General features: G+C 67.2%; 51 protein-coding genes and 2 tRNA genes. 22 read left to right on the plus strand and 31 right to left on the minus strand.

Features of this window, described 5'->3' with window-relative positions:
* Positions 1 to 307 precede the first annotated feature (307 nt).
* The gene (locus tag DSP71_RS20870) at positions 308 to 1,405 is read left to right on the plus strand and encodes a VIT1/CCC1 family protein (RefSeq protein ID WP_058631167.1); all 1,098 of its coding nucleotides are present in this window, start codon (positions 308 to 310) and stop codon (positions 1,403 to 1,405) included.
* Between the two features lie 112 nt (positions 1,406 to 1,517).
* On the opposite strand, the gene DSP71_RS20875 is transcribed toward DSP71_RS20870, so the two are convergent.
* Positions 1,518 to 1,600: transfer RNA gene (locus DSP71_RS20875), tRNA-Leu, on the minus strand.
* 111 nt (positions 1,601 to 1,711) lie between these two features.
* Between DSP71_RS20875 and DSP71_RS20880 the strand changes: the two genes are divergently transcribed.
* Entirely contained in the window at positions 1,712 to 3,007 is a 1,296-nt protein-coding gene (locus tag DSP71_RS20880) for a M20/M25/M40 family metallo-hydrolase (protein ID WP_113681952.1), read from the plus strand.
* A 41-nt stretch (positions 3,008 to 3,048) separates the two neighbouring features.
* A complete protein-coding gene (locus DSP71_RS20885; RefSeq protein WP_017830635.1) occupies positions 3,049 to 3,873 on the plus strand; it encodes an undecaprenyl-diphosphate phosphatase in 825 nt (274 codons plus the stop codon).
* A 7-nt stretch (positions 3,874 to 3,880) separates the two neighbouring features.
* Here DSP71_RS20885 and DSP71_RS20890 read toward each other — a convergent pair whose 3' ends face one another.
* The gene (locus DSP71_RS20890) at positions 3,881 to 4,729 is read right to left on the minus strand and encodes a PAC2 family protein (RefSeq protein WP_046747004.1); all 849 of its coding nucleotides are present in this window, start codon (positions 4,727 to 4,729) and stop codon (positions 3,881 to 3,883) included.
* A gap of 80 nt (positions 4,730 to 4,809) precedes the next feature.
* Between DSP71_RS20890 and DSP71_RS20895 the strand changes: the two genes are divergently transcribed.
* Genes DSP71_RS20895 through lnt form a run of 9 tightly spaced genes read left to right on the plus strand, consistent with a single transcriptional unit; the run spans position 4,810 to position 14,511 of the window.
* Positions 4,810 to 5,502, plus strand: coding sequence for an HAD family phosphatase (locus DSP71_RS20895; protein ID WP_371861856.1), 693 nt, complete (start codon positions 4,810 to 4,812; stop codon positions 5,500 to 5,502).
* Complete coding sequence (locus DSP71_RS20900; RefSeq protein ID WP_058631169.1) at positions 5,499 to 6,518, plus strand: tRNA (adenine-N1)-methyltransferase; 1,020 nt, start codon at positions 5,499 to 5,501, stop codon at positions 6,516 to 6,518. Before DSP71_RS20895 ends, DSP71_RS20900 begins: the two co-directional genes overlap by 4 nt.
* Before the next feature lie 10 nt (positions 6,519 to 6,528).
* A complete protein-coding gene (locus tag DSP71_RS20905) occupies positions 6,529 to 7,440 on the plus strand; it encodes a hypothetical protein (RefSeq protein WP_113681953.1) in 912 nt (303 codons plus the stop codon).
* Positions 7,440 to 8,432, plus strand: a complete 993-nt coding sequence (locus tag DSP71_RS20910; RefSeq protein ID WP_058631171.1) for a YafY family protein — start codon at positions 7,440 to 7,442, stop codon at positions 8,430 to 8,432. The genes DSP71_RS20905 and DSP71_RS20910 overlap by 1 nt, the downstream gene beginning before the upstream one ends.
* A complete protein-coding gene (locus tag DSP71_RS20915) occupies positions 8,429 to 9,412 on the plus strand; it encodes a YafY family protein (protein ID WP_113681954.1) in 984 nt (327 codons plus the stop codon). Before DSP71_RS20910 ends, DSP71_RS20915 begins: the two co-directional genes overlap by 4 nt.
* 44 nt (positions 9,413 to 9,456) lie before the next feature.
* On the plus strand, positions 9,457 to 9,690 hold the full coding sequence (gene tatA / locus DSP71_RS20920) for a twin-arginine translocase TatA/TatE family subunit (RefSeq protein WP_113681955.1): 234 nt from the start codon (positions 9,457 to 9,459) through the stop codon (positions 9,688 to 9,690).
* Between the two features lie 57 nt (positions 9,691 to 9,747).
* Positions 9,748 to 10,506, plus strand: a complete 759-nt coding sequence (gene tatC, locus DSP71_RS20925) for a twin-arginine translocase subunit TatC (protein WP_045265395.1) — start codon at positions 9,748 to 9,750, stop codon at positions 10,504 to 10,506.
* Entirely contained in the window at positions 10,503 to 12,977 is a 2,475-nt protein-coding gene (locus DSP71_RS20930; RefSeq protein WP_113681956.1) for an RNA helicase, read from the plus strand. Before tatC ends, DSP71_RS20930 begins: the two co-directional genes overlap by 4 nt.
* Position 12,978: 1 nt before the next feature.
* Positions 12,979 to 14,511: an apolipoprotein N-acyltransferase gene (lnt, locus tag DSP71_RS20935; protein ID WP_113681957.1), complete on the plus strand. Its 1,533-nt coding sequence runs from the start codon at positions 12,979 to 12,981 to the stop codon at positions 14,509 to 14,511.
* Here lnt and DSP71_RS20940 read toward each other — a convergent pair.
* The 4 genes from DSP71_RS20940 to DSP71_RS20955 form a co-directional block, all read right to left on the minus strand.
* On the minus strand, positions 14,508 to 14,891 hold the full coding sequence (locus DSP71_RS20940) for an RNA polymerase-binding protein RbpA (protein WP_021200565.1): 384 nt from the start codon (positions 14,889 to 14,891) through the stop codon (positions 14,508 to 14,510). The genes lnt and DSP71_RS20940 overlap by 4 nt on opposite strands.
* Positions 14,892 to 15,014: 123 nt before the next feature.
* Entirely contained in the window at positions 15,015 to 15,791 is a 777-nt protein-coding gene (locus DSP71_RS20945; protein ID WP_113681958.1) for a glycerophosphodiester phosphodiesterase family protein, read from the minus strand.
* The gene (locus tag DSP71_RS20950) at positions 15,788 to 16,717 is read right to left on the minus strand and encodes an SPFH domain-containing protein (protein ID WP_046746996.1); all 930 of its coding nucleotides are present in this window, start codon (positions 16,715 to 16,717) and stop codon (positions 15,788 to 15,790) included. The genes DSP71_RS20945 and DSP71_RS20950 overlap by 4 nt, the downstream gene beginning before the upstream one ends.
* A 9-nt stretch (positions 16,718 to 16,726) precedes the next feature.
* Positions 16,727 to 17,200 carry an NfeD family protein gene (locus tag DSP71_RS20955; protein WP_046746995.1) on the minus strand — a complete coding sequence of 158 codons (474 nt, stop codon included), beginning with the start codon at positions 17,198 to 17,200 and terminating at the stop codon, positions 16,727 to 16,729.
* Positions 17,201 to 17,323: 123 nt separating this feature from the next.
* On the opposite strand from DSP71_RS20955, the gene DSP71_RS20960 reads away from it, so the two are divergent.
* On the plus strand, positions 17,324 to 18,088 hold the full coding sequence (locus tag DSP71_RS20960) for an SDR family oxidoreductase (protein ID WP_046746994.1): 765 nt from the start codon (positions 17,324 to 17,326) through the stop codon (positions 18,086 to 18,088).
* Positions 18,089 to 18,155: 67 nt separating this feature from the next.
* On the opposite strand, the gene DSP71_RS20965 is transcribed toward DSP71_RS20960, so the two are convergent.
* Positions 18,156 to 18,752, minus strand: coding sequence for an HdeD family acid-resistance protein (locus DSP71_RS20965; RefSeq protein WP_046746993.1), 597 nt, complete (start codon positions 18,750 to 18,752; stop codon positions 18,156 to 18,158).
* 195 nt (positions 18,753 to 18,947) lie between these two features.
* On the opposite strand from DSP71_RS20965, the gene DSP71_RS20970 reads away from it, so the two are divergent.
* The 4 genes from DSP71_RS20970 to DSP71_RS20985 are packed head-to-tail and all read left to right on the plus strand — an operon-like array spanning position 18,948 to position 22,638.
* Positions 18,948 to 19,346: a helix-turn-helix transcriptional regulator gene (locus DSP71_RS20970; RefSeq protein ID WP_058631215.1), complete on the plus strand. Its 399-nt coding sequence runs from the start codon at positions 18,948 to 18,950 to the stop codon at positions 19,344 to 19,346.
* 5 nt (positions 19,347 to 19,351) lie between these two features.
* Positions 19,352 to 19,762, plus strand: a complete 411-nt coding sequence (locus tag DSP71_RS20975; protein WP_113681959.1) for a VOC family protein — start codon at positions 19,352 to 19,354, stop codon at positions 19,760 to 19,762.
* Positions 19,763 to 19,805: 43 nt separating this feature from the next.
* Positions 19,806 to 22,163: an excinuclease ABC subunit UvrA gene (locus tag DSP71_RS20980; RefSeq protein WP_113681960.1), complete on the plus strand. Its 2,358-nt coding sequence runs from the start codon at positions 19,806 to 19,808 to the stop codon at positions 22,161 to 22,163.
* Positions 22,164 to 22,167: 4 nt separating this feature from the next.
* Positions 22,168 to 22,638, plus strand: coding sequence for an NUDIX domain-containing protein (locus DSP71_RS20985; RefSeq protein ID WP_113681961.1), 471 nt, complete (start codon positions 22,168 to 22,170; stop codon positions 22,636 to 22,638).
* A 104-nt stretch (positions 22,639 to 22,742) separates the two neighbouring features.
* On the opposite strand, the gene DSP71_RS20990 is transcribed toward DSP71_RS20985, so the two are convergent.
* Positions 22,743 to 23,282 carry an MOSC domain-containing protein gene (locus tag DSP71_RS20990; protein WP_061015923.1) on the minus strand — a complete coding sequence of 180 codons (540 nt, stop codon included), beginning with the start codon at positions 23,280 to 23,282 and terminating at the stop codon, positions 22,743 to 22,745.
* A gap of 64 nt (positions 23,283 to 23,346) precedes the next feature.
* Here DSP71_RS20990 and DSP71_RS20995 point away from each other — a divergent pair, with 64 nt between their 5' ends.
* Complete coding sequence (locus tag DSP71_RS20995) at positions 23,347 to 23,817, plus strand: HIT family protein (protein WP_058631181.1); 471 nt, start codon at positions 23,347 to 23,349, stop codon at positions 23,815 to 23,817.
* A gap of 37 nt (positions 23,818 to 23,854) precedes the next feature.
* A complete protein-coding gene (locus DSP71_RS21000; protein WP_058631182.1) occupies positions 23,855 to 24,403 on the plus strand; it encodes an AAA family ATPase in 549 nt (182 codons plus the stop codon).
* Positions 24,404 to 24,475: 72 nt separating this feature from the next.
* Here the strand turns inward: DSP71_RS21000 and DSP71_RS21005 are convergent, their stop codons facing one another.
* Complete coding sequence (locus DSP71_RS21005) at positions 24,476 to 24,931, minus strand: GNAT family N-acetyltransferase (RefSeq protein WP_113681962.1); 456 nt, start codon at positions 24,929 to 24,931, stop codon at positions 24,476 to 24,478.
* Positions 24,932 to 24,979: 48 nt separating this feature from the next.
* Positions 24,980 to 25,348 carry a VOC family protein gene (locus DSP71_RS21010; RefSeq protein WP_113681981.1) on the minus strand — a complete coding sequence of 123 codons (369 nt, stop codon included), beginning with the start codon at positions 25,346 to 25,348 and terminating at the stop codon, positions 24,980 to 24,982.
* Positions 25,349 to 25,420: 72 nt separating this feature from the next.
* Between DSP71_RS21010 and DSP71_RS21015 the strand changes: the two genes are divergently transcribed.
* Complete coding sequence (locus DSP71_RS21015) at positions 25,421 to 26,746, plus strand: nitrate/nitrite transporter (RefSeq protein ID WP_113681963.1); 1,326 nt, start codon at positions 25,421 to 25,423, stop codon at positions 26,744 to 26,746.
* Between the two features lie 27 nt (positions 26,747 to 26,773).
* Here the strand turns inward: DSP71_RS21015 and DSP71_RS21020 are convergent, their stop codons facing one another.
* The 7 genes from DSP71_RS21020 to polA form a co-directional block, all read right to left on the minus strand.
* Entirely contained in the window at positions 26,774 to 27,586 is an 813-nt protein-coding gene (locus DSP71_RS21020; RefSeq protein ID WP_113681964.1) for an arginase family protein, read from the minus strand.
* Positions 27,587 to 27,667: 81 nt separating this feature from the next.
* Positions 27,668 to 28,414, minus strand: a complete 747-nt coding sequence (locus DSP71_RS21025; protein WP_058631186.1) for an SUMF1/EgtB/PvdO family nonheme iron enzyme — start codon at positions 28,412 to 28,414, stop codon at positions 27,668 to 27,670.
* 25 nt (positions 28,415 to 28,439) lie between these two features.
* Entirely contained in the window at positions 28,440 to 29,195 is a 756-nt protein-coding gene (locus DSP71_RS21030; protein WP_174799774.1) for an SGNH/GDSL hydrolase family protein, read from the minus strand.
* A 61-nt stretch (positions 29,196 to 29,256) separates the two neighbouring features.
* Entirely contained in the window at positions 29,257 to 30,609 is a 1,353-nt protein-coding gene (locus DSP71_RS21035) for an MFS transporter (RefSeq protein WP_113681965.1), read from the minus strand.
* 47 nt (positions 30,610 to 30,656) lie between these two features.
* Positions 30,657 to 31,691, minus strand: a complete 1,035-nt coding sequence (locus tag DSP71_RS21040) for an LLM class flavin-dependent oxidoreductase (protein ID WP_058631189.1) — start codon at positions 31,689 to 31,691, stop codon at positions 30,657 to 30,659.
* A gap of 54 nt (positions 31,692 to 31,745) precedes the next feature.
* A complete protein-coding gene (locus DSP71_RS21045; RefSeq protein WP_046747115.1) occupies positions 31,746 to 33,422 on the minus strand; it encodes a DUF885 domain-containing protein in 1,677 nt (558 codons plus the stop codon).
* A 41-nt stretch (positions 33,423 to 33,463) separates the two neighbouring features.
* Positions 33,464 to 36,097 (minus strand): DNA polymerase I, encoded by a 2,634-nt coding sequence (gene polA / locus DSP71_RS21050; protein ID WP_179516028.1) that lies wholly within the window; start codon positions 36,095 to 36,097, stop codon positions 33,464 to 33,466.
* A gap of 45 nt (positions 36,098 to 36,142) precedes the next feature.
* On the opposite strand from polA, the gene DSP71_RS21055 reads away from it, so the two are divergent.
* Positions 36,143 to 36,571, plus strand: a complete 429-nt coding sequence (locus tag DSP71_RS21055) for a hotdog fold thioesterase (protein WP_046747117.1) — start codon at positions 36,143 to 36,145, stop codon at positions 36,569 to 36,571.
* Here the strand turns inward: DSP71_RS21055 and DSP71_RS21060 are convergent.
* Both DSP71_RS21060 and DSP71_RS21065 read right to left on the minus strand, forming a co-directional pair.
* Entirely contained in the window at positions 36,546 to 37,121 is a 576-nt protein-coding gene (locus tag DSP71_RS21060; RefSeq protein ID WP_113681967.1) for a GNAT family N-acetyltransferase, read from the minus strand. The genes DSP71_RS21055 and DSP71_RS21060 overlap by 26 nt on opposite strands.
* Positions 37,122 to 37,123: 2 nt before the next feature.
* Positions 37,124 to 37,744 carry an ANTAR domain-containing response regulator gene (locus tag DSP71_RS21065; protein ID WP_017830602.1) on the minus strand — a complete coding sequence of 207 codons (621 nt, stop codon included), beginning with the start codon at positions 37,742 to 37,744 and terminating at the stop codon, positions 37,124 to 37,126.
* Between the two features lie 101 nt (positions 37,745 to 37,845).
* On the opposite strand from DSP71_RS21065, the gene DSP71_RS21070 reads away from it, so the two are divergent.
* Positions 37,846 to 37,928: transfer RNA gene (locus tag DSP71_RS21070), tRNA-Leu, on the plus strand.
* A gap of 51 nt (positions 37,929 to 37,979) precedes the next feature.
* Here DSP71_RS21070 and DSP71_RS21075 read toward each other — a convergent pair.
* From DSP71_RS21075 to DSP71_RS24480, 12 genes are all read right to left on the minus strand, one after another.
* On the minus strand, positions 37,980 to 38,636 hold the full coding sequence (locus DSP71_RS21075) for an alpha/beta hydrolase (RefSeq protein ID WP_258546591.1): 657 nt from the start codon (positions 38,634 to 38,636) through the stop codon (positions 37,980 to 37,982).
* 109 nt (positions 38,637 to 38,745) lie between these two features.
* Complete coding sequence (gene pyk / locus DSP71_RS21080) at positions 38,746 to 40,194, minus strand: pyruvate kinase (protein ID WP_113681968.1); 1,449 nt, start codon at positions 40,192 to 40,194, stop codon at positions 38,746 to 38,748.
* 58 nt (positions 40,195 to 40,252) lie between these two features.
* Positions 40,253 to 41,719 carry a glutamate synthase subunit beta gene (locus DSP71_RS21085; RefSeq protein WP_113681969.1) on the minus strand — a complete coding sequence of 489 codons (1,467 nt, stop codon included), beginning with the start codon at positions 41,717 to 41,719 and terminating at the stop codon, positions 40,253 to 40,255.
* The gene (gene gltB, locus DSP71_RS21090; RefSeq protein WP_113681983.1) at positions 41,712 to 46,235 is read right to left on the minus strand and encodes a glutamate synthase large subunit; all 4,524 of its coding nucleotides are present in this window, start codon (positions 46,233 to 46,235) and stop codon (positions 41,712 to 41,714) included. Before gltB ends, DSP71_RS21085 begins: the two co-directional genes overlap by 8 nt.
* A 143-nt stretch (positions 46,236 to 46,378) precedes the next feature.
* A complete protein-coding gene (gene lgt / locus DSP71_RS21095; protein ID WP_113681970.1) occupies positions 46,379 to 47,404 on the minus strand; it encodes a prolipoprotein diacylglyceryl transferase in 1,026 nt (341 codons plus the stop codon).
* 10 nt (positions 47,405 to 47,414) lie between these two features.
* Positions 47,415 to 48,218, minus strand: coding sequence for a tryptophan synthase subunit alpha (trpA, locus tag DSP71_RS21100; RefSeq protein WP_046747123.1), 804 nt, complete (start codon positions 48,216 to 48,218; stop codon positions 47,415 to 47,417).
* A complete protein-coding gene (gene trpB, locus DSP71_RS21105) occupies positions 48,215 to 49,483 on the minus strand; it encodes a tryptophan synthase subunit beta (protein WP_113681971.1) in 1,269 nt (422 codons plus the stop codon). The genes trpA and trpB overlap by 4 nt, the downstream gene beginning before the upstream one ends.
* Positions 49,483 to 50,253 carry an indole-3-glycerol phosphate synthase TrpC gene (gene trpC / locus DSP71_RS21110; protein ID WP_171010952.1) on the minus strand — a complete coding sequence of 257 codons (771 nt, stop codon included), beginning with the start codon at positions 50,251 to 50,253 and terminating at the stop codon, positions 49,483 to 49,485. Before trpC ends, trpB begins: the two co-directional genes overlap by 1 nt.
* A 2-nt stretch (positions 50,254 to 50,255) precedes the next feature.
* Positions 50,256 to 50,486, minus strand: a complete 231-nt coding sequence (locus DSP71_RS21115) for an HGxxPAAW family protein (protein ID WP_046747126.1) — start codon at positions 50,484 to 50,486, stop codon at positions 50,256 to 50,258.
* A gap of 47 nt (positions 50,487 to 50,533) precedes the next feature.
* Complete coding sequence (locus DSP71_RS21120; RefSeq protein ID WP_113681972.1) at positions 50,534 to 51,121, minus strand: Trp biosynthesis-associated membrane protein; 588 nt, start codon at positions 51,119 to 51,121, stop codon at positions 50,534 to 50,536.
* Positions 51,118 to 51,498 carry a phosphoribosyl-AMP cyclohydrolase gene (gene hisI, locus DSP71_RS21125; RefSeq protein WP_046747128.1) on the minus strand — a complete coding sequence of 127 codons (381 nt, stop codon included), beginning with the start codon at positions 51,496 to 51,498 and terminating at the stop codon, positions 51,118 to 51,120. Before hisI ends, DSP71_RS21120 begins: the two co-directional genes overlap by 4 nt.
* Positions 51,495 to 51,649, minus strand: a 155-nt coding sequence (locus DSP71_RS24480; RefSeq protein ID WP_258546594.1) for a HisA/HisF-related TIM barrel protein, incomplete at its 5' end; no start/stop codon positions are given. The genes hisI and DSP71_RS24480, both read right to left, overlap by 4 nt.

The following is a 51,649-nucleotide window of genomic DNA, read 5'->3' on the forward strand; positions in this document are numbered from 1 at the left end:
TGAACAGCCTCGTCGGCCTCTACGCGCGCCAGAAGGGTGAGCCGCACGGCGCGGTGCATGCCGAGCTCCGCCGCATCTGCGGAGGACCGGCAGTCGCGCAGGCCACCGTGACGCAGCTGCAATCCCGCATCGAGGTTCTTCGGAAGCGCGTGCGGTCCTGACATGATCTGCGCCCCGTCCGTGCAGGGACGGCGCTTCGGATCCCCGAAATGCTGTCAATCCGCGCCTGGGTGAGGTCGTGCTGAGCATCCGCGGATAGCGTTGAACGGTTGCCCACGCATAGGGCGCCGCCATCTCTGGAGGATCCATGACAGCCCCCGCTGCCGCCACCCCGACCCCCGCCGATCGTCGGCGCTGGGCGCGCTACCTGGTCGAGGAGCGCGCCGAGGGCGCCGTCTATCAGAAGCTCGCTGCACGCCGAGAAGGCGAAGAGCGCGACATCCTGCTGAGCCTCGCCGATGCGGAACGTCGCCATGAGCAGCATTGGCTCGATCTCCTCGGTGAGGAACCGCGGCGTCTGCCCCGCGCCGGGGTCCGCTCGCGCCTACTCGGATGGATGGCCGGTCGTTTCGGATCGATCTTCGTGCTCGCCCTCGCACAGAGCGCTGAGGCACGGTCGCCCTACGATTCGGAGCAGTACGCCACTCCGGCCATGAGGGCAGACGAGAAGGTGCACTACGAGGTCGTGCGCGGACTCGCTGCGCGTGGTCGCAGGCGGTTGTCCGGTTCGTTCCGCGCGGCCGTGTTCGGCGCCAACGACGGCCTGGTGAGCAACCTCGCGCTGGTGCTCGGGATCGGCGCGACGGGCGTGAGCTCCGGCTTCGTGCTTTTCAGCGGGATCGCCGGTCTCCTGGCCGGCGCACTGTCGATGGGAGCAGGCGAGTTCGTCTCGGTACGTTCCCAGCGCGAACTGCTCGCGGCGACGGAGGCCAACGAGGACGCACACGCATCAGCGGGAGATCTCGACATCGACGAGAACGAGCTGGCTCTCGTCTACCGTGCCCGCGGCATGGAGCAGGAGGAATCCCTCGCGCGGGCACGCCGCATCGTGAAGGCGGCGCAGGCCGGCGTGCGTCAGGCGGCGACCGGTCCCGTGGACATCCAGCGCGGCGATGATCACGAGATCGTCGGCAGCGACTGGACGGCGGCCATCTCCAGCTTCCTCCTGTTCGCCTCCGGGGCGATCATCCCCGTGCTCCCGTGGATCTTCGGGCTTCAGGGCACCACGGCGATCATCGTCGCCCTCGTGCTCGTCGGCATCGCCCTCCTGAGCACAGGCGCGATGGTGGGAGTGCTGTCCGGGGGCCCGCCCCTTCGTCGAGCACTCCGCCAGCTCGCCATCGGGTTCGGGGCTGCCGCGATCACCTACGCGCTCGGTGTGCTGTTCGGCGTCGGCGCGGCCTGAACGATCCGCGATCCGGCGGGCGCTGCGTCCCCGCCGGATCGCGGAAGACGAACCGCATCGCGGAACGCGAAGAAGGCCCCGGATCCTGGGATCCGGGGCCTTCTTCTTCCTGTGCGCGGAGGGGGACTTGAACCCCCACGCCCTTACGGGCACTACGACCTCAACGTAGCGCGTCTACCATTCCGCCACCCGCGCAGGTTTTGGATGATCGTTGCCGACCGAAGAATAACATTACCATGTCCTCCGCGGCCTCTCGAACCGAGGCGCACGCCCGGGCGTGGCGCGACGTTTCGATAGCCTGGACCCATGACTGAACCGTCCCTCCCGGAGGTCGTGCGCATCGCGAGCGACCTGATCCGCTTCGACACCTCCAACTTCGGCGGTGGCAACGCGAAGGGCGAGCGGGAAGCCGCGGAGTATGTCGGGGCCTACCTGGAGGGGCTCGGACTCGAGGTCGAGTACTACGAGCCGATCCCGCGCCGCACGAACGTCATGGCACGAGTGGCGGGACGCGACAGGGAAAAGCCCGCACTCGTCGTGCACGGGCACCTCGATGTGGTCCCGGCCATGGCCGAGGATTGGAGCGTCGACCCGTTCGCCGGATTGGTGCAGGACGGGATGCTCTGGGGCCGTGGGGCCGTGGACATGAAGAACATGAACGCGATGATCCTCACCTCGGTCGCCGAGATCCTGCGTGCGGGTGAGCAGCCGGAGCGCGACCTCGTTCTCGCGTTCTTCGCCGACGAAGAGAACGGCGGGGTCGAGGGGTCGGCGCTCGTCGTGCAGAACCGCCCGGAATGGTTCGAGGGTGCCGCGGCCGCGATCAGCGAGGTCGGCGGCTACTCGATCACGGTCGACGACCGCCGCGCCTATCTGCTGCAGGTGGGGGAGAAGGCCCTGATCTGGATCCGTTTGGTGGCGAAGGGGCGAGCGGGACACGGCAGCCGCCTGCACGACGACAACGCGGTCACGAAGCTCGCTGAGGCCGTCGCGGCGATCGGACGCACCCGGTGGCCGATCCGCCTGACTCCGACCACCAGAGCGCTGCTCGAGGGGCTGAGCACGCTGTCAGGTCGCAGCGCGGACGACCCTGACGCTCTCGCCGCAGCCGCAGGGCCGGCCGAGGCCTTCCTCCGCTCCTCGTTCCGCACCACCACGAACCCGACGGCGCTGACCGCGGGGTACAAGCACAACGTCATCCCGGAGCGGGCGGAGGCGCTCATCGACGTGCGAGTGATCCCCGGCACCGAGGGCGAGGTCCTGGCCGAGCTCCAGCAGATCGTCGGAGACGAGATCGTCATCGAGACGGTCGTCCGTGACATCGGTATGGAGACGCCCTTCGAAGGGGATCTCGTCGAGGCGATGGTCGCCAGCATCGGTCGTCATGACCCCGGGGTTCCGGTGATCCCGTATCTGCTCGGTGCCGGTACCGACAACAAGGCGTTGGCGTACCTCGGGATCACGGGCTACGGCTTCGCACCTCTCAGGCTCCCGGCCGACCTCGACTTCACAGGCATGTTCCACGGAGTCGACGAGCGAGTACCCGTAGAATCGCTTGTCTTCGGCCAGCGGGTGCTGACCGATCTGCTGCGCACGTACTGAGCGCCGCGCGCTCCGTGCCTCCTCCGACCTGAAAGCCCTCCATGCACCTGCTCGAAGCACTGATCCTCGGCGTCGTCCAGGGACTCACCGAGTTCCTCCCGATCTCCTCCAGCGCACACCTGCGCATCCTCGGGACGTTCCTCCCCTCCGGTGAGGACCCGGGCGCGGCGTTCACCGCGATCACCCAGATCGGCACCGAGGCCGCAGTCGTCGTGTTCTTCTGGCGAGACATCGTACGCATCGTGACCCAGTGGTTCCGCTCCCTCGTGGGGAAAGCGCCTCGCAACGATCCGGACGCGAGGATGGGCTGGTTGATCATCATCGGCAGCATCCCGATCGTGGTGCTCGGGCTGCTCTTCCAGGATCAGATCGAGACCGTCTTGCGCTCGATGTGGATCGTCGCGGTCATGCTGATCGTCTTCGGAATCCTGCTCGGTGTGGCCGATTACGTGGGGGCGAAGCGCCGCAAGCTCGACGACCTGACCTACCCGCACGGCATCGCATTCGGTTTCGCGCAGGCGCTGGCCCTGATTCCCGGCGTCTCCCGTTCGGGCGGAACCATCACCATGGGCCTGTTCCTGGGCTACGAGCGCGCCGCGGCTGCGCGTTATGCGTTCCTGCTGGCGATCCCTGCGGTGTTCGGCAGCGGCTTCTACCAGGTCTTCAAGAGCTGGGACGAGCCCTCGTTCTTCTCCTTCGGCGACACCCTCGCCGCGACCGGCATCGCGTTCGTCGTCGCTCTCGGCGTGATCGCGTTCTTCATGAACTGGATCTCGAAGCGCAGCTTCCTGCCGTTCGTGATCTACCGCATCCTGCTCGGAACCGTGCTGCTCGTACTGCTCGGCACCGGCGTGATCGCAGCCTGAGCGCGAATCAGCGCTTGCGGTCTCCCGGACCGTCGTCCCGTCGACGGAGGTAGCGCTCGAAGGCCTGCGCGATCGCGTCTCCCGACGCTTCGGGGGAGTCCCACGTGTCGCGCGTGCGCTCGAGCTGGCGGATGTACTCCGCCATGTCCTCATCCTCGGAAGCGGCGGCGTCGATGGACGCCTCCCACGCGGCAGCCTCCGTCCGCAGCGCCTGACGGTCGACATCCACGCCGGTGAGTTCCTCGAGCCGGTCCAGCAGCGCGAGGGTCACCTTCGGCGAGGGAGTCGCCGAAGCGACGTAGTGCGGCACACTCGCCCACAGGCTCGCTGTGGGGATTCCCGCATTCTCGGCGAAGTGCTCGAACACCGTGAGGATTCCCACCGGGCCCTCGTACATCGATCGTTCCAGGGCGTGCGCCTCGCGCACCTGCTCGTTCTGGCTGGAGGCGAAGATCGATATCGGTCGGGTGTGCGGCACGTCGGAGAGCATCGCACCGAGGGTCACCAGCCCGGTGATGTCGTCACGCAACGCGACGTCGATGAACTCGGAGGCGAACGCCTGCCACGTGCGCGCGGGCTCGGCGCCGGTGAGCAGCCAGATCTCGGGACCGGGCCCGGGATCGCGCGGCCGCCACAGTCCTGCTTCCGGCCAGGTCAGCTGGCGTCGTCCCTCGGCGTCCATGCGTGTCGATGGGCGCGTGTACTGGTAGTCGAAGTACAGCTCGGGGTCGACGGAATGCACGAGGTCGTACTCCGAGGATCTCCGCAGTGCCTCGATGGCGCCGCTCGCTGCTTCACCCGCATCGTTCCAGCCGTCGAAGGCGGCGATGACGATGCGCGGACCGAGAACATCCATCGAGGCTCCCTTCGAGATGGCGGTCGTGATCCTTCCAGGCTAGTCCGCGGAGGCGGGATGCGGGCGGCACCACGGCTAGCATGGGTTCAGTGAGCAGAAAGCCCAGCGCGGTCCTGTGGGACATGGATGGAACACTCGTCGACACCGAACCGTATTGGATGGCGGCCGAGACGGCGCTCGTCCAGTCGTTCGGAGGCTCCTGGACCCATGAGGATGCACTTCAGCTCGTGGGAAGCGGCCTGATCGACAGCGCGGTCATCCTACAGAACGCCGGAGTCGCCATGGAAGCCGAGGCGATCGTCTCGCATCTCACCGACGTCGTGCAGGAGTCGCTGCGCACCCAGGGCGTCCCGTTCCGCCCCGGTGCGCGCGAGCTGCTCCGCGACCTCCGCGACGCGGGGATCCCGACAGGGCTGGTGACGATGTCGTTGCGCCGCATGGCCCTCAACGTGGTCGACCTGATCGAGTTCGACGCGTTCGACATCGTGGTCGCGGGCGACGACGTGGACAACCCCAAGCCGCATCCCGAGCCTTACCTGCAGGCAGCGGCTCTTCTGGACGTCGACATCGCCGAGGTGATCGTCATCGAGGACTCGCCGACCGGGGTGCGAGCGGGCCTCGCCTCGGGCGCGCTCACCCTCGCAGTCCCGCACATCGTGCCTCTCGACCACCTCGGCGCTCACGAGCTGTGGGACACGCTGGACGGCCGAGGCGCGGTGGACCTGACCGATCTCTACGACAGCCGCGCAACCGCGACAGGAGCCGCCCGATGACCGAAGCCAGCCCGAACCGGCCGAGTGGCCCCTTCCGCGCCGGCGACCGCGTGCAGCTCACCGGCCCCAAGGGGCGCCTGCACACCGTGACGCTCCGCGAGGACGGCGAACTGCACACGCATCAGGGCGTGCTCCGCCACCGCGACCTCATCGGACTTCCCGACGGCTCCGTCGTGGCGAACAGCTCGGGGCACGACTACCTGGCGCTGCGTCCGTTGCTGCGCGATTTCGCGATGTCGATGCCGCGCGGAGCGGCGATCGTGTACCCGAAGGACGCGGCGCAGATCGTGATGCAGGCCGACATCTTCCCCGGCTCGGTCGTGGTCGAGGCGGGTGTCGGCTCCGGCGCTCTCTCCCTTTCCCTCCTGCGAGCCGTGGGACCGGCGGGAACGCTGATCTCCTTCGAACGCCGCGAGGACTTCGCCGATGTCGCCCGCGGCAACGTGGAGACGTTCTTCGGGGAGCGCCCTGACACCTGGCGCGTCGTGGTCGGCGATCTCGTGGAGTCCCTTCCCCGCGAGGTGACGCCGGCCTCCGTCGATCGGGTGGTGCTCGACATGCTCGCTCCGTGGGAGTGCATGGACGCCGTCGCCGATGCGCTGACCCCCGGTGGCGTCGTGCTCTGCTACGTGGCGACAGCCACTCAGCTCTCCCGTGTGGCAGAGTACATCCGCGCCACGGGTCTCTTCACCGAACCCGATGCCTCCGAGACGATGGTTCGCGGCTGGCATGTGGAGGGCCTCGCCGTGCGGCCTGATCACCGCATGGTCGCGCACACCGGCTTCCTGCTCACCGCGCGCAGGCTCGCGCCGGGTGCGGTCGCCCCCTCCGTGAAGCGACGGGCATCCAAGAGCAGCTATGGCGACGAGGACGTGGAGGCGTGGACCCCCGGTGCCGTGGGCGACCGCGAGATCAGCGACAAGAATCTCCGCAAGCGCGCACGGGAGGCGGAGAAGGCTGCGGAAGGGGCGCGCCTTGCCGCCGCATCGCGCGATTCCGGGCACGCGACGGAATAGACTGGAGCGCGTGCGTAAAACGTCCGCCGTTCTGGCCTCCCTCAGCCTCGCCGTCCTCGCCCTGACGGGCTGCACCGCGACCGCATCCGACGGTGTCGCCGCCTGTGATCGCGGTGGTGACGACAAGATCCTGAACGTCGCCGACGTGAGCGGTGACCTCGGTTCGCTGCCCGACGTCGAGGTCTTCGGGCCCGTCAAGTCCGACAAGACGGCCTTCGCCGATGTGACGGTCGGCGATGGCCTCCCGCTGGGCTCGAAGTTCCAGCCCGTGGTGCTCGATATCGCCTTCTACGGCGGCGACAGCGGCGAGAAGCTCTACCAGTCCGAGTTCAACGGCGACCAGAGCCGCGTGCACAGCATCGACTACTGGGCGCAGCGCTCTGCCGGTCTGTCCGATGTGCTGGAGTGCGCGACCGAGGGCAGTCGCGTCCTCGCCGTGCTCACCCCGGAGGACTTCGGCGAGCAGAACGTCCAGGCGTTCGGACTCGAAAAGGGGGAGAACATCGTGGCGGTCATCGACGTGCTCGATGTGATGCCGGCGAAGGCATCCGGCGCGTTGCAGTTCAATGACGCGCGAGGACTCCCCACCGTGGTGCGCGCTCCCGACGGCACGCCGGGCGTCATCATCCCCGACGTTCCCGCCCCCAAGGAGATCACCACGCAGACGCTGATCAAGGGCGACGGTCCGAAGGTGAAGAAGGACGACATCGTCGTCACCAACATCATGGGCGTCGGTTGGGACGACAAGAAGGTCACCACGAGCTCCTGGGGTGCCGATGCCAGCGTCAGCGTGGCTGCCGAACAGCTCGTCGGAGCCACGGTCGGATCCCAGCTCCTCGTCGTCTTCCCCGCCGCCGAGAACGCTCCGGCCACTGCGGTCGTCGTCGACATCCTGGGCGCAGTGACGGCGCCCACGCCGTGATGGCAGCCCGGATCCCCGCGGAGGAGCGTCTGACGAATCTCGTCGTGGCGCTGATGGCCACGGAGATCGGGTTGACCAAGCAGCAGATCCTCGACAACGTCTCCGGCTACCGGCAGCGCGCCGAGGCCGGTACCCGGTCGGATGCGCTCGAGAAGATGTTCGAGCGCGACAAGGACGAGTTGCGCTCACTCGGCGTGCCCATCGAGACCATCGGGGACGCCGCGGATCCGAACGATCTCCGCGAGGCGCGCTATCGCATCCCGCAGGCGGAGTACGACCTCCCCAGCGACATCGAGTTCTCGCCGGCCGAGCTCGCGGTGCTACAGCTCGCAGGAAGCGTCTGGAGCTCCGAATCGGTCTCCGGGGACGCGCAGTCCGGCGTCCGCAAGATTCGCGCCCTCGGCATCGACGGCGACGAGCCGATCATCGGGTTCGCGCCGCGCATCACCGCGCGCGATGCGGCGTTCTCGCCTCTGCAGGATGCGATCGAGCGGTGCAGGGTGGTCACGTTCGAGTACTTGAAGCCCGGAGAGGATGCGCCGCGCCGCCGCCGTATCCGGCCGCTGGCTCTGGTCGACTACGAGGCACGGTGGCATGTCTACGGCATCGACGTCGATGTGGAGGAGGACCGCACCTTCCTGCTCAGCCGGATCGTCGGGGACGTACGCATGACTCCCCAGAGCTTCGATCCGGTGCTGCGCGACGGCGCAGGAGATCGCGCACTCGCCGGGCTGGAGCGCGTCGCCGCCGAGAACTCGGCCCTTCTGGAGGTCACCCCCGGCACGGAGGCGGCGTTGCGGCTGGGACGACGCGCCTCGCCGGCCACGCAGGGCATCAACGTGCCCTTCGTCGACCTGCACATCCTCGCCGACGAGCTCGCCTCGTACGGACCGGAAGTACGAGTGGTCGACCCGGCACCCTTGCGGGAAGCCGTGATCTCGCGGCTGCGTGCCGTCGTGAACGCCCACTCCGGAGCGGAGGAGACGAAGTGAGCGCGAGCTCGAAGCCCCTGCTCGCCGCCGATCGCGTGCGCCTGTATCTCACACTGGTTCCCTATCTCCTGGAGCACGGACAGGTCTCTCTCGAGGAGGCGGCCGCGGAGTTCGCCGTCACGCCGCAGGAGATGCGCGGGATGGTGGAGAAGCTCACCGTGATCGGTCTCCCCGGAGAAGCGGGGTACTGGCAGCAGCCGCAGGAGATGTTCGACATCAACTGGGACCTCCTCGATCTGGAAGACGTGATCGAGATCACGAACGATGTGGCTCTACGCCGCGTCCCGCGCTTCACCGCTCGCGAGGCTGCGGCGCTGCTCGCAGGGCTCCAGATGGTCGCGGCGGTCCCGGCCGTCTCGGACTCGGGTCTCGTCGCCGGACTGATCTCCAAGCTGTCCCGTGGCGCGGCGGACGCGCCCGCCGATGTCGTCGTCGCCCCCAGTGCCGTCGACGAGGTGCGCGAGGCGGTGGCCCGCGGACTGCATGAGGGCGTCGCGATCGCGTTCACGTATCAGGCTCCCGACGCCGCGCCGACCACTCGCACCGTGGATCCGATGCAGATCCTCATCACCAACGGTCAGTGGTACCTCCAGGGGTGGTGCCATCTGCGCAAGGCCATGCGCACTTTCCACCTCGACCGGGTCAGCGCGCCGGCGCTCACCGACATCCCGATCACGCATCAGGGAGATCACGTCCCCGAAGCCTTCGCAGGGCTCGAGGAGGAACGGACCGTCACGGTGCGGGTGCCGGAGAGGCTGGCTCCTCTGCTCGACGGATTCGTGCCCACCGGAACCACCGACGCGGTGGACGGTACGGTCACAGCGCAGCTGCACCTCGCGGACCCGCGGGGTATCAAGCGGCTCGCTGCGCGCTTCGGCGGGGCGATGGAGGTGCTGGAGCCCGCGCTGGGCCGTACGGCGACGAGGGAGTGGGCTGCTGCGGGACTCGCGCTCTATCACCAGCCCGAAGCAGAGGTTTGATCTGTAGACTGGATCGAACGCTCACCGACGACGGGAAACCTGACATGTTCGCTGGAATGCAAGGCTGGCACCTGCTGATTGTGCTCGCCGTGATCCTCCTCCTGTTCGGTGCGGCCAAGTTGCCGGCTCTCGCGAAGAGCATGGGCCAGTCGGCTCGCGTGTTCAAGGGCGAGATGAAGGCCATGAAGGACGACGCCGCTCGCACCGACTCCGCAGCCGCCGAGCCGACCACGGTGAAGGACTCGGGCATCGACCCTGAGACCCCGCCCCGCGCCTGACCGGCCGTGGCAGCCATCGAACCGACCGTGATGCCGAAGGCGGATCGGGATCGACGGATGTCGCTCGGCGCGCATCTCGTCGAACTGCGCAAGCGCCTCATGTTCGCTGCGCTCGCCCTGCTCGTCGGAATGGTGATCGCCTTCCTCATCGCCGATCCGATCATCAACTTCATCACCGAACCGGTCCGCATCATCGCCGAGAAGCGCGGAGACGATTTCAGCGCGCTCAACTTCGGCACCGTCACGGCCGCGTTCGACATGCGCATGCGCATCGCGTTCTCGATCGGCATCTTCCTGTCCGCACCCGTGTGGCTGTGGCAGATCTGGGCGTTCATCATGCCCGGACTCACGCGCAAAGAGGTCAGGTACACCGTCGGCTTCGTGGTCGCCGCCGTTCCGCTGTTCTTCGCCGGCTGCTACCTCGGCGTCATGATCATGCCGCACATCATCGAGCTGATGTGGAGCTTCACCCCGGCAGGCGCGACGAACCTGTACTCGGCGCAGGAGTATTACGACTTCATCTTCAAGCTGATGATCGTGATCGGCATCTCCTTCGTGCTCCCGGTGTTCCTCGTCGCCCTCAACCTCGCAGGTGTGATGTCCGGACGGGCGATCCTCAAGGGATGGCGCGTCGCGATCATCATCGCGACGGTCTTCGCCGCGCTCGCGACACCCGCGGCAGACGTCGTCAGCATGCTGATGCTGGCCGGCATCCTCATCGTGCTGTTCTTCGCCGCTGCCGGTCTCTCGCTCATCTTCGACCGGCGCAAGCGCAAGCGTGACGAGGCATCAGGGCTTCTGCCGGATCCGGCATGAGCTCGCCTTCGGAGAAGTACGCTCGCGCGCGGGAAGCGGGTGAGCATCCGCAGTCAACGGCGTTCGCGGCGCTGCAGAAGTTCGATCTCGATCCGTTCCAGGTCGCCGGCTGTCATGCACTCGAGGGTGGACGAAGCGTGTTGGTCGCTGCTCCGACAGGTGCAGGCAAGACGATCGTCGGCGAGTTCGCGATCCATCTCGCGATGCAGACATCGAGCGACAAGGCCTTCTACACGACGCCGATGAAGGCACTGTCGAACCAGAAGTTCCGCGAGCTGGTCGACGTCTACGGGGCCGATCAGGTGGGCCTGCTCACCGGCGACACCAACATCAACGGCAATGCGCGGATCGTCGTCATGACGACCGAGGTCCTGCGCAACATGATCTACGCCGACTCGGCGGCGCTGAGGGATCTGCGCTACGTGGTCATGGACGAGGTGCACTACCTCGCTGACCGATTCCGTGGAGCGGTCTGGGAAGAGGTCATCATCCACCTCCCCGCCCGCGTCCGCCTGGTGTCGTTGAGCGCGACGGTGTCGAACGCGGAGGAGTTCGGCGACTGGCTGGACACGGTGCGCGGCGATACCGAGGTCATCGTCTCCGAGATCCGTCCCGTGCCGCTCGAACAGCACGTCCTCGTCCGTGACGACCTGCTGCCGCTGTTCGACGATCGGGCGGGTCTGGCCACCGCGCAGGTCAACCAGGAGCTCATGCGGATCCGCTCCGCGACGGGCACGACATACGAGAACAACCGGCAGGCGCAGTCGTACCGCAGCGACCGCCATGCCGGACGTCAGGCGAAGCGTCCGCCGCGCGGGGGACGACGTCCGGTCCGTGCTGCCAACGCGCGCCGCATCGAGCGAATGGATCGGCCCGACGTCGTCCGTCTGCTCGAACGCGCGAATCTGCTCCCTGCCATCTTCTTCATCTTCAGCCGCGTGGGGTGCGATGCCGCGGTGCAGCAGGTGCGCCGCTCCGGTATCAGGCTCACGTCCAACGAGGAGCGCGCGGAGATCCGCGCCATCGTCGAGGAGCGCACGCGGACCCTCCAGGACGAAGACCTCGGTGTGCTCGGCTACTGGGAATGGCTCGACAACCTCGAACGCGGAATCGCCTCGCACCACGCGGGCTTGCTGCCCGCTTTCAAGGAGGTCGTCGAGGAGCTCTATCAGCGCAAGCTCGTGAAGGTGGTCTTCGCCACCGAGACGCTCGCCCTCGGCATCAACATGCCGGCGCGCACCGTCGTCCTCGAGAAGATGGAGAAGTTCAACGGCGAAGCCCGCGTCGCCATCACGTCGGGGGAGTACACCCAGCTCACCGGTCGCGCAGGGCGTCGCGGCATCGACGTCGAGGGCCACGCCGTCGTGCAGTGGACCGAGGGCATGGATCCGCAGGCGGTCGCCGCACTCGCGTCCCGGCGCACGTATCCGTTGAACTCCAGCTTCCGCCCGACCTACAACATGGCCGTGAACCTGATCGACATGTTCGGCAAGCTCAGGGCGCGGCAGATCCTGGAATCGTCGTTCGCGCAGTTCCAAGCAGATCGGGCCGTCGTCGGGCTCGCACGCCAGGTGCGCGAGGCCGAGGAGTCGTTGGCCGGCTACCAGAGCGCGATGGCCTGTGAGCACGGGGATTACCCCGAGTACGCGGCCATCCGGCGCGAACTGAGTGACCTCGAGAAGAAGAACCGGCAGGACTCGAACGCCCCTCGCGCTTCACGCGACAAGCGGATGAAGCGAATCCAGTCGTTGCGCACGCAGATGCAGCGGCACCCGTGCCATCGTTGTCCGGATCGCGAAGCTCACGCGCGGTGGGCGGAGCGGTATTGGAAGCTCAAGCGCCAGACCGATCGGATCCGCCGTCAGATCGAGACGCGCACCGGCACGGTCGCACGCGTTTTCGACCGCGTGGTCGAGGTACTGGAGACGCTCGACTACCTCACCGAAGTCGACGGAGAGACGGCGCTGACCGAAGCGGGACGCACCATGCGTCGCATCTACGGCGAGCGGGATCTGCTCGTCGCGGAGTCGCTCCGTCAGGGGCTGTGGGCGGGGCTGGATGCTCCTTCACTCGCGGCGATGGCGTGCTGCCTCGTCTATGAGCCTCGCCGTGACGAGGCGAATTCGGGGGAGCGGGGTCTGCCCCGAGGCGCCTTCCGGGCCGCATACGAGAAGACGACGACGCTCTGGGCCGAGCTCGACGATCTGGAGCAGGATCACCACCTGCCCGGGAGTGAGCCGCTGGCGGCAGGGCTGGCCGGGGCGATGCACTCCTGGGCCCGCGGCGGCATGCTCGACCGCGTCCTGATCGACGCCGACATGGCTGCGGGAGACTTCGTGCGCTGGGCCAAGCAAACGATCGATCTGCTCGATCAGCTCTCCATCGTCGCGGAAGATGCCGCACTCGCACGAACGGCACGGGCCGCGCTCGATGGCGTGCGCCGCGGCATCGTCGCCTACTCGTCGATGTGAGATGGACGGAATGACCTCGAAAACCGCGCCACAACGCGCCCTCCTGCCCCTCTGGGCTGCTGTGCTCGCCGCCGGACTGGCCGCCCTGGTGATGAATCTGGCGTATCCGGAGGCTGCGATCTGGATCCTCGCCTTCCCAGCGACAGCTCTTCTGCTGCTCGCGCTGATAGGACGACGGTTCGGGGGTGCGCTGCTCGTCGGGCTGGTCTACGGCATCCTGTTCTTCGGGCTCCTGGTCTCCTGGACATCGCGATACCTCGGCCCCATCCCGTGGGCCGCCCTGAGCGTCGTCGAGGGCGTGCTGACGGCGATCGCCCTCATCCCGATTGCGCTCGCCTATCGCTGGCTCCCGAAAGCCTTCCCCGGGACAGCGGGGCGCCTTCTGGGGCTCCCGACGGTCGTCGCGGCCCTCTGGGTCGGCCGCGAGCTGTTCGTCGGCTCCTGGCCCTACGGCGGCTTCCCTTGGGCACGTATCGGCATGAGTCAGGCCGAGAGTCCCCTCGCGTCCGTCTCCTCCTGGGTCGGCGTGAGCGGGCTCAGCTTCCTCATGGTGCTCGTCGTGGCGATGCTGATCGAAGTCGTGCGGCTGCGCGCATGGCGCCGGCCCTTGCGGCTGATCGCGCCGGCAGCCCTCGTGGTGGTGCTGCTGTTCACCCCGCTCTTCCCGACCGCGACCAGCGGCTCGATGCGGATCGCCGCCGTGCAGGGGAACGGCCCGACGGGGTACTTCGACGATCGCGAGCCGTTCGCGGTGATCCAGGCGCAGACAGAGGCGACCGCCCCTCTTTACGGCGAAGACGTCGATCTGCTGGTCTGGCCGGAAGGGTCATTGGACGCGGACCCTTTTCAGAGCGATGCGCTGGCGCGGCGGATGACCCTCATCGCGAACCGGATCGACGCACCGCTCCTCGCCAACGCGCCAACAGGTCGTGACGACCGCTTCTTCAACACCTCGATGCTCTGGAACCTCGATGGCACCGCGAGGCAGCTGCACGACAAACGGCACCCCGTCCCCTTCGGCGAGTACGTGCCGGATCGCCCGTTCTTCAACGCGCTCGCCCCGGAGCTGATCGGTCTCATCCAACGGGAGTACACGCCGGGTTCGAACCCTCCGATCGTCGACGTCGACGGGGTCCGCGTCGGTCTCGCCATCTGCTTCGATGTGATCTACGACGATGTGATCTGGCAGGGCCTGAACGCGGGGGCAGAGGTGCTGGTGTTCCAGACGAACAATGCCGACTTCCGTGGCACGGACGAGAACCTGCAGCAGCTGGCCTTTGCACGCATGAGGGCCATCGAGACCGGCAGAAGCGTGGTGAACGTCTCGACCGTCGGCACGAGCCAGGTCATCCGTGCTGACGGCTCCACGGTCACGAGCCTGGACGCAGATGAGGCCGGAGCCATGCTCGAGGATGTCGAGCTGCGCTCCGGCCTCACGGCTGGTGTGGTGCTGGGCCCCTGGATCCAGGCAGTCGTGCTGTGGGGCGGTCTCGGCGCGCTCCTCGTCGGGTGGTGGCGCGCCAGGAGGCGCTAGGCGCCGATCTTCTCGCGGGTCGGGTCTTCTCCGGCACCGCGGCGGGCCCGGATGAAGGCGAGGCGCTCTTCCAGCAGCTCCTCGAGCTCGGCGCGCGTACGGCGCTCCAGCAGCATGTCCCAGTGGGTGCGGGCGGCCTTCTCGTCGCTCGCCTCGAGCGTGACGGCCTGGCCGTCGACGTTCAGTCGAGCCTCGGCACCGCAGGCGCGGCACTCCCAGGTCTGGGGCGGCTCGGCGTCCGCCGCGAACATCAGGTTCGTGACGTGGCCGCATGTGTCACAGGTGTAGGTGGTCTCACGGCGCTCCATGAAAACGACGCCCTCTTCGCTCTGTAGGCTCTGGGCGCCGAGTCGGATGCCGCGCAGGCTGCGATCTGCCATTGTGTGGTCCTCTCGTCGCTGTCAGGTATAACGCTCCAGCCTGTGGGCTTCATCCACGCGGGCGAGTTCTCGGCGGAACTCACAGGTTAATCCCAGCGGAGGAGGTTATGAGGCGGGTCGCCCCTAACGCGGGGCGAGAGTCTTCAGGGCGAGATCAGCGCGGTCCGACACGATGCCGTCGACACCGAGGTCGATGAGACGGCGCATGTCTGCGGCCTCGTTGACGGTCCAGATGTGCACCTCCACCCCGTGCCGGTGCGAGGCCTGAAGAAGAGCAGGAGTCAGCACCGTCAGCGCGCGGTGGCGCTCCGGGATCTGCAGAGCATCGATGCCGCGAAGGATGCGCGCGGGGGAGAGGCGGAGTGCCGAGAGCGCGCGCAGGGAGGCGATCGTCGCGCTGCCTCCGGACGTGGCCGGACGAAGCGCCGCCCCTGCCCGCAACACGGACGCCACCGTTCCCCGTCGATTGGCGTCGGAGAAGCTCGTCACGAGCACCCGGTGCGTGTCGTCGACCAGGATCTTCCCGAGAGGCTCGACAGCGGACGACGTCTTCACGTCGATGTTGAACCGCACGTCCGGGAAGGAATCGAGTGCTTCTGCGACGGTCAGCAGGCCCCCGTGCTCCTCGAACAGGGTGCGCAGCTCACGTGTACTCACCTCACCGACGGGCCGGGGGTCGCCGGTGAGTCGTGCGATGTCGTCATCGTGGAAGAGCACCACGTCGCCGCTCGCTGTGACCTGACAATCGGTCTCGATGTACTCGACGCCGGCGGCATGGGCGGCCGCGAAAGCCCCGGCGGAGTTCTCCCAGACGCCGGAGTCCTCGCCCGCCGCGGTGATCAGACCACGGTGGGCGAGGACTCGGGGATTCCGCGTCTTCGAGAAGTACGGGTGCGTCACGCGCCGGGAAGCGTGTTCGACGGGCCCTGGCCGGGCTTCGGCGTGAACGCGCTGCCGATGCCCTTGAGCGCCTCGGTGAGTTCGCTGGGGATGATCCAGAGCTTGTTGGACTGCCCCTCACTGATCTTCGGAAGCATCTGCAGGTACTGGTAGGCCAGAAGCTTGTCGTCCGGCTCGCCCTGGTGGATGGCGCTGAAGACGTTCTGGATGGCCTCGGCCTCACCCTGGGCGCGCAGCACTGCGGCTTGCTTGTCACCTTCCGCGCGGAGGATCTCCGCCTGCCGCGCACCCTCGGCTTCGAGGATCGCGGACTGCTTGGTCCCCTCAGCGGTCAGGATCGCGGCGCGGCGGTCACGCTCGGCTCGCATCTGCTTCTCCATCGAGTCCTGGATCGAGATGGGCGGGTCGATGGCCTTGAGCTCGACCCGGCCGACGCGGATGCCCCACTTGCCTGTCGCCTCGTCGAGGACGACTCGCAGTTGACCGTTGATGTTGTCACGGCTCGTGAGCGCTTCCTCGAGGTTGAGGCCACCGACCACGTTTCGAAGCGTGGTGGTCGTCAGCTGCTCGACGGCGCCCAGGTAGTTCGCGATCTCGTAGGTCGCCGCACGCGCGTCGGTCACCTGGAAGTAGACGACGGTGTCGATCGAGACCACGAGGTTGTCCTCGGTGATCACCGGCTGCGGCGGGAAGGACACGACCTGCTCGCGCATGTCGATCAGAGGCCGCAGCCTGTCGATGAACGGCACGAGCACGTTGAGGCCCGGCGTCAGTGTCTTGTGATAGCGCCCGAGACGCTCGACCACCCCGGCCGTGGCCTGCGGGATGATGCGGATCGCTCGCGCGACGGTGACCACCACGAAGATGATCACGGCGATCACGAGGATCCACAGGATCGCTGTGGGGATGAACGATGCGTCGTTCACGGGGTTCTCCTAGTCGTTCACGGGACGGACGATGGCCGTGGCGCCGTTGATCGCGGTCACGGCGACCGGGGCACCCTGGGGGATGGGAACGGGGGTGGCGGTGCGCGCGGTCCAGGTGTCGCCGTTCGCGAGCTTGGCCTGGCCGGAGATCTGCGTGATGTCATTCAGCGCGATCCCGCGAAGGTCTATGAGGGCGTCGACGTTCGACCTGGTCGGATCCTCGCCGCGGTGCAGGCGTCTGAGAAGGGGAGGGCGCAGGAACAGGATGAACAGGGCGGCAGCGGCGGCGGCGATGATCACCTGCAGCCACACGGGGACGCCGACCAGATCCGTGACGAGACCGACGACTCCGCCGAAGCTGAGCATGAGGAACGTGAAGTCCAGCGAGAGCATCTCGATCACCAGGAAGACGGCGATGAGAACCAGCCAGCCGATCCACGCCCATTGCTCGATGAACGTGACGAACGTCACGATGTTGTCCATGCGGCCTCCTTTGTGGTCAACGTATCACGCGCAGAGCGCTGGATCAGGGCGCCACTGCGTGCGCTTGGTAGGGTGTGAAGGCCGTGCGATCACGGCTTTTTTCGCGCATCATGAGGAGTCACCGTGACCGACGTTCTTCCCGCAGGATCCCTCGACGGCAAGGTCGCCCTTGTCACCGGTTCATCGCGGGGGATCGGCGCCGACACCGTCCGCTACCTGGCGGAGGCCGGTGCCGACGTCGTCATCAACTTCCGCAACAAGGCCCCGCGCGCCGAGAAGCTCGCCGCCCAGCTGCGGGAACTCGGTCGCCGTGCGCTCGTCGTGGGTGCCGACCTCACCGACCCCGAGTCCGTCGCTGCGATGTTCGAGGCTATCCGCGCCGAGTACGGCCGCCTGGACGTACTCGTGCTCAACGCCTCAGGGGGCATGGAGTCGGGCATGGCTGCGGACTACGCGCTCACCCTGAACCGCGACGCGCAGCTCAACGTGCTCGACGCCGCTACCCCGCTGCTCTCTGACGGAGCACGCGTGGTGTTCGTCACCAGCCACCAGGCGCACTTCATCCGCACCACACCGACCATGCCGGAGTACGAGCCCGTCGCCCTCTCCAAGCGTGCCGGAGAGGACGCCCTCCGGGAGCGCATCCCCGGCCTCGCCGAGAAGGGCATCGGCTTCACGGTCGTGTCGGGCGACATGATCGAGGGCACCATCACGGCGACGCTGTTGGAGCGCGCGAACCCGGGGGCGATCGCCGAGCGCCGGGAGTCGGCGGGCAAGCTCTACAACGTCTCGGAGTTCGCTGCCGAGGTCGCCAGGGCGGCCGTCGACGCGGTGCCCGCTGACAACACGCGCCTCGTCGGTGACGTGAGCGCTTTCGCGGCCGAGTAAGAGCACGAGAAGAGCGGCCCCGTCTTGCATCGCAAGTCGGGGCCGCTCTCGTTTCAGACGATGAGCGTCAGCTCGTCGCTCCGCCCTGAACGGCGGAGACGTACTCCTTCGCATCCCGACCGAGTGTGATGGCACGGACGATCTGGATGATTCCGAGCACGACCAGCGAGATCCCCAGCAGCAGCCAGAAGGCGAAGCCGGCGATCAGCGGCGAGAACAGCACGATGATTCCCGCGACGATGCTCAGGATCGCGTAGAGGACCGTCCAGACGCGCGATCCGTCGCTGCCCAGCAGGGACAGAGCGACGATGCCGTCGACGATCCAGCTGACACCGATGAAGATCACGACGACGAAGGCGAGCGTGGCCGCAGCGACGTTCAGGTTGAAGAACGCGATCACACCGGCAGCGATGTAGAGCAGTCCGAGGACGATGTGACCGACGCGCGCCCACCCGCCCTTGGCACTCGAGAAGATACCGAGGCCGACGTAGACGAGCCCGGCGACGATCAGGTACGAGGCGAAGATCGCCGTCACGATGACCGCGGACTTGACCGGCCAGACGAGGAGGACGATACCCGCGATCAGCGCGAGAACGCCGGCGACGGCCAGCGTGACGCGGATCGACTTGAACAACGACTTCGCCTCTGCGAGTGGTTCAGACATGGTGGGGACCCCTTTCTGAGAAAATCCTGTGAGGATGCCCTTCAGGGTAGCGCCCCTGAGGGCAGGAGCGGGGGAGAAGCGCCCGCCCGCGTTTCTCTTCGTCACGCCGGGAAACTCCCCGACACGATTCCCCGACGTGGCAAGATCATCCTCGTGACGGACCTCGACCACGCTCGGCTGCGCGAGCTCGCCGTCATGCGACGGGTCCGCGATCGCATCGATCGGGAGTACGCCCGACCTCTGGATGTCGAAGCGCTGGCGCGCGGAGTGCACATGTCGGCAGGGCACCTGAGCCGGCAGTTCCGCGAAGCCTACGGGGAGTCCCCGTACTCGTATCTGATGACGAGGCGGATCGAACGCGCCATGGCTCTGCTGCGGCGCGGCGACCTGACGGTGACGGAGGTGTGCTTCGAAGTCGGATGCTCCTCGCTCGGCACCTTCAGCACGAGGTTCTCGGAGCTCATCGGTGTCTCACCCAGCGTGTACCGTGAACGCGCCACCACCATCGAGGGAATACCGTCCTTCCAGGCGAAGCAGGTCACGAGACCGATCAGGAATAGAGAAGCGCCGCGCCCCGATGCCCACCTAACGTGAGAGCCATGAGAATCAGCATCCACTACGCATTCCTTCCACACACCGATGGGGAAGCCGCTCTCGCGTTCTACCGCGACGCTCTCGGATTCGAGGTGCGCAACGACGTCGGCTACGACGGATTGCGATGGCTCACCGTCGGCCCCGTCGGTCAGCCTGAGACGTCGATCGTCCTCCACCCGCCGGCAACAGATCCCGGCATCACCGATTCCGAGCGGCAGACGATCCTCGAGCTGATCGCGAAGGGCAGCTACGCTGCTCTCACCCTCGCCAGCGATGACCTCGACACGCTCTTCGAGAGCCTGGTCGAGCACGGCGCCGATGTCGTGCAGGAGCCGATGGACCAGCCCTACGGCGTGCGCGATTGCGCGTTCCGCGACCCGGCCGGGAATCTGCTCCGTATCAATCAGACCGCTTAGACCAGACCACCTGATATCTCCACCGCAGAACCGAAGGACCCCGATGAGCACCGAAGCGCACCCTGCCGACACCCATGACCTCATCCGCGTCCAGGGCGCGCGTGAGAACAACCTCAAAGAGGTCAGCGTCGACATCCCGAAGCGCCGGTTGACCGTCTTCACCGGTGTCTCCGGCTCGGGCAAGAGCTCGCTCGTCTTCGACACGATCGCCGCGGAATCGCGCCGCATGATCGACGAGACCTACAGCGCTTTCGTGCAGGGCTTCATGCCGTCGGTGCCGAGGCCCGACGTCGATGTCCTCGAGGGACTGACAACCGCGATCATCGTGGACCAGGAGCGGCTCGGTGCGAACCCGCGTTCGACGGTCGGCACGGTGACGGATGCCAACGCGATGCTGCGCATCCTGTTCAGCAAACTCGGGCAGCCGTACATCGGCGGACCCACCGCCTTCTCGTTCAACATCCCGACGCAGAGAGCCAGCGGGGTGATGACGGGCCCTGGCGGTGAGAAGAAGATCGTGAAGGACGCGATCTACCTCGGCGGCATGTGCCCGCGATGCGAAGGCAGGGGAGCGGTGTCCGACCTCGATCTCGCCCAGATCGTCGACGAGTCGCGGTCTCTCGACGAAGGGGCCATCATGGTTCCCGGCTACACGGCGGACGGCTGGATGGTGAAGGGCTTCTCTCAGTCGGGGTTCTATCCCGCCGATAAGCCGATCTCGCAGTTCACCGACAAACAGCGTCAGCTCTTCCTCTACGGAGAGGTCACGAAGGTCAAGATCTCCGGGATCAACATGACCTACGAAGGCCTCATCCCGAAGATCACCAAGTCGATGCTGTCGAAGGATCTCGATGCGTTGCAGCCGCACATCCGTGCTTTCGTCGAGCGCGTCGCCACCTTCGCGGTGTGCCCGGAGTGCGACGGCACGCGACTCACCGAGGGTGCACGGTCGTCGAAGATCGAGGGCGTGAGCATCGCGGACGCATGCCGCATGCAGGTCACAGACCTCGCGGACTGGGTCCGGGGGCTCGACCTTCCCGGCGCGGGTCCACTACTTCAGGCGCTCAGCGCGAACCTCGATGCCTTCGTGACCCTGGGACTCGGCTATCTCAGTCTCGAACGGCCTTCGGGCACGCTGTCCGGGGGAGAGGCGCAGCGCATCAAGATGCTGCGCCACCTCGGTTCCTCGCTCACCGACATCACCTACGTGTTCGACGAGCCGACCATCGGATTGCACCCGCACGATATCCAGCGCATGAACGGGCTCCTGCTGCAGCTGCGCGACAAGGGGAACACGGTGCTCGTGGTCGAGCACAAACCCGAGACGATCATGATCGGCGACCATGTCGTCGACCTGGGTCCCGGTGCGGGCAGCGCCGGCGGAGAGATCTGTTACGAGGGAACGGTCGAGGGTCTCAAGGCCAGCGGCACCAAGACCGGCGATCACCTCGAGGACCGGGCGCAGTTGAAGGAATCGGTGCGCACCGGCACCGGCGCGATCGACGTCAGAGGCGCGACGGCCAACAACCTGAAGGACGTCGACGTCGACATCCCGACGGGCGTGCTCACGGTCGTCACGGGCGTCGCGGGCTCGGGCAAGAGTTCCCTCATCCACGGGTCGGTCTCGAAGCGCGACGGCGTCGTGGCGATCGATCAGGCCGCGATCAAGGGCTCGCGACGAAGCAACCCCGCGACGTACACAGGCCTCCTGGAGCCGATCCGCAAGGCGTTCGCCAAGGCCAACGGCGTGAAGCCGGCTCTATTCAGCGCGAACTCAGAGGGCGCCTGCCCGTCGTGCAAGGGCGCCGGCGTGATCATCACGGAACTCGGATTCATGGACACGATCGAGACGCCCTGCGAGGACTGCGGCGGCAAGCGCTTCCAGGCAGCTGTTCTCGAGTACAAACTCGCCGGCAAGGACATCACCGAGGTGCTCGATCTGCCAGTGTCCGAAGCGCGGGTGTTCTTCGGTGAGGGCGAGGCGAAGCTCCCGACGGCTTCCGCCATCCTCGGCCGGATGGAAGACGTGGGTCTCGGCTACCTGTCGCTCGGGCAGCCGTTGTCGACCCTGTCGGGTGGTGAGCGCCAGCGGATCAAGCTCGCGATCCAGATGGGGGAGAAGGGCGACGTCTACGTGCTCGACGAACCCACGACCGGCCTGCACCTCGCCGATGTCGACAAGATCCTCGGGCTGCTCGATCGGCTCGTCGACGCCGGGAAGACGGTGATCGTCATCGAACATCATCAGGCGGTGATGGCCCATGCAGACTGGATCATCGATATCGGGCCCGGGGCCGGTCATGATGGCGGCAAGATCGTGTTCGAAGGGACACCTGCAGATTTGGTGTCCCAAAAATCCACACTGACGGGGGAGCACCTCGCTGCCTACGTCGGAGCGTAGGGGCATGCCGGTCGACCGCTCCCACATTCGTGTCAAAGCCATGCTTGTGGCCACCCACAGCGACGGCGCTCGGCACCTCGTCAGCCAGCACGGTGCGACGGCGGAGAACCCGCTCGGCTTTCACCGGCTGATCGTCGGCGGTGTCGAACTCGGCGAGACACACGAGAAGGCGATACTCCGCGAAGTCCAGGAAGAGCTCCAAGCCGATGTGGTCGATCTGGCTTTCCTGGGCGTCGTTGAGAACATCTTCCGATACGACGGCGAGCTCGGTCATGAAATCGTTGCGCTGTACTGCGGCAGGCTGCACCCAGAACCTGCATTGGAGGGCGGCACCCTCACGGAGTCCGACGGATCGATCGTGCCGATCCTATGGCGCCCATTCGACGACAACGATGTGTCGGCACCGCTGTACCCGTCAGCGGCGAACCGCTGGATTCGCGACGTCGTCTCCCATACAGCAGCCCAGGGAGCATGAGGGGCCCGAGAGCACAGAGTCCCATCTCTTCGCGCCACTCTCGACTCGCGAGCTATATCCGATAATGCACATTATGTCAGCTAGCAGAAAGCAGCCCGTCCCCCTCAGACTCGCGTGAGCGGGAGATGCGGGTGCGGTGGCAACTCGACATCGATCGGATCTCCCGCAGCCACGCGCCCACCCCGCGACACGATGCCCATCACGCCGGCGAGGCGGACGACCTTGCCGTCACCGGCGTTCCGCACCACCTGCTTGAGCAGCCCCGACTGGAATCCGTTGATCTGCTGGCACGGATTGCGAAGCCCCGTGACCGTCACCACAGTCTCTCCGATTCGCAGTCGTGATCCGACAGGCAGCGCGAGCAGATCGATGCCCTGCGTCGTGATGTTCTCGCCGAGGTCCCCTGGAGCCACGAGATGGCCACCCTCCTTCAGGGTCTCGAAGAGCTCGCCGTGGATCAGGTGCACCTGCCGGAGATTCGGTTGGGACGGATCGGCGGCCACCCGCGATCGGTGCTTGACCGTCGCTCCACAGTGCGCATCGCCGTCGACGCCCAGACCCTCTAGCAGCGAGATGGATCCCCGTGTCTCCTTGCTGAACGTGTGAGAAGCACTGGAATGGACCGCGACGACCCGAGCAAGCATGTCTTCATTGTTCCACGAGCCATCCAGCCGCTCACCGTGCGATGATCGGGGCGCGAGTCCCCCTATGCATGCGCCCGCGGGCTACGTCTGCCCGTTCTGCGCTTTCCTCGAGGGCACGCATGACGATCACAACCTGCCCACAGACGTGGTCGCTGTCACTGAACGCGCTTACGCCCGGATCGCTCCGAAGTGGTGGCCTGGGAACCCGGGCGCGGTGCTTGTCATCCCTCGGACGCATGTGGAGAACATCTACGACCTTTCGCCGTCGGACAGCGCGGCGGTGTGGGACCTCACCCAGAGAGTCGCCATCGGCATCCGCTCCTCATACGCGTGTGAGGGCACCTCGATCCGCCAGCACAACGAACCCGCCGGAGGCCAGGACGTCTGGCATCTTCACGTTCACGTGTTCCCCCGCCACCCGGACGACCGTCTGTACCAGCGGCATGATGACGCGGAATGGGTCGATCCGGCTCACCGCCAAGCCTTCGCGACCAGGCTCAGGACAGCCCTCGGCATGCCGTTCCAGCTCACCTGACGCCCGTCAGACCCGAGAGTATTGCGAGAATGGCCCGATGGCTCTCACAGGCAGCGGCTCCACTCGTCTCGTCATCCTTCGCGGCGATGCGGCGTCGGGGAAGACGACCACGGCGACATCGTTGCGCACAGCGCTGGGCGCGCGCGTCGCTCTGATCTCTCAGGATCACTTCCGCCGCGAGCTCCTCCGTGAGCCGGATCGGCGGAAGCTCTCCCGCGACGCCAGTGTCCTCATCATCACCACCGCCCGCCAGGCGCTCGACCTCGGGTATGACGTGATCCTCGACGGCGTGTTCAATCTGCGCGACTACTCGGAGGCGTTCGAACGGTTGTACCGAGACCACCTCGGGTCCACACGCATCTACCAGTTCGACGTCGGCCTCGAGGAGACGATCCGCCGCCACGCGGGCCGGCAGCTTGCCCAGGAATTCGGGGAGGATAAGATCCGCGAATGGCACGATGGGTGGCAGCCACTCCCCTGGTTCGATGAACGACGGATCGGCCCCGAGATCGGTACCGACGAGCTGGTATCGATCATCGTGGAGGATCTCAGGGGCCCGGCACTCCCCTCCCCTGGGCCGTCATAGGCTCGGCATACTCCATGCCCCTCTGTCAGGCGTGCAGCGCGCTGAACGTACCCCCGGAGGCGTCGGCTCCCCTCAGAGGCCGACACTGAACGTGATCATGGGCTCGCCGCCGAGCGGATGAGGGACCGGACCGGAAACAGGCCGGAATCCCTGCAGCTCATAGAGCCGGACGGCGGGGTTTCCTCGCCGCACAGCGAGCTCGACCGTGGAGTACCCGGCGTCCTTCGACGCCCGTATCGCGTCCTTCAACAGAGCTCTTCCCATCCCCTTGCCGGAGGAAGCAGGGAGCACAGCGATCCGCTCCAGCACTGCCGTGGTCTCGTCACCGGATTTCGGTGCCGTCAGAGCGAACCCAGCGAGAGGCTCCCCTGCCAACGCGAACCGCAGGAGAGGCCCGTCGAACAGCTTGCGCATGCGGGCGGCGACTGCGGCCGCGTCGACCTCTCCATCGCGGTATCGAAGAGCCTGCACCCAGAGATCGACACATCTCGCGATGTCGTCGGTAGTACCCGCGGTGATGTCCGTCATACGGGCAATCGTCGCACGCTCGAAAGGTCCGACGCCGGGAACCGGGCGCTAGTGCGCGGACCACACCCCGAGCTCGGTGCCAGACGGATCCGCGAAGTGCAGCCGACGCCCACCCGGGAACTCATACGGCTCCTGCAGGATCTTGCCCCCGGCCGCCACGATGGCCTCCTTCGTGGCGTCGAGGTCCTCGGAGTAGAGCAGCACCAGAGGGCCGCCGGCGGGACGCACCTCGTCGGCGAGCAGCAGACCACCGGCCTCGTTCCCGTCGGCGCGCGGAGACACGATCCCCGCATAGCCCGGGCCGTAGTCGTTGAAGTGCCAGCCGAACGCATCGGCGAAGAAGCGCTTCGAGACGTCGAGGTCGGTGACGACGAGCTCGATGTAATCGAGTGAGTGATGCAGAGGTGTGCTGGTCATGGCGTGAGCGTAGCTCCCACCTGCGACATCACAGATCTCATCTGCGACATCGCAGAGGAGTAGCGTTGAGGGGTGCCGCAGGTCTCCCACTCCCCCGTCTCCACACCGGGGTGGCGGGCCTGGCTGATCTGGTCGGTCGGCGTCGCCGCCTATGTGCTCGCGATCACCAACCGCACCTCGCTAGGGGCTGTCGGCGTCGAAGCGGCCGACCGGTTCCAGGCCGACGCTTCCACGCTTGCCCTGTTCGCCGTGGTCCAACTCGCGGTGTACGGCGGGATGCAGATCCCCGTGGGAATCCTGCTCGACCGTTTCGGATCCCGGCCGATCATGACGATCGGGATGCTGCTCATGGCCGCCGGCCAGTTGACCATGGCGCTCTCCCCCAGCATCGGCATCGCGATCGTCGCACGCGTTCTGCTCGGCGCCGGAGATGCCGCCATCTTCCCCGCCGTGCTGCGCCTGGTTGCCACCTGGTTCCCCTCGCAGCGAGGACCCCTCATGGTGCAGTTCACCGGCATCATCGGCCAGGCGGGGCAACTCATCGCGCTCGTCCCCGTCGCCGCGCTGCTGCACGCCACCACCTGGACGATCACCTTCGGCAGCATCGCCGGGCTCGGGGTGCTGTTCACGATCCTCGTGGCGCTCGTCATCCGCAACCATCCGGTCGAGCGCGGCGCCGATGTCACGGTGAACACCGACACGGGAGTCGTGCGCGTCGTCACCTCAGCGATAGATACCGGCGTCGGCATACGCGCCGCCTGGGCGCACCCAGGGACCCGTCTCGCCTTCTGGTCGCACTTCACCACGCCGTTCGCGGGAACCGCGTTCGTGCTCCTCTGGGGAATGCCGTTCCTCACAGCGGCGGAGGGCCTGGATGCTGCACCCGCCGCGGGTATCATCTCCGTATATGTCGTTTCCGGAATGCTTCTCGGTCCCATCATCGGCGACCTCTCGCGTCGACTGCCGAACCATCGCTCTCTCGCCCTCGTGCTTCCGGCCGTGGGGGTTCAGATGGCAGCGTGGATCTCTGTCATCGCCCTCCCCGACACCGCACCGCTCTGGCTCCTCTACGTCCTGGCGATCGCTCTCGGGACCGGTGGTCCCGCCTCGATGATCGCCTTCGACCACGCCAGAACGCACAACCCGACGCACCGCCTCAGCACCGCCACCGGCGTCACGAACGCCGGAGGTTTCATCGCCGCGCTCATCGCCATCTTCCTCATCGGTCTCGCGCTCGACCTGCAGGGCGCCGGCACGCCGGAGACCTACTCGCTGGAAGCCTTCCGGATCGCATTTCTCATGCCGATCCCGCTCTGGATCATCGGCACCGTCTTCATCCTCGTCGAGCGCAAACGTACGCGTGTCCGCATGGGGCTCGACCCCGAGCGCCGTCGCTGACGCGGCACGCGGACAGAGTCCACAAAATCAGCGCAGGAGGTGCTGCAAAGTCTCGATCACGAGCTCCACGCTGAGATGCTCAGGGACTTCGGCGTCTCCCGCCTCGAACTCCGCGAGCTCCACGCCCTGCACGGCACCTACGGGCAGTGCGGCGAAGATCCCGGCGATCTGATGCGGCAGCAGCCCGCCCCCGATGCGATAGGCCGCAGGGATGTAACCGGGCTCGAGCACGTCCCAGTCGACGTGTATCCATACCGGTCGTCCGGCGATGATGTCGACGACGCGTTCAGGCGTGCTCTCTGCCGGCCGAAGTACGGTGACCCCTGCCTCCGCCAGAAGGTCCCCCTCGGCGGGGTCGATGTCCCGGCCACCGACGACGATCACCTGCTTCGGGTCGATGCCGGAACCGTGGCCGCTATCCCAGAGGCCGCACGCCGCGGCGAGCACCATGCCGCCGAGGTACCCCGACTCCGTCGTCTCCGGGGTGTTGAAGTCGCCGTGCGCGTCGATCCACAGCACCACCGCATCCGGGTGATGCTCCGCGACCGTGGGGAGCGTGCCGAGGCTCACAGCGCAGGTGTTGGTGATCAGCAGGGGTGTCGTCCCCGCGGCAAGGGCATCCTGCAGCGCCGCCCGGATCCCCTGGAGCGTCTGCTCCGCCTCCGGTAACGCCTTCGTCCAGTCATCGACGACACTCGGGGTCGGAGTGCCGATGGTCTGTGCTTCGATCGACATCAGGGACGACACCGCCTCGCCCACTCGGCGCGCGCCGATCAAGGCGCCGTCGGTACGGTCGGCCACCCGGCCCTGAGAGACGATGAGCGAATAGAAGGATGCCATGTCCCTCAGCCTGGCATCAGCACAGCCAGCGGGACAAATGCGCTCCTCTCGCACATGTCGCCGACGAAGAATCGGGGCGCCTCAGCCGCGGCGAGGAGTCCATCCCGATGGAAGCGGGCCATCCTGGAAAGCACGCTCTCGATCGCTTCGCGCCGACCAGCCCTGTGCCTGATCCGTGGTGTCGAAGGCGCCTCGAGCGAGCCTCAACCCCACGTCGTCGTGATGCATACGCGGCGCTCCCCCGCGACGAACGGATGCCCGAACGCTCCAGGCGTCGTCGGCGAAGCCGCCTCCGCGGAACACCCGGTAGTCGTCGTAGCGGGCGGGGTCGAGCAGGTCCCAGCACCACTCCCAGACGTTGCCGAGCGTGTCGAAGAGCCCGTTGAGATTCGGGAGCTTCCCGCCCACGTCCTGTGGCGAGGCCACCCCGTCCGCCGCCGTCCAAGCCGCATCCGCGAGCGGCGCATAGTGAGGGCCCGTCGCGCCGGCACGACAGGCGAACTCCCACTCCGCCTCTGTGGGCAGCCGGTATCCGTCCGCGGTCGTATCCCACGTGACGACCTCGCCGTCGAACGAGTAGCTCCGTTCCAGCCCCTCCCACTCCGACGCGGCATTGCAGAAATGCACCGCTCGCAACCAGCTGAGATCCGCGGCGGGGCGGCGGGGATGCCGTGCGGGAATGCCGAGCACCTCGGCGAGCTGTTCCTCCGTCACCGGGTACACACCGATCTCGAATGGTTCGAGAGCGACATCGCGCCTCTCCTGCCTGCGAGCATCATGCAGCGACACGGTGCCGGCACTGATGGCCGCGAGCTCGAAGTCACTCACCGGATTCGGCAACTGTCGGACGACGTCATGCGGGAACCCGTTCTACCCACGACGGGTACTTCGCCGCGCGGCCGTCTCCCGACGACGTCCTGGTCACACGCCGCCGCACCCAGGGCCCGACGAACTCGCGGTAATAGGCAAGGCCGGAGGGGCCCGTACCGAGCCGATCGCTCGGCGCCCACCACGTCTCCGGAGGCTCGTAGCCGAGAGCGTGCAGCACGCGGGCGGCCACACGGTGGTGACCCGATGCATTCATGTGCAGCCTGTCCTCCGCCCAGTACGCGCCGCGGGAGAGCTCACGGTCGGGCCAGTTGAGCGCACGGATCACGTCGGGACGATCTTCGACGCGACGCAGCACGGCCTCGGACAGCAGATCACCCCGCCGCTGCACGAGAGAGCCCATCGGGAGCTGACCACTCGGGTTCGCGCCGGAGAGCAGGATCATCGTCACCCCCTCCTCGTCGCATCGGCGCAGCACCCGGCTGAAGGCGTCGGCGATGTGCTCGACGTCGGTACGCGGGCGCAGCATGTCGTTGCCACCGCCGTTGAACGAGAGATGCGTGGGACGCAAGGCGAGCGCGGGTTCGAGCTGCTCTTCCACGATCGGCCAGGCGAGCTTGCCCCTGATCGCGAGGTTCGCGTACTGGATGGGGTGCCCGGCGGCGTCGGCCCACCCTTGAGCCGCCAGGTCGGCCCAGCCGCGCTCCCGTCCGTCCGGGAGGACATCACCCACACCCTCGGTAAACGAGTCGCCGATCGCCACGAACCGCACATCTGCCATCATCCCAGCCTATTGCGGGACGACGACGCACGGCGCCGGGACCGGATGGGTCGCCTCCGCCTCAGCGGTCGTCGAGAGCCTGGCCGCCGCGATCGACGAGTCCCCACGCCGCAGCCGCAGCACCGAGGAAGCAGACGCCGAAGACCGCGAACAGGAGCGGCGCGCCGCCCCCGACCAGGAGGATCGGGACAGAGAGCGGTGCGACGATCGATGCGATGCGCCCCACTCCAGCGGCCCAGCCCGCGCCCGTGCCCCGCAACGAGGTCGGATAGATCTCCGGGGTCACCGCGTACAGGGCACCCCAGGCGCCGAGGTTGAAGAACGACAGCGCCATGCCGGCGGCGATGATGGTGCCCTCCGTCGTCGCCGTGCCGAAGACCACGGCAGAGACCGCCGAGCCGAGGAGGAAGACGGAGAGCGTCAGTCGACGGCCCCAGACCTCGATGAGCCACGCGGCCACCGCGTAGCCGGGGAGCTGAGCCAACGTGATGATGAGCGTGAACCCGAAAGACCGCACCAGATCGAACCCGGCATCGACGAGGATGCTCGGGATCCAGATGAACGCTCCGTAATAGGCGAAGTTCACACCGAGCCACACCAGCCAGAGACACAGTGTGCGCAGTCGGAACTCCCGATTCCAGAGTGTCGCCAACCGTGCGCGGGCGGTGACGGCGATCGCTCGTGATGCCGGCTCCTTCCTGATGGCCGGAGTCGCCTCCACCCGCGCCTCCGCCTCGAACGCGGAGACGATGCGGTCGGCCTCTGCGATCCGTCCCCGCGACGCGAGCCAGCGAGGCGACTCGGGCATCCGCCACCGCACGAAGAGTGCGTACACCGCCGGGATGGCCCCGAGGGCGAACGCCCAGCGCCAGCCATCCTCCGAAGCGGGTATGACCAGGAACCCGATGAGAGCAGCTGCCGTCCACCCGAGTGCCCAGAACGCCTCCAGTACGACGATCAGGCGACCGCGGATCCGGGCGGGGGCGAACTCGCTCACGTAGGTCGATGCCACAGGAAGCTCGGCGCCGAGCCCGAGGCCGACGAGGAATCGGAGAACCAGAAGCGCCGCAAGCCCGCCCACGAGCGCGCTGGCTCCGGTGGCGAGGCCATACACGAGCAACGTCAGAGCGAACACCTGCCGTCGTCCGTAGCGGTCCGCCAGGAGACCGCCGAGCGTCGCACCGATGGCCATGCCGAAGAACCCGACGGAGGCGATCCAGCCCGCCTCGCCCTTGGACAGCCCCCACTGCTGCGTGAGGGCCGCGAGGATGAAGGAGATCAGACCCACGTCCATCGCGTCCAGCGCCCAGCCGAGACCGGAGCCCGTGAGCAAGCCGAGATGCCGGCGCGTGAAAGGCAGGACGTCCAGTCGCTCAGCCAAAGATGAGCGGCTCGGCAAGGCGGTGTTGGCCATGCTTCTCATCGTAAAGCCGAGCGCCGGGCGTGCTGCGCTCGATGACGTCAGTCCTGCGAGGCGAGGATCCGCTTCACGCGCGGGATCACCTCGGTGCCATACAGCTCGATGCTGCGCATCATCGACTCGTGCGACAGGGTGCCCGTGGCGTACTTGAGGTCGAAACGCCCGAGGCCGAGCGTCGTGATGGTGTCGGCGATCTTCGCAGCGACCCGGTCCGGCGACCCTGCGTAGATCGCCCCCTCAGGTCCCACGTCGTTCTGGAAACGTGCACGGCTGTACGCCGGCCACCCGCGCTCTCGGCCGATGGTGTTGTTCATCGCCTCGAATCCGGAGTAAGCGGCATCCCAGGCTTCCGCGTCTGTCGCGGCGATGTGGCCAGGCGAGTGCACCGAGACGGGATGCGACGTGGTACCGAACGATGCGACCGAGCGATGGTACAGATCGACGAACGGCTTGAACCGCACCGCCGGCCCCCCGATGATCGCGAGCATGAGGCCGAGACCGTGGCGAGCGACACGGACGACCGACTCCGGGCTTCCGCCCACACCGACCCAGGTACGCAGACCCTTCTCGGTCTTCGGGAACACGTTCGCGTTCTCCAACGACGGACGCATCGTTCCCGACCAGGTCACCGGCTCCTCCTTCAGGAGCTCCACGAACAGTTCGAGCTTCTGCTCGAAGAGCGCGTCGTAGTCTCGCAGGTCATAGCCGAACAGGGGGAAGGACTCGATGAAGGAGCCGCGCCCGAGCACCACCTCGGCCCGGCCGTTCGACAGCGCGTCCAGCGTCGAGAAGCGCTCGAACACGCGTACGGGGTCGTCGGAGGACAGCACCGTGACCGCAGTGCCAAGCCGGATGTTCTCCGTGCGCGCGGCGATCGCCGCCAGCACCATCTCCGGGGCGGACACGGCGAACTCGGTGCGGTGATGCTCCCCGACCCCGAAGAAGTCCACGCCCACGGAGTCTGCGAGTTCCGCCTGCTGAACGATGTTGCGGATCGTCTGCGCCCCCGTGAGGAGCTCCCCGTCCGCATCTCGCGTGATGTCGCCGAACGTGTCCAGCCCGAATTCGATGCCCATGTCATCCCTTCCTATTCAGATGAATGAACACGTGACCGTCCGGCCGCATTCCCGTCAGCGCGGGAGCAGAGCGGTGCGCAACGTGTCGAGCCCGACGCCGCCCATATCGAGCGCCCGCTTGTGGAAGTCCTTGAACGAGAAGGCATCGCCTTCCGCCGCGCGAACACCATCGCGGACCTGCTCCCAGATGCGCTGGCCCACCTTGTACGACGGCGCCTGTCCCGGCCAACCCAGGTAGCGGTTCACCTCGAACTGCACGAACTGATCCGACATGTTCACGTTCGCGCGCATGAAGTCCAGCGCGTACTCCGCGTCCCACACACCTGTGCCGTCGAGACGGGGCTTGCCGAGGTGCACGCCGATGTCGAGCACCACACGGGCCGCCCGCATGCGCTGACCGTCGAGCATGCCGAGTCGATCGGCGGGGTCGTCGAGGTAGCCGAGCTGCTCCATGAGGCGCTCGGCGTAGAGCGCCCAGCCTTCTGCATGGCCGGACGTGCCTGCGAGCAGACGGCGCCAGGAGTTGAGCTCTGCCCGATTGTAGACGGCCTGCGCGATCTGCAGGTGATGTCCGGGGACGCCCTCGTGGAACACCGTGGTGAGCTCGCGCCAGGTGTCGAACTCGGTGACGCCTTCGGGGACCGACCACCACATGCGACCGGGACGCGAGAAATCGTCCGTGGGCCCCGTGTAGTAGATGCCACCCTCCTGGGTGGGAGCGATCATGCACTCGAGTGTGCGGATCGCCTCGGGAATGTCGAAGTGCGAGGCGCCCAGTTCAGCGACGGCCCTGTCGCTCGTCTCCTGCATCCACTTCTGCAATGCGTCGGTGCCGACGAGCTTGCGTGCGGGATCGGCCTCGAGATGGGCGACGGCCTCCTCGACCGACGCACCAGGGAGGATCTCGTTCGCGATGGCGGTCTGCTCCGCCACCATGCGGGCGAGCTCTTCACGACCCCATTCGTACGTCTCGTCGAGGTCGATCGTCGCGCCGAGGAAACGGCGGGAGTTGAGGGCGTACAGCTCGCGGCCGACGGCGTCGACCTCGCCCGCGACGGGGGCGAGCTCCTCGGCGAGGAAGCGGCGGAGTTCGTCGTAGGCGACGCGTGCAGCTGCCGAGTTGTCCGCGAGCGTGCGTGCGAGGGAGGCCGGGAGCTGGCCCTCCTCCGGGTCGGCCTCGGCGACGAAGGCGGCGAAGAACCCGTCGTCGGCCGTGTAGCGGTCGATCTGTGTCGCGACCTCGACCACCTGACGACGCGCCGGCGTCACTCCCTCAGCGATCCCGGTGCGGAGCGTCTCGACGTATCCGCGGAGCGCATCCGGAACCGCGGCGAGACGGGTCGCGATCACGTCCCAGTCCTCGACGGTCGCAGTGGGCATCAGGTCGAAGGCGGCGCGCACGTCCTGCGCCGCCGAGGCGATGACGTTGAGGTCACGAAGGTGCCACTTGGCATCGTGGAGTTCGAGATCGAGGCGGAGCTCGGCGCTGAGATCGGTCTTCGTCACCTCGTCGATCGCGTCGACGGGCTCGAGTGCCGAGAGACGGTCGAGTGTCGCGCGGGTGGCTGCAGCGATCTCTTCGTGCCCCTGCGGGCTCAGGTCGCCGAAGCGGTCGTTCACCTCGTCGCGGCCGATGTACGTCCCGAGTGTGGGAGCCAGTACCGCGATCGTGTCGACCCATTCATCGGCGACGGCGTCGATGGCAGAGGGGGTGCGAGGAGCTGAAGTCATACCTTTCAGCCTAATCCCCGGCCCCCTCCCACCGCCGGAGGTCAGTGCGCGGCTTCGTTCCAATCGCGACCCCGACCGACCTGCACATCGAGCGGCACGGACAGCTCGGCAGCATCGCCCATCCGCGCGCGGACGATCCGCTCCGTGGCGTCCCACTCCCCCGGCGCGACCTCGACCACGAGTTCGTCGTGGATCTGCAACAGCACCCGCGAGGAGAGGTTCTCGGACCGGAGGTCGTCGTGGATGTGCAGCAGCGCGATCTTCATGATGTCGGCGGCACTGCCCTGGATCGGAGCGTTGAGGGCGGCCCGCTCGGCGTTCTCGCGGAGCACGCGGTTCGGACTCGCGAGGTCGGGGAACGGTCGACGGCGGCCGAAGATGGTCTCGGTGTAGCCGACCTCCTTCGCCTTCATCACGGATGCACGCAGGTAGTCGCGCACGGCGCCGAACCGCGCGAAGTACTCGATCATGAGCTGCTTGGCCTCGGACTGCTCGATGCGCAGCTGCTTGGAGAGGCCGAACGCGGAGAGCCCATAGACCAGACCGTAGGACATCGCCTTGACCTTGGTGCGCATCGCCGCCGTGACATCGCTCGGCTCGACACCGAACACGCGCGCTCCGACGAAACGGTGCAGGTCTTCCCCGCTGTTGAAGGCCTCGATCAGCCCCTCGTCGCCGGAGAGGTGCGCCATGATGCGCATCTCGATCTGGGAGTAGTCAGCGGTGAGCAGAGCCTCATACCCTTGGCCCACCTCGAAAGCACTGCGGATGCGGCGTGACTCCTCGGTGCGCACCGGGATGTTCTGCAGGTTCGGGTCGGTGCTCGAGAGCCGTCCGGTCTGGCTTCCCGTCTGCACGTACGTGGTGTGCACACGGTGGTCGTCTCCGATCGCCGAATCGAGCGACTCGATGATCTGGCGCAGCTTCGTGGCCTCACGGTGCTGCAGCAGCAGGCTCAGGAACGGATGCGGGTTGCTCTCCTGCAGATCGGCGAGCACCGCAGCGTCGGTCGAGTAGCCGGTCTTGGTCTTGCGGGTCTTCGGCAGCTGCAGGTCTTCGAACAGCACCTCCTGCAGCTGCTTGGGCGAGCCGAGGTTGAACTCGCGGCCGACGACGGAGAACGCCTCCTGTGCGAGGCCCTCCGCTCGGGCCGCGAGCTCACCCGAGAAGGTCGACAGCACGTCGTGCGACACGGCGACACCCGCGACCTCCATGTCGGCGAGGGTGAGCAGCGTGGGCAGCTCGATGTCGTCGAGGACCTTCGCGACCGACTCCGGGATGTCCTCGCGGAGAGCATCGGCAACTCGCAGAGCGAACCACGCCTCCTGAGACGGCGTCGCACCCTCGGTCTCGGGGACGAGCTGGGAAGGATCGGCCTCGGGGAGCTTCTCCCCCAGGTAGCGCTCGACGAGGTCGGAGAGGGTCTTGTCGGGGAAGCTCGGTCGCAGCAGCCAGCCGGCCAGACTCGTGTCGTATGCGAGCCCGCGAAGGCGGATGCCCTGGCGGATCAGCGCCTTCACCTGCGGCTTCGCGTCGTGGAGCACCTTCGGTGCGTCGGACTCCAACCATCCGCGCAGAGCGCCCGCGGCCTCATCCGACCAATCGGCTTCACGTACTTCGGTCAGCGTGGCAACACCGATGCGTACGGGGACACCGCCCTGGGTCGTGACGCGGAGCGCGACATCGCCTTCCTGCGCCGCAGCCCAACTCGCGAGGTCGGCCGCAGGCGCCTCGACGGGCACCGGGAGCACCACGACGGAGGCAGGGTCGTCAGCGACGTCGCCGGCACCGACGGCCTCGAACACCCGCGGCAGCAGGGTGCGGAACTCGAGACGGGCGAAGATGTCGCGCACGGCCTGCGCATCGATCGGTGCGACGGCGAGGTCAGCCGGGCCCACCGGAAGCTCGACGTCGGTGAGCAGACGGTTGAGCTTGCGGTTGCGACGGACGTCTTCGATGTGGTCGCGGAGGTTGCCTCCGACGACGCCCTTGATCTCGTCGGCGCGGGCGATCAGTTCATCGAGCGAGCCGAACTGCGTGAGCCATTTGACCGCCGTCTTCTCGCCGACCTTCGGCACGCCGGGCAGATTGTCGCTGGTCTCGCCCACGAGCGCGGCGATATCCGGGTACTGCTCGGGTCGCACCCCGTAACGCTCCTGAACGGTCGCCGGGTCGTAGCGCTTGAGTTGGGAGACCCCCTGCACCGACGGATACAGCAGCGTGACGTCTTCGTTGACGAGCTGGATGGTGTCGCGGTCCCCCGAGACGACGAGCACTTCGAAGCCCTGTTCGGCGCCTTGGGACGCGAGGGTGGCGAGGATGTCGTCCGCCTCGATCCCCTCCTTCGTCAGGACCGGGATGGACATGGCGGCGAGGCAGTCCTGCAGCAGCGGGATCTGCCCCTTGAACTCCTGCGGCGACTCGGACCGTGTGGCCTTGTACTCGGGGTACTCATCGGTGCGGAAGGAGTGCCGCGAGGTGTCGAAGGCGATCGCGAGATGCGTCGGCTTCTCCGCCTTGATGAGGTTGACCAGCATCGACAGGAACCCGTAGATGCCGTTCGTGTGCTGCTTGTCCTTGGTCGTGAAGTTGTCGACCGGGAGCGCGAAGAAGGCGCGGTAGGCGAGCGAGTGGCCGTCGACGACCATGAGGGTAGGCTTTGCGGAGTCCGTCACCCTGTCAGCCTAACGAGGACGACGGACACCCGCTGAGGAGGATGCATGGGCGATGTCGCGATGAGCGAGGGACTCGACTGGGCGACGGCCCGGGGAATGGGCGCCCTCGCCGAGAAGATGGGCATGGAGTTCGTCGAGTTCAGCGTCGAGCGCTGCGTCGCGACGATGCCGGTCGAGGGCAACACCCAGCCCGTCGGACTCATGCACGGCGGGGCCTACGTCGTGCTCGGAGAGTCACTCGGCTCGATGGCTGCCAATCTGCACGCCGGTGCCGGAAGGCTCGCTGTCGGGGTGGACATCAATGCGACACACACGCGGTCGGCGACCTCTGGTCTGGTCACCGGCGTCTGCACGCCCGTGCACCTGGGACGGAGCATCACGGTGCACGAGATCGTGGTGACTGACGATCAGGGTCGTCGTTGCTCGACCATCCGCATCACCAACATGATCAAGGACCTTCCCGCCGGGCGCTGAGCGGTTCCTCCAGCAGGCGCTGGAACAGCAGATGATCCTGCCACTCCCCCGCGATCAGGAGGTACTTCGGCGCCATCCCGATGCGCTCGAATCCGTTTCCGAGCAGCACCCGCTGCGAGCCGAGGTTGTGCAGCAACGTGGCCGCCTGGAGTCGGTGCAGCCGCAGCTCGGTGCGGGAGTGCTCGATCACCCTCGCGACCGCGCGGCTCGCGAGCCCACGGTGCACGCGCGTCGCATCCACCCAGTAACCGAGGTCTGCGCTCCAGAACGCCCCGCGGACGATGTTGTTGAGGTTCATCCGTCCGCGGATCTCACCATCGTCGGACTCGATCACGAAGCGGATGCCGCGTCCGGCCGATGCGTCGTCCACACAGTGCTGTGCATGCGCCTCCTGCGAGGCAGCGGTGAAGAACGCCTCCGAGCGCGTCGGCTCCCACGGCGCGAGATGCTCGCGGTTCGCCAGATACGCACGCGAAAGGGCGGCACCGTCGCCCAGGCGCACGGGCCTGAGGATGTGCTCGGAATCGAGCCGGAAGGATCCGGCGCTCACCGCTACTTCTTGGGAGCCAGCTGCTCGATGATCGCCTTCGCGACGTCCTGCATCGTGAGACGACGGTCCATGGAGGCCTTCTGGATCCAGCGGAAGGCCTCGGGCTCGCTCAGCCCCATCTTCTCGTTGAGCAGACCCTTGGCCCGGTCGACGAGCTTGCGGGTCTCGAAGCGCTCGACCATGTCGGCGACCTCTGCCTCGAGCGTGATGATCTGCTCGTGGCGGGCCAGCGCGATCTCGATCGCCGGAAGGAGGTCGTTCGGCGTGAACGGCTTCACGACGTAGGCGAGGGCGCCGGCCTCGCTGGCACGCTCGACGAGCTCCTTCTGGCTGAACGCCGTCAGGAGCACGACCGGGGCGATGTTGCCCTTGTGCAGCTTCTCGGCCGCGCTGATGCCGTCGAGCTGAGGCATCTTGACATCCATGATGACCAGGTCGGGGCGGAGCTCAGTGGCCAGAGCGACCGCGGTCTCCCCGTCACCGGCCTCGCCGACCACATCGAAGCCGTTGTCGCGGAGGATCTCGACGATGTCGAGACGGATCAGCGACTCATCTTCGGCGACGACGACGCGTCGGGGTGCGGATGACGTGGGCTGCTCAGCCTGCTCTTCTTGCTCTGTCACACACCCATCCTAGTGGAGTGCCCCTGTCTGCAGGCCTCAGGCGCTCGGCGCGGACGGTCGCGCCTCCTGCTCTGCGCTAAAGTCGTAGACGCGACACACGAGCCGGCGTGGCGGAATGGCAGACGCGGAGCACTCAAAATGCTTTGTCCGAAAGGGCGTGTGGGTTCGAGTCCCACCGCCGGCACCCAACATCGATCGAACGAACGCGCGAATTCCGGCGCGGGCGACTGATCGACTATTCCGCGAGCACCGCGAGCTCCGCCAGAACGCGTGGATGCGCGAGGATCCGGAAGTGCCCGCCCGTATCGAGGCGCACGTTCTTGGCGCCGGCCAGTTCGCTGCCTTCGGGGATGTGAGGGTCGAACGCCGCGTACACCGAGACGATCCGCTCGTTCACCGTCACCTGCTGCGCCAGATCCACGATCGACGGGTCGCGCGGTGAGAACGCACGAAGCGTTCTGGAGAGCATCAACCGCGCATAGCGCGACCCGCCGAACGGTGCGGCGATCGCGAGCATCGACCGCACGCGCGTGCCCGCCGGACCGGTCATCACGGTCTTCCCCGCAAGGCCGCCCTTGCTGTGCGCGACGAGGATCACGTCTTCGAGCCCGCGCTCCTCGAGGAACGCCGCCACGACCGCGGCCATCTCGGCCACAGGACGCTCATTCCGGTGGAGCGCCTCGACGATGTGCACCGGATGACCACGTTCATGCATCGCGACGACGAGCGGCTGCAGGAACCGCCAGGTCTCGTAGACGCCGGGGAGCACGACGATGTGTGCAGCATCTCCGGAGACGAAAGACGACGGATCGGTGCGGTCGAATGCCGCACGGACCTGCCAGTACCCCGCGTACGCGTAATCGGCTATCCACCATCGCGCGTTCCTCAGCACGCCGATGACGGCCTCCTTCGACGGCGATGCGTTTCCATGCCTGAAAGCTACCCGAAGCGGACGACAGAGGGGGCAGGACCGAAGTCCCACCCCCTCTGGATGACGTACGTCAGACGCCGGCCTTGTAGATCGGCGCGGCACCGCGGATCGCATCGCCGACCTTGTGCACGCGAAGGTCGTTCGTGGATCCGACGATTCCGGGAGGGGAACCGGAGATCACGACGACCTTGTCCCCTTCTTCTGCCAGACCGTTGCCGAGCAGATACTCATCGACCTGGTGGTACATCAGGTCGGTGTGCTGGACCATGTCGACCAGCGTCGAGCGGATACCCCACGTAAGCGCCATGCGGCGACGGATGCCGGGCTCCGGGGTGAAGGCGATCATCGGGATGCGCGAGCGCAGACGCGACAGGCGACGGGCGGAGTCACCGGACTGCGTGAAGACGCAGAGGAACTTCGCGTCGACGAACTCGGCGACCTCGAGCGCGGCGAGGGTGATCGCACCACCCTGCGTGCGGGGCTTGGCCGTGAGCGGCGCGATGCGCTCCAGGCCGTGCTCCTCAGTCGACTCGATGATGCGCGCCATGGTCTCGACCACGACGACCGGGTAGTCTCCCACGCTGGTCTCGCCCGAGAGCATCACAGCGTCGGCGCCGTCGAGCACGGCATTCGCGACGTCAGACGTCTCGGCGCGAGTCGGCACAGGGCTGTTGATCATCGACTCGAGCATCTGCGTCGCGACGATGACCGGCTTCGCCATGCGGCGGGCGATCTCGACGGCGCGCTTCTGCACGATCGGGACTGCCTCGAGCGGCAGCTCGACGCCCAGGTCGCCGCGGGCCACCATGATCGAGTCGAACGCGTCGATGATCTCCTCGAGCGCGTCGACCGCCTGCGGCTTCTCGACCTTGGCGATGACGGGGACGCGGACGCCCTCCTCCGCCATGATCTCGTGGACGCGGATGACATCGGCGGCGTTGCGCACGAAGGACAGCGCGATCAGGTCGGCGCCGATGCGCAGACCCCAACGGAGGTCCTCCTCGTCCTTCTCGCTCAGCGCGGGGACGTTCACGGCGACGCCGGGCAGGTTGATGCCCTTGTTGTTCGAGACCGCTCCGGCGACGATGACCTTGGTGGTGACCGTCACACCGTCGGTCTCGACGACCTCGACGCGGACCTTGCCGTCGTCGATGAGGAGGAAGTCACCGGGCTTGACGTCCTGCGGGAGCCCCTTGAACGTCGTTCCGGAGATCTCCTTGTTGCCGATGATGTCCTCGGTGGTGATCTTGAAGATGTCGCCCTTGGCGAGTTCGTAGGGTCCGCCCTCGAACTTGCCGAGACGGATCTTCGGACCCTGCAGGTCGACGAGGATCGCGACGGGGCGACCAGCGTCCTCAGCGGCACGGCGCACGTTGGCGTAGTTGTTCTCGTGCACGGAGTAGTCACCGTGGCTGAGGTTCAGTCGGGCGACGTCCACGCCCGCATCGATCAGTGCGCGCACCGTCTCATAGGTGGAGGTGGCGGGGCCCAGGGTGGCGACGATTTTCGCGCGTCTCAAAGATTGCTCCAGGGTAGAAGTGGGGGATGGTGAATCAGGCGACGGTGCCGGCCTCAGCCTACGCGGGCTGGAGTCCGATCGCGACATCGCTCGGACGCACCGGCTCCGGGAGCACGGTGGTGCCCATCAGGAACCGGTCGACGTTGGCCGCGGCTGCACGCCCCTCGGCGATGGCCCACACGATGAGCGACTGTCCACGGCCGGCGTCGCCGGCGACGAACACGCCCGGCACCGTCGACTCGTAGGAGGAGTCGCGCCGGAACGCACCCCGATCGGTCACCTGGGGAAGCGTCTCCTCGGTGTAGCCGTCCTGCTCCGGTCCGGTGAAGCCCATGGCGATCAGGATGAGATCGGCCGGGATCTCCCGCTCAGTGCCGCTCTTGGGCACACGCCGACCATCGACGAACTCCGTCTCCGCCACGCGCAGTGCACGGACCTCGCCGACGTCGTTGCCGAGGAACTCGACGGTGGAGGCGAGGAACACACGCTCTCCGCCCTCTTCGTGAGCGGAGGAGACCTCGAACAGGGTCGGCATCATCGGCCACGGCTGGTGGTCGGGACGGGTGTCGCCCGGCTGCTTGCCGATCGCGAGGTTGGTGACGCTGAGTGCGCCCTGCCGGTGCGCGGTTCCGATGCAGTCCGCACCCGTGTCGCCACCGCCGATCACGATGACGTGCTTGCCCTCGGCGCTGATCTGATCCGTCACCTTGTCGCCCGCCACCGCATGGTTCGACTCGACGAGGTACTCCATGGCGAAATGGACGCCGTCCAGGTCGCGGCCGGGGATCGCGAGGTCACGCGGAACCGTGGAGCCTGTGGCGATCACCACCGCGTCGTACCGGGCGCGCAGGTCCGGCCAGGAGATGTCCTTGCCGATCTCGACGCCGGCGCGGAAGCGGGTGCCCTCCTCCTGCATCTGGCGAAGGCGGGACTCGAGCTGCGTCTTCTCCATTTTGAAGTCGGGGATGCCGTAGCGCAGCAGTCCGCCGATGCGGTCGTCACGCTCAAAGACCGCGACGGTGTGCCCGGCACGGGTGAGCTGCTGGGCAGCGGCGAGTCCCGCAGGACCGGAACCGACCACTGCAACCGTCTTGCCCGTCAGCCGCTCCGGCGGCTCCGGCTCGACCCAGCCCTTCGAGAAGGCCTCGTCGATGATCGAGACCTCGATCTGCTTGATGGTCACAGCCGGCTGGTTGATACCGAGCACGCACGAGCTCTCGCACGGCGCAGGGCAGAGCCGCCCCGTGAACTCCGGGAAGTTGTTCGTCGCGTGCAGGCGCTCGATCGCCGCGCGACCCTCGCCTCGCCACGTCAAGTCGTTCCACTCCGGGATCAGGTTGCCGAGCGGGCACCCCTGATGGCAGAACGGCACGCCGCAGTCCATGCAGCGCCCTGCCTGACGGCGCAGGACCTGCTTGTCGCCGGGCTCATAGACCTCTTTCCAGTCCATGATGCGCACGGGAACGGGACGACGCGCGGGAACCTCCCGCTCGGTCACCTTCAGAAAGCCTTTGGGGTCAGCCACCGGTCACCTCCAGGATGCGGTTCCACACGATGTCGCCGTCGGGGTCGATCCCCTCGGCCAGCGCCTCCTCGCGCATGCTCCGCACGGCGGCGAAGTCACGAGGGAGCACCTTCACGAACTCTGCGGCTGCCGCCTCGAAGTTCTCGAGAAGACCCGCGGCCAGCGGAGACGCGGTGCGCTCGACATGCGCGACCAGCAGGCTCCGCAGCACTTCGAGATCCGCGCGGTCGAGCGGCTCGAGGAGCAGCTCGCCGCTCCCGAGCGACTGCGCGTTCACCTTGCTGGTGTCGAGGGCGTGCACGTAGGCCACTCCCCCGGACATCCCGGCGCCGAAGTTCCGTCCGGTGGAGCCGAGGATCACCGCGAGCCCACCGGTCATGTACTCCAGAGCGTGGTCGCCCACGCCCTCGACCACGGCGGTCGCACCCGAGTTGCGGACGAGGAAACGCTCGCCGACGACGCCCGAGATGAACATCGTCCCCGAGGTCGCGCCGTAGCCGATCACGTTGCCGGCGATCACGTTCTCGTGCGGCGCGATCTTGGAGCCTCGCGGCGGACGGATCGTGATGTCGCCGCCCGAGAGCCCCTTGCCGACGTAGTCGTTGGCATCGCCCTCGAGCCGCAGGACGATACCCGGCGGCAGGAACGCCCCGAGCGACTGACCGGCGGTGCCGTGCAGAGTCACATCGATGGTGCCCTGCGGCAGACCGTCTGCTCCGTGCCGTGACGTCACCTGATGACCGAGCATCGTCCCCACCGCACGTTCGGTGTTGGCGATGGGCAGCTCGACCACGACGGGCTCGCCGTTGAGCAGCGCGCCCTTCGCGATGTCGATCAGCTTCACGTCGAAGTGCTTCTCGAGCTCGTGGTCCTGGGTGCGTGCGCTACGACGCGGTTCGCCTGCCGGGAACACCGGGCCTTCCAGCACCGGAGTGAGGTCGAGCCCCTCGGCCTTCCAGTGCTCGACCGCGGCGTTGACCTCGATGAGGTCGGCACGGCCGATGATCTCGTCGATCGAGCGGTAGCCGAGCTCGGCGAGGAGCTCACGCACCTCTTCGGCGATGAACTCCATGAAGTTCACGACGAACTCGGGCTTGCCCGTGAACCGCTCGCGCAGAACCGGGTTCTGCGTGGCGACACCGACGGGGCACGTGTCCAGGTGGCAGACGCGCATCATGATGCAGCCGCTGACGACGAGCGGAGCGGTGGCGAAGCCGAACTCCTCCGCGCCGAGCAGCGCACCGATGATGACGTCGCGGCCGGTCTTGAGCTGGCCGTCGACCTGCACCACGACGCGATCCCGCATGCCGTTGAGCATGAGCGTCTGCTGCGTCTCCGCGAGGCCGAGCTCCCACGGTGTGCCCGCGTGCTTCAGCGAGTTCAACGGGCTCGCACCTGTTCCACCGTCGTGACCCGAGACCAGGATCACGTCGCTCAGCGCCTTCGCGACACCGGCCGACACCGCGCCGATGCCCGACTGGCTCACCAGCTTGGTGTGGATGCGGGCCTCGGGGTTCGCCCTCTTCAGGTCGAAGATCAGCTGCTTCAGGTCTTCGATCGAGTAGATGTCGTGATGCGGCGGCGGGGAGATCAGTCCCACACCGGCGGTGGCGTGACGGGTACGCGCGACCCAGGGGTACACCTTGGTCGGCGGCAGCTGGCCTCCCTCGCCGGGCTTGGCACCCTGGGCGAGCTTGATCTGGATGTCGTCCGCCTCGGTGAGGTACAGGCTCGTCACCCCGAACCGCCCCGACGCGACCTGCTTGATCGAGCTGCGACGCTCGGGGTCGACCAGGCGGTCCGGATCCTCGCCGCCCTCACCGGTGTTCGACTTCGCGCCGATGCTGTTCATCGCGACGGCGAGCGTCTCGTGCGCCTCCTTGGAGATGGAGCCGTAGCTCATCGCCCCCGTGGAGAAGCGCTTGACGATGGCGGAGACGGGCTCCACCTCGTCCAGCGGCACGGGCTTGCGAGTGCCGGTGCGCAGCGTGAACAGTCCGCGCAGGGTCTTCAGCTCGGCGGCCTGCTCATCGACGAGCTTCGTGTACTCGCGGAAGATGTCGTAACGTCGCGTCCGCGTCGAATGCTGCAGCTTGAACACCGTCTCCGGATTGAAAAGGTGCGGAGAGCCGTCGCGGCGCCACTGGTACTCGCCGCCCGTCCAGAGCCTCTCGTGCGCACGTGCTGCCGCATCCTCCGGATAGGCGTAGTCGTGGCGCGCCTGGTTCTCGGCGAAGATCTCCTCGATGCCGATGCCGCCGAGCTTCGACTCGGTGCGCGTGAAGTACGCGTCGATGAACTCCTGGCTGAGGCCGACCGCCTCGAACACCTGAGCACCGGCATAGGACGACACGGTGGAGATGCCCATCTTCGACATGATCTTCAACACGCCCTTGCCGAGCGCGTAGATCAGGTTCTTGACGGCCTTCTCGGTCGTGATGCCCGTGATGTAGCCGGTGCGCACGAGGTGCTCTACCGTCTCCATCGCGAGGTACGGGTTGACGGCGGAGGCACCGTAGCCGATCAGGGTCGCGACATGATGCACTTCGCGGACGTCTCCGGCTTCGACGATGAGACCGACCTTCATGCGGTTCTCGCGCCGGATGAGGTGGTGGTGGATCGCCGAGACCATGAGCAGGGACGGGATCGGTGTCAGATCCTTGTTCGAGTCACGGTCCGACAGGATGATGAACTCGGCACCGTTCTCGATGGCCTCGTCCACCTCGGCGCACATCTCGGTGAGCCGGTCGGCGAGCGTCTGGGGGCCGGCGTCGAAGTGGTAGAGGCCGCGGATCGTCGCGCTCGATCGACCGGGCATGGCCTTGTCGATGTGGCGGATCTTCGCGAGCTCGTCGTTGTCGATCACCGGGAAGTCCAGAGACACCGTACGCGTGTGCTCCGGCCCCCAGGTGAGCAGGTTGCTCTCCGGCCCGAGGCCCAGCTTGAGGCTCGTGACGACCTCTTCGCGGATCGAGTCGAGCGGCGGGTTGGTCACCTGGGCGAACTGCTGGGTGAAGTAGTCGAACAGCAACCGCGGACGCTTGCTGAGCACGGCGATCGGCGTGTCAGAGCCCATCGCGCCGAGCGGCTCGACACCGGTCTGACCCATCGGCGTGAGAAGGATGCGGACCTCTTCCTCGGTGTAGCCGAAGGTCCGCTGACGACGGGTGATCGACGCCGGCGGGTGCACGATGTGCTCACGCTCGGGAAGCTCGGCAAGACGCACGGCGCCGGCGTCGAGCCACTCCTGCCACGGGTGCATCGTGGCGAGATCGTGCTTGAGCTCGCTGTCCTCGATGATCCGACGCTGCGATGTGTCGACCAGGAACATCTTGCCCGGCTGCAGGCGGCCGCGACGCTTGATGCGCTCCGGTTCGAACTGGAGAACGCCGGTCTCGGATCCGATGACGACCAGTCCGTCGGTCGTCTCCGTCCAGCGTCCAGGACGCAGACCGTTGCGGTCGAGCGTCGCGCCGACGAGGGTCCCGTCCGTGAAGATGAGAGCGGCCGGTCCGTCCCACGGCTCCATCTGGTTGGAGTGGTACTCGTAGAACGAGCGCAGCTCCGGAGAGATGTCGGCCTGCTTCTCGTAGGCCTCCGGCACCATCATCATGATCGCGTGCGGCAGGCTGCGCCCGGTCAGCGTGAGCAGCTCGAGCACCTCGTCGAACGAGGCGGAGTCGCTGGCGCCGTCGGTGCAGATGGGAAGCAGCGGCGTGATGTCGCCGAGGAGCTCGGATTCCAGCTGCGATTGGCGGGCGCGCATCCAGTTGCGGTTGCCGCCGACGGTGTTGATCTCGCCGTTGTGGGCGAGCATGCGCAGCGGCTGCGCGAGCGGCCACGACGGGAAGGTGTTCGTGGAGTAGCGGGAGTGCACCACGGCGAGCTCCGAGGCGAAGCGCTCGTCCTGCAGGTCGGGATAGAACGGCTCCAGCTGCAGGGTGGTGACCATGCCCTTGTACCCGAGGGTGCGGGCGGAGAGCGAGACGAAATAGGCACCGAGTTCGTGACCGGCGCGCTTGCGCAGACGGTAGGCGACGCGGTCGAGCGCGATCCCCGTGAGGGGCGCATCGGAGTGCGTCGCTCCGCCCGCGCTGACGAAGAGCTGCTCGAACGCGGGACGCGCCTCATCGGCGAGCTTGCCGAGGTTCTCGTTGGCCGTGGGAACCTCACGCCAGCCGAGGACGCGAAGCCCCTCGGAACGGGCGATCTTCTCGATGCCGGCCTTCTGCTGGCGGCGCTCGCTGGAATCGCGAGGCAAGAACGCCAGTCCTGCGGCGTACTCCCCTACCGGCGGCAGTTCGAACCCGACCACGGCGCGGAGGAACGCATCGGGCATCTGCGTCAGGATGCCGGCGCCGTCCCCGGTGCCCGCATCCGAGCCGATGGCTCCGCGGTGCTCCAGGTTGCGCAGGGCCTCGAGGGCCAACGCGATGATGTCATGCCCGGCTTCGCCGCGCAGGGTCGCGACCATGGCGAGGCCGCAGGCGTCCTTCTCGAACGCCGGGTTGTACATGCCCTGCTTCGGGGGGTATGCGCCGGAGGCGCCGTAAGGGGGCTGGAAGTACACCAGTTACCGTCCTCAGATCTTCGAGTGAAACCCGGGGACGACGTCGGCCCGCTCGTTCAGTGCAATGGTTCTCCCGCTACGAGGCGGCGTTATCGAGAGCCGCCCTCGCTCGTGGGAGCAGTGCTTGTGGCGGTGGCTCCTGCGGTGACTTCTTCGGCCGGAGGCTCGCTCACGTCTACGAAGTCAGAGGTATTGTCCTGCGATTGTACAACAGCGTCCGGGTCGGTCCGTTCGCGGCCGGGCTGGTACGGTGACGGCTCCAGTCCGGGGTGACGACGCGTCTGCACGATGAGGATCGCGACACCGATGAGCACGCCGATGATGGCCGCGAGGACGTTGCTGCGCAGGCCCAGGATGATCTCGCTCGGATCGATGCGGATCGACTCCCAGAGGATGCGACCGGCGCTGTACCAGATCAGGTAGATCGCGAAGAGGCGACCCCACTGGAAGAAGAGCTTGCGACCGAGCCACAGCAGGACGATGACGCCGAGACCGTTCCAGATCACCTCGTACAGGAAGGTGGGATGGAACAGCGTGCCCTCGGGAAGTCCAGGGGGGAAGGCCGAGTTGGTGGACGGGATCTCCAGACCCCAGGGCAGATCGGTGGGAAGCCCGAAGAGTTCGTTGTTGAACCAGTTGCCGAAGCGACCCATGGCCTGTGCCAGCAGCAGACCGGGTGCCAGCGCGTCGGCGAACGTCCAGAAGCGGATGCCTGTCCAGCGGCACCCGAGGTACGCACCGATGGCACCGCCGATGAGCGCGCCGAAGATCGCGATGCCGCCCTCCCAGATGGCCCAGACGGAGCCTGGCTGGAACGGGTTCCAGGTGTTGATACCCTCGCCGAAGTAGTCGTTCGGGTGGGTGAGCACGTGGAAGATGCGCGCGCCGATGATCGCCAGCGGCACTGCGAGGATCGAGATGTCGATCACGACCCACGGCTCCGCTCCACGCTTGGTGAGGCGGTGGTTGGTCAGGAACGTCGCGGCGATGATGCCGGCGATGATGCACAGCGCGTAGAAGTGGATCCGGATCGGCCCGAGGTCGAAATACGAGACCGTGGGGCTCGGGATGCTGGCGAGCACGTTCGTGAAGGTGCTGTGGAGCGCGAGTGACATGAGTGCGATTCTAGTTCTCGTGATCGGGGCGTGCCGACGAGGTGCCGGAGGCCAGGTTTCGGGTGACTTCTGCGAGGGCCGGTACTCCGCCGTCACGCAGAGCGCGGACGAGCGCTGTGCCGACGATGGCGCCGTCGGCGTACTCGGAGACTCCGGCGATCTGCTCGGCGGTGGAGATGCCGATTCCGACGCAGGCGCGGTGAGCTCCGTGCGCCCGCAGGCGTCCGACGAGGGTGCGGGCAGCGCGGTCGAGTTCGGCGCGCTCCCCCGTGATGCCCATCGTCGAGACCGTGTACACGAACCCCGTGGAGGACTTCACCACCAGGTCGAGTCGTTCATCGGAGGAGGTCGGCGCCGCCAGGAACACCCGGTCGAGGCCGGTCCGCTCGCTGGCTGCGATCCACTCCCCTGCCGCGTCCGGCGTGATGTCCGGCGTGATGAGCCCAGCACCGCCCGCGGCGAGCAGGTCATCCGCGTAGCGATCGATGCCGTACTGCAGAACAGGGTTCCAGTAGGTCATCACGAGCACGGGGACATCGGTGGCCGCCGTGATGGCGCGGATCGCCGTGAAGAGGTCGGCCATCCGGAAACCCGCAGCCAGAGCCTTGGTGGTCGCCTCCTGGATGATCGCGCCGTCCATCACCGGGTCGCTGTACGGCGGTCCCAGCTCGATGATGTCGACGCCGTTCTCGGCCAGGGCGATGGCTGCCTGGATGCTCGTCTCGAGATCGGGGAAGCCGACGGGCAGGTACCCGACGAAGGCGCTGCGGCCGGCGTCCTGCGCACGCTGGATGGCTTGTTCGACGCGGCTCACAGCTGCGGTTCCCCCTTCGCGATGCGTCCTTCCTCTTCGCTCTCCTGCTCGACGTCGTGGGCCAGAGCGGCCTCGTCGTAGAGCTGGAAGTAGCGGGCCGCGGTGTCCATGTCCTTGTCGCCGCGACCGGACAGGCAGACGGCGATCAAGCCGTCGGGGCCGAGCTCGCGACCGATGCGCAGGGCCCCGGCGAGGGCGTGTGCCGATTCGATGGCGGGGATGATCCCTTCGGTCCGGCTGAGCAGACGCAACGCCTGCATCGCCTCGTCGTCGGTCGCCGGGATGTACTCGGCGCGACCGATGTCGGCGAGCCAGGAGTGCTCGGGGCCGACACCGGGGTAGTCGAGACCGGCCGAGATGGAGTGGGACTCGATCGTCTGGCCGTCGGCATCCTGGAGGACGTAGGTCTTCGCACCGTGGAGCACGCCAGGGCGGCCGCGCTCGATCGATGCCGCGTGCTTCTCGGTGTCGACGCCGTCGCCGGCGGCCTCGACCCCGTAGAGTCGGACACCCTCGTCGTCGAGGAACGCGTCGAACATGCCGATCGCATTGGAGCCGCCGCCGACGCACGCCATGACCGCATCGGGAAGCCGTCCCACTTCGTCGAGCAGCTGCGCGCGGGCCTCTTCGCCGATGATCTTCTGGAAGTCGCGGACCATCGCCGGGAACGGGTGCGGACCCGCCGCCGTGCCGAAGATGTAGTTGGTGGTCTCCACCGAAGCGACCCAGTCGCGATAGGCGTCGTTGATCGCGTCCTTGAGCGTGCGCGAGCCGGAGGTCACCGGGACCACCTCGGCGCCGAGGAGGCGCATGCGAGCCACGTTGAGCGCCTGCCGTTCGGTGTCGACCTCGCCCATGTAGATGGTGCAGTCCAGACCGAACAGCGCTGCCGCCGTCGCCGTCGCCACGCCGTGCTGTCCGGCACCGGTCTCCGCGATCACGCGGGTCTTGCCGAGGCGCTTGGTGAGCAGAGCCTGGCCGAGCACGTTGTTGATCTTGTGGGACCCGGTGTGGTTGAGGTCTTCGCGCTTGAGGAAGATGCGCGCACCGCCGGCATGTTCGGCGAATCTCGGGACCTCAGTGATCGCGGAGGGGCGCCCGGCATAGGAGCTGAGCAGATGCGCGAGCTCGTCGCGGAACGACGGGTCGACGATCGCGGCCTCGTAGGCCACCGTGAGCTCATCGATCGCCGCGATGAGCGACTCGGGCATGTACCGCCCGCCGAACTCGCCGAAGAAGGGGCCGTGCTGGTCGCGCAGGCTCATCATGCCTCCAGGAAACTCTTGAGGGTGGCGACGGGGTCGCCGGTCACGAGCGCCTCGCCGATCAGCACGACGTCGGCGCCCGCGGAACGGTAGTGCACGACGTCAGCCGGAGTGAGCACCGCCGACTCCGCGATCTTGACGGCCGTGTCGGGGATGCGCTCGACCAGGCGCCCGAACAGGTCACGATCGAGTTCGAGGGTCTTCAGGTCCCGCGCGTTGACGCCGATCAGGGGGGCGCCGAGGTCGACCGCGGCTTCGAGCTCATCAGCGGAATGCGTCTCGACGAGCGGCGTCATGCCCAGCTCGCCGATGAAGCCGAAAAGATCACGCAGCACGTCGGGCTCGAGGCCGGCGACGATGAGCAGGACGAGATCGGCGCCGGCTGCACGCGCCTCGAGCACCTGGTAGCGGGACGCGATGAAGTCCTTGCGCAGCACGGGGAGCGAGACCCGCGCCGTGACCGCCTCGAGGTCGGCGAGGCTGCCACCGAAACGACGCTCCTCCGTGAGCACGCTGATCGCGGACGCACCGCCCGTCTCATATAGCGATGCCTGAAGAGCCGGGTCGGGGATGTCGGCGAGTGCGCCTCTCGAGGGACTCGCACGCTTGACCTCGGCGATGATCTTCACGCGATCCGCAGGGGCGAGGAACGAGAGTGCGTCCTTCGCTGCGGGACGGGCGAGAGCGTCTCGCTCGAGGGCGGCCAGCGGTCGCGACAGGGCGCGACGCTCGGCGTCTGCGACAGCGCCGGCCGTCAGGTCGGCGAGCACCATTAGTGCGCCTTCGGAGCGTACTTCGGACCCTTCACGCCGTAACCGGCCTTTGCCAGCGCCCAGCCGACGATCGCGCCGATCGGGACGAGGGCCACCGAGGCGATGACGAGGACGGGCTGCTCGAAGCAGAACGCGACCGTGGCGGCGGCGAAGCCGACCAGCATGATGACCACAGCGGTCCAAGCGGCAGGCGAGTGTCCGTGGCCGGGATCGGCGATCGGGTTGGTCATGTTCTCCTCCGGGGGACGACGTGCGGTTCGGATTCAGTCTATCGGGGTCAGCGTGTCGGATCGGTTCCCCGGGACAGCTCGTCCCAGGAATCGACGGCATCGACGGGCCCGTCGTGCGGGACATCGACGCGGTCGGTGCGGTATCGGCGTCCACCGGCCTTCCACCCGCGCCACGTCGTGAGGACCACGACCGAGGCCGCCAGCAGGATCGCCCAGCCCACGAGCGCGATGTACGGCCAGGCCGAAGGCACGATGCTCGCGACCACCTCATGGACCGCCATGCCTCCCGCCAATCCGGTCACCTCGGTCACGGTGGCCCCGACGGCGTCGAAGGGTTCGGAGAGCAGCAGCTGGAGAGTCGACCAACCGAGGAACACGGCTGTCGCCGCCGCGAGCACGCCGAACACGAGGCGCACCGGCTTGCCCGCGATCGACAGCGCGGCGCCGAGAGCGAGCACAGCCAGGCTGAGCGGGGCGAGAAGCACCAGGGCGGACGCCCCGGGGACCAGGATCGCCTCGCCCGCGTCGGCGCGCTCCACGGTCAGCCAGGTCTGAGTCGACGAGATGATGCCGATCGCCCCGGCGAGAAGGAAGCCGGAGACGGACAGCGCGCGACCGCGTTTCGCGAGGCTCATGACCGATCCGTTCCGGTGACGGCCTCGAGGTCGTTCGTGTCGAAGCAGGTGCGCGTGCCAGTGTGGCAGGCGGGGCCGGTCTGGGCCACGAGGAGCAGGATCGCATCGCCGTCGCAGTCCAGACGCGCCTCGTGCACGACCTGGATGTGTCCGGACGTGTCGCCCTTGCGCCAGTACTCCCGGCGGGACCGGGACCAGTAGGTCGCCCGTCCGGAGGTCAGGGTGCGTCGCAGCGCCTCGGCGTCGACCCAGGCGAGCATCAGCACCTCGCGCGTGTCCCACTGCTGCACGATGACCGGCGCGAGCCCGTCGGCGTTGAAGGCGACCTGCGCGATGCGCTCGTCGACGGATGTCGTCTGTGCTTCCGCGTCGCTCATCGGACGAGAACCCCCTCCGCGCGAAGCGCGTCCTTGACGTCGCCGACCGTGAGCGCGCCGGTGTGGAACACGCTGGCCGCGAGCACGGCGTCGGCACCGGCTTTGATGGCGGGCGCGAAGTCCGATGCCTTTCCGGCACCGCCCGACGCGA

Origin of the sequence: Microbacterium sp. H6 (assembly GCF_003314775.1) — a bacterium.
Classification (GTDB): Bacteria; Actinomycetota; Actinomycetes; order Actinomycetales; family Microbacteriaceae; genus Microbacterium; species Microbacterium oxydans.

Coding starts and splice junctions, on each gene's coding strand:
- DSP71_RS21010 (WP_113681981.1), bottom strand. CDS start 25,348: ATGACCAGCACACCTCTGCATCACTCACTCGATTACATCGAGCTCGTC.
- DSP71_RS20985 (WP_113681961.1), top strand. CDS start 22,168: ATGCCGGTCGACCGCTCCCACATTCGTGTCAAAGCCATGCTTGTGGCC.
- DSP71_RS20890 (WP_046747004.1), bottom strand. CDS start 4,729: ATGGATGTTCTCGGTCCGCGCATCGTCATCGCCGCCTTCGACGGCTGG.
- DSP71_RS21000 (WP_058631182.1), top strand. CDS start 23,855: ATGGCTCTCACAGGCAGCGGCTCCACTCGTCTCGTCATCCTTCGCGGC.
- DSP71_RS20900 (WP_058631169.1), top strand. CDS start 5,499: ATGACCGAAGCCAGCCCGAACCGGCCGAGTGGCCCCTTCCGCGCCGGC.
- tatC (WP_045265395.1), top strand. CDS start 9,748: ATGTCGCTCGGCGCGCATCTCGTCGAACTGCGCAAGCGCCTCATGTTC.
- DSP71_RS20880 (WP_113681952.1), top strand. CDS start 1,712: ATGACTGAACCGTCCCTCCCGGAGGTCGTGCGCATCGCGAGCGACCTG.
- DSP71_RS21120 (WP_113681972.1), bottom strand. CDS start 51,121: ATGAGCCTCGCGAAACGCGGTCGCGCGCTGTCCGTCTCCGGCTTCCTT.
- lnt (WP_113681957.1), top strand. CDS start 12,979: ATGGACGGAATGACCTCGAAAACCGCGCCACAACGCGCCCTCCTGCCC.
- DSP71_RS20995 (WP_058631181.1), top strand. CDS start 23,347: ATGCATGCGCCCGCGGGCTACGTCTGCCCGTTCTGCGCTTTCCTCGAG.
- hisI (WP_046747128.1), bottom strand. CDS start 51,498: ATGAGCGACGCGGAAGCACAGACGACATCCGTCGACGAGCGCATCGCG.
- DSP71_RS21040 (WP_058631189.1), bottom strand. CDS start 31,691: ATGGGCATCGAATTCGGGCTGGACACGTTCGGCGACATCACGCGAGAT.
- trpB (WP_113681971.1), bottom strand. CDS start 49,483: ATGAGCCTGCGCGACCAGCACGGCCCCTTCTTCGGCGAGTTCGGCGGG.
- DSP71_RS20975 (WP_113681959.1), top strand. CDS start 19,352: ATGAGAATCAGCATCCACTACGCATTCCTTCCACACACCGATGGGGAA.
- DSP71_RS20940 (WP_021200565.1), bottom strand. CDS start 14,891: ATGGCAGATCGCAGCCTGCGCGGCATCCGACTCGGCGCCCAGAGCCTA.
- DSP71_RS20955 (WP_046746995.1), bottom strand. CDS start 17,200: ATGGACAACATCGTGACGTTCGTCACGTTCATCGAGCAATGGGCGTGG.
- DSP71_RS21045 (WP_046747115.1), bottom strand. CDS start 33,422: ATGACTTCAGCTCCTCGCACCCCCTCTGCCATCGACGCCGTCGCCGAT.
- DSP71_RS21030 (WP_174799774.1), bottom strand. CDS start 29,195: ATGGCAGATGTGCGGTTCGTGGCGATCGGCGACTCGTTTACCGAGGGT.
- DSP71_RS21035 (WP_113681965.1), bottom strand. CDS start 30,609: ATGGCCAACACCGCCTTGCCGAGCCGCTCATCTTTGGCTGAGCGACTG.
- tatA (WP_113681955.1), top strand. CDS start 9,457: ATGTTCGCTGGAATGCAAGGCTGGCACCTGCTGATTGTGCTCGCCGTG.
- DSP71_RS21020 (WP_113681964.1), bottom strand. CDS start 27,586: ATGGCATCCTTCTATTCGCTCATCGTCTCTCAGGGCCGGGTGGCCGAC.
- DSP71_RS20980 (WP_113681960.1), top strand. CDS start 19,806: ATGAGCACCGAAGCGCACCCTGCCGACACCCATGACCTCATCCGCGTC.
- lgt (WP_113681970.1), bottom strand. CDS start 47,404: ATGTCACTCGCGCTCCACAGCACCTTCACGAACGTGCTCGCCAGCATC.
- DSP71_RS20930 (WP_113681956.1), top strand. CDS start 10,503: ATGAGCTCGCCTTCGGAGAAGTACGCTCGCGCGCGGGAAGCGGGTGAG.
- gltB (WP_113681983.1), bottom strand. CDS start 46,235: ATGTACAACCCGGCGTTCGAGAAGGACGCCTGCGGCCTCGCCATGGTC.
- DSP71_RS21115 (WP_046747126.1), bottom strand. CDS start 50,486: ATGACCAACCCGATCGCCGATCCCGGCCACGGACACTCGCCTGCCGCT.
- DSP71_RS20895 (WP_371861856.1), top strand. CDS start 4,810: ATGGGTTCAGTGAGCAGAAAGCCCAGCGCGGTCCTGTGGGACATGGAT.
- DSP71_RS21005 (WP_113681962.1), bottom strand. CDS start 24,931: ATGACGGACATCACCGCGGGTACTACCGACGACATCGCGAGATGTGTC.
- DSP71_RS20910 (WP_058631171.1), top strand. CDS start 7,440: ATGGCAGCCCGGATCCCCGCGGAGGAGCGTCTGACGAATCTCGTCGTG.
- DSP71_RS20965 (WP_046746993.1), bottom strand. CDS start 18,752: ATGTCTGAACCACTCGCAGAGGCGAAGTCGTTGTTCAAGTCGATCCGC.
- DSP71_RS20870 (WP_058631167.1), top strand. CDS start 308: ATGACAGCCCCCGCTGCCGCCACCCCGACCCCCGCCGATCGTCGGCGC.
- DSP71_RS20970 (WP_058631215.1), top strand. CDS start 18,948: ATGCGACGGGTCCGCGATCGCATCGATCGGGAGTACGCCCGACCTCTG.
- DSP71_RS20990 (WP_061015923.1), bottom strand. CDS start 23,282: ATGCTTGCTCGGGTCGTCGCGGTCCATTCCAGTGCTTCTCACACGTTC.
- DSP71_RS20885 (WP_017830635.1), top strand. CDS start 3,049: ATGCACCTGCTCGAAGCACTGATCCTCGGCGTCGTCCAGGGACTCACC.
- DSP71_RS21055 (WP_046747117.1), top strand. CDS start 36,143: ATGGGCGATGTCGCGATGAGCGAGGGACTCGACTGGGCGACGGCCCGG.